The following is a 57,222-nucleotide window of genomic DNA, read 5'->3' on the forward strand; positions in this document are numbered from 1 at the left end:
CTCCACCGGGCGACCTCGGTGGCAACGGTGTCGGGGTCGGCCGCGCCAGGCTGCCGCGCAGCGACGAAGTGGACGGTACTGAGCAGTTCCATGCCATCGGGGTACTCGTAGCCGAAGGCCGCACGCGACACCTGGAACCAGGCCGACTGGAATGCCATGTCATCGGTGATGAGGGACTCGGCCTGGTCGGCTGCCGACAGCAGGCGGAGGTCGGCTTTGGCGCCTGAGGTACCGTCCCCGTACCCGATCAGGTAGTGCCCCTCCATAGCGGAGATCTCACGGTTGAGGTCAGCGGAGAAAGGGCCGTAGTGCCCTCGCTCGAAGCGGTATCCCAGCCTGAGCCCGGCGCCCTGCAAAAGGTAGGTCACCTTCTGGGCTTCGAGGAGCGAAGTATTGACGTCGACGGCCACACCGGCTTCGAAGGCGAGGATCGCATAACGTCGCAGCGCGGCCAGGAGCCGGGCGCGGTTCTTCGTCAGCGGGGGCCGCCGGGACCGCACCGGCATGTCCTCGGGGGCAGGGGTGCCGGGACCGTACAGCCGGATCTCCGCATCGAGGCCGCCGAGCCTTTCGATGATCAACCGGCGGACGACCTCCCAGTCCAGCCCGCCGTTCCCGCATCCCAGCGGAGGGAGAGCGACGCTCGTCAGGTTCAACTCGACGACGGTCCGGGCGAGGGCGTCCAGCCCCGAGCGGATGTCCTCCAGGCGGGAGGGCTGCCGCCAGTGCCGTTTCGTGGGGAAGTTGAGGATCCACCGGTCGTCGGCGAACGGGGTGGCGAAGATCCGTCCCGGCCGGACCCGGCCGTCCTTGCACGCCTGGGCGTAGGCGTCGAAGTTGGCCGGGAACGCCCGCTTGAACTGCAGAGCCAGCCCCTTCCCCATCACACCGACCGTGTTGACGGTGTTCACGAGGGCCTGGGCGTCGTCGCGCAGAAGATTGCCCGTCCTCTCAACGATCATCGGTTTCACCTCCTTCTCCATCCCATGCCCCCTGACACGAACAGCCACTGGGGACCTCAAAGTACCAATCGGGTTTGACGATCACTCGAAGGGTGGCGCCCGCCTCGGCGAGCCGGTCCCGCACCTGGCCCACCCGTTGGGAGCAGCAGACCACAAGATGGCTGAACACCGGCCAGGGAACCGTGCCGTGGACCAGCAGTTCCGCCATCCGCCGCTCGCGGCGAGAGCCGTCTTCCGGGGTGTTGCCCCAGAAGCGGACGTTCATGATCTCCCAGTCGATGTGGTCGGCGAGTTCCACGGCCTCCACGGCGAACCTCGCCGTGTGAAGGACCGCGTTGCGATCGGTCGCGACCCAGGCCAGACCGGCGTCGATCACCCGAGACAGCCGGGTCACCAGGTAGATCAGGTGTGTTTGGTCGCTGTCATACTGGCGCACCCGACCTCCGACGATGCTGCGGAGCATCGGGGAACGCGGAGCGAAGTAGAAAGGGGCGTAGTCCGCGACGACCCCACCTGGCGGTACCGGCACCCCTCGTCTGCGACGGCGTTCCTTGATGCTCGGCTGACCGCACTCGCGGACGTCACGCTGCCGCTGGTTATCGGCCAGCAGTCCGGCGTGGGCGATGCCGGGCAGATTGTCCATGTGCGTGAAGTGCATCAGCCAGGGATCGTCAGGACCAATCATGAGGCGGCCATCGTAGCGAGGGCCACTGACAAGGAGCGCCGCTCAGCGATGCTCAGCTTCCCGGGTTCGAGGACGCCGCCGTGCGGTCCTTTGGGTACGGGCCGACGAGGGCGCATGAGGCGCCCTCGTCGGTCGGTGTTCAGGGGGTCGGGGGGTGGCGCTTGATCTGGGCGAGGAGTGCGGTGAACTGGTCGGCGCTCAGGTTGAGGTGACCCGCGGCCGGGTTCTTGGAGTCCCGCACTCCGACACCCTGCGGGAGACGCCCCACCTCAACGCAGTGCGCGTCGTTAACGCCGCTGCTGTGGGAGCTCTTCCGCCAGTGGATGATCACGTGTAGCCCTCCAGATACTGGTCGATGAGAGAGCGGGTGGCACCCTCCGGGAGGGCTTTCGCGCCGATGCGATCGAAGTTGTTGATCGTTTCTCTCACCTCGACTGGCTCTTCGATCAGACGTCCGGAGTTCTGCGCTCCCGCGTAGGCGACGTCCCGGCCCTCCAGGCTGAGGATCTGGAGCGGACCGTCGTACCCGGGGTGCGGACCCGCCGATGGTGGGACAAACCGCAGAATAACGTTTGGAAGATCCGCTGTCACGCGAAGATGCCGGAGCTGCTCTTTCATGATCTCCGGGTCTTCCATGCGGCAGGCCAGGACGCTTTCATCGAGGAGTATCCAGTAGAACTGAGGGGTCTCACGGTCGAGGATGGCCTGCTGCTGGGCGATTCGCTTGGCCACCTCCGCTTCGACGTCGATGGTGCTCCCCGCCTCGACGATTGCCCGGATGTACCTCTCGGTCTGGAACGGTCGCGGTACCGCATGGGCGTTGTAGATCTTGATCGTGTTCGCCTGCACTTCGTACAGGTAGTGCTGGCGTCCCCAGTTGGGGTCGTGGGCCATCTGGGCGAACCACAGGAGCATCTGGAACAGGATGCCGGTCCCGTAGTTGAGGTCGAGCAGTCGCATCTGATGGTCGTGCGGGCGCAGTCTGCCCGCCTCGATGTTGCAGACGGTGGAGCGCGCCGCGTGGACGATCTTGCCGCACTGGGCCAGGGACAGGCCGTGCTTCTCCCGCATGAAGCGGAGGTAGAAGGCGAGGAAGTGCCACATCGAGATCTTGGGATCGAGGGGTTCGCGGACGTTCGTCATTGACCCTCCGCAGTTCGTCGGTTCTCTCGGATGGACAGATCCTAGGTCGATCCCGCGACAGTTTTGGCGCAAATCAACAACCGAGCAAGCGTGATGTAACTACGGCGGCGATATCGAACGAATGTCCGAGCCGATGTACAGCCTCTGGCATCCGGCAGGGAGACGACCAGCGAGTCCAAAGAATTGAAGAATTCTCATATCACGGCCGGCGCACTTCCGCTCAGCATCGGCGTTCCCAAATGAAAGGAAAACACGGAGCCGTTTCCAGGATCGGTCGATGCGGTGACGTGGAGGATCGCCGGACGAGAGTGGTGATCCCGGCAGGTGAGCAGTGGTCCCGCGCAGGTGCATCGGCACCGGCAGGATTCGGCGGGCGGCGGCAGCACCCGCCGAGAGGAAGCGAACCGGAGGAGAAACAGCCCACTGCCAGCAGGTTGTCCGGATCAGGACAAGGGTCCGGCACGCCGTGAACACGAAGCCGGTGGCCGGTCGGGCAAGGTTCCGTGAGGATGTCCGACGTTGCCGGAGGGGGCACATGATGGTCATGCTTGGCCGTGTCCCGTGTGCTTGAGGAGTTTCCTGGTGGTAGCCGAGATACCGAACGCCGACCGGTCCGGCCGGGCCGCTGGAGGGCAGGACCGGTCGCAGCCGTCGGGGTTGCCGCCCAAGGCGTCGCCTTCGCGGGCGGGCGATCCGCGGCGTCTCGGCGCGTACGAGGTGCTCGGCTTTCTCGGTGAGGGGGGCATGGGCAGCGTCCACCTCGGGCGCGGGCCGGACGGGGAGTTGGTCGCCATCAAGGTGGTGCGTTCCCCCTACGCGCGGGACGCCCGGTTCCGGGCCCGGTTCCGGCGGGAGGCCGACAGCGCCCTGCGGGTGCCGCGTTTCTGCACGGCCGAGGTACTGGCCGCCGATCCCGACGCCGATCCGCCGTTCCTAGTGACGGAGTTCATCGACGGGCCGACGCTGGAGGAGGCGGTGCAGACGGGCGGGCCGCTGCGGCGCGGCGAGCTGGAGCAGCTCGGGGTCAGCATGGCGGCGGCGCTGACGAGCATCCACGGCGCGGGGGTCGTGCACCGGGATCTCAAGCCGAGCAACGTGTTGCTCTCCCGGCTGGGACCCCGGGTGATCGACTTCGGGATCGCCAGTGCCCTGGACGTCACCTCCGCCCTCACCACGACCGGCGCGATCATCGGCACTCCCACCTTCATGGCTCCCGAGCAGTTCGAGGGCCACGAGGCCGTTCCGGCCACGGACGTGTTCGCCTGGGGCGGGGTGATGATCTTCGCCGCGACCGGACGGCGGCCCTTCGGCGCCGGTCCGGTCCAGGCCGTCGGCTATCGCGTCGTCCACGGCGAGCCGGACCTGGACGGCCTGGACGGCCGGATGCGCGAGATCGTGGCCGCGGCACTGCACAAGGACCCCGCGCGGCGCCCCACGGCCCGGCAGTTGCTGGAGATCATGGGGGTCTCCGACGGCGACCCGGCCACGGCCGTCCGGGAACGGCTGAGCACCCGGCAGGCATCCCCCGCCGACGACCCACGGCGGTACGACGCGCCAGGCCCGTACGGTCCGGCGACGGGGACGAGGCCCCCGATGGCCGCGCCGCCCGCAGGTCCCGGCCAGGGGTTTCCGGGCGTACCGACCCGGCCGGTCACGGCACGCCGCTCCCGCACGGGCTGGGTGGTGGGCGCGGCGGCGGGCGCCTTCGCTCTCGTCATCGCGCTCGCCCTCACCCTCGTCCTGATCACACGGGGAAACGGCGAGGACCTGGAGGGCTACTGGCGCGGCACCTACGGCGACCAGTACGTGAGCGTCGAGGGCTCCAAGGTGCGCATGTACTACCCGTCGCGGAACGGGCGGATCGCCGCGACACTGAACGGCGACACGATCCAAGGCTGGTGGGTCGAGGGCGACGACACCAGCGGAGGCGGCCGGGTCACCTTCCGCATCGTGCGCGACGGCGACTCGCTCAAAATGGACGGCGCCTGGTCGTCCGGCCGGGCGGAGCCGAGCGACGAGTGGGATCTGACCCGCGTGAACGGCGACATCCTGGCATCCGCCCAGGCGGTGCTGAACAACGACGCGCTCTTCCCCACACCCACCGGCGGCTGACGTCCCGCCGCCATGCCGCGCGCCGTCCGTCAGATGGCCGGCCTTCCGGCGGATCGTGGCCCGGGTCAGCCTTCGATGCGGGCCTTTTCGAGGTCGGCCAGGATTGCGCGCACGCTCTGGTCCGGGGTCTGGTGGGTGGTGTCCAGCCACAGGCCACGCCGTGGGGTCTGGTGGCGGAGGGCGTCGTCGAGGGCTTCGACGGCCCAGGCGCCGTAGCCGGTTTTGGCCCGCGCGGCCTCACGGGCGGCCACGGCCTGCGCGTCGGGGACCAGAACGACGAGGTACAGGGGACGGCTGCGGAGTGCGGCCAGGTATTCGTTCAGGTGCTCGCCGAGGATGACGTCCTGCACGATCACGGTCCAGCCCGCCTGTGCGTACAGGTCCGCGACGGACGCCGACGCCTGGTAGCGCAGCCGGAGCTGGGCGACGGCCTCGGCGTCCGCCTCGGGCGTCATTTCCGCGCGGCCGGAGACGATCATCCGGCGGAACAGGTCGCCGCGCAGGTGGACGGCGCGCGGCAGGCGCTCGGCGAGCAGTTGCGCGACGGTCGACTTACCCGAGGCCATGATCCCGGTGATGAGCACCACCGCCCCGTCCAGCTCCCGCACCATGCCGCTCCCCCGTGTTCGCCGTCCGCGCGGCGCGCGGCGCCCTGCCTCGGGACAGGTCGCACCGCAAGATCATGTCCGTGGACGCCGGAGATCCTACGCTGATCGTTCATGCCGCTGTCCCCCCGGCCGCCTGGGGACGGGCCGCCAGAGAGCCGGGCGGGGGTGGGCGCTTTCCGGTCCTGCCGTGACCGGGTTTCAGCAGCCTTCGGACAGCGCGCGGCCTTCGGACGGCGGGCGGTGGGCGGCTTCCGGTGGTGGAGCGGCTGTTCGGCAGGGGTCAGCCGTCGTGCAGGGTTCTGGCGAGTTCGCGGCGCAGGATCTGCTGGAAGGCGCCGACGTGGTCGGCGTTCATGAGGGTGTAGTGGGCGCCGGGGACCTCGATGTAGCGGTTTTCGCCGCGGGTGAAGGCGTCCCACTGGTGCAACTCGTTGTCGAGCCAGTCCTGTTTGGTGCCATGCAGCGGGTCGGCGTAGAAGATGCTGAGCGACGCCACGCTCCCGGTGGGTTCGTAGGAACGGCCCGCCCTGATGAGGGACTGAGCCAGATCGACCCAGGCCGCGAATCCCGCGCGGTCCAGGTTCAGCTCGGTGAGGCGTCGCGGGGAGGCGATCGCCATGATGTGGTCCAGTTGCCGGTCCGCTGGGATGCCGCGCAGCGGCTCGGCCAGGTCGCTCGTCTGCTGCGGGGTGATGAGGTCGAGGAACAGCGCCAGGTGCAGCGCGCCCTCGGTGAAGTCGATCTCGTGCATGCGGGCCTTGATGTGCGGCGGCAGGTTGATGATGCCGGCGAAGCCGACCTTCTGGCCCTGTGCCTCCAGCGTCCTGGCGATCTCGTACGCCACGGCGCCGCCGTAGGAGTATCCGGCGATGGCGTACGGGCCGGTGGGCCGGCGTCGGCGAATGGCGGCCACGTAGCAGGAGACCATTTCCCCGAAGTCGGCGAAGTGCCGTTCGCCGGGGCCGAAGCCGCGGGCCCGCAGCGCGTAGAAGGGGCGCTCGCCGGTGAAGTAGGCGGCCAGGTTGACGAACACCAGCACCTCCCCCACGCCCGGGTGCACACAGAACAGCGGCGTACGGTCGCCGGTGAGCTGGAGCGGCACGATCGGGTCGTAGCCGCCCGGCCGCGCCGAGCCGTCGAGCAGGGCGGCCAGCGCGCGGACGGTCGGGGCGCGCAGGATCGACGCCAGGGAGAGGTCGGCGTGCGGATGGGTGCGGCGCAGGCGCTGCTGCAGCCGGAGCACGTCCAGCGACGTCCCGCCGAGCTCCAGGAAGCCGGCCGTGGCGCTGACCTCGTCGGGGGCGAGCTGGAACAGGTCGGCGTAGACGGCGGCGACGGCCCGTTCGGTGGGGGTGCCGGGCGGCACGTGACCGCCCAGTCGCCGCCGGGTCAGCTCGGCGATCCACCGCTGCCGGTCGGCGAACCGGCCGGCCTCCAGCCTCTCGCGCAGCAGCGTGCGCTGGATCTTCCCGAGGCTGGTCTTGGGGAGGTCCGGCTTGGGCAGCGGGAGGATCAGGGCGGGGCGGAAACCCCACAGCAGGACGACGGTGTTGCGGATGGCGGCCAGCGCCTGGTGGATGCCCGCCTCGTCGGTCATGGGCACGGCCGGGGCGAACATGACGGCCAGTTGCTCGGTGTCGCCGCCGGGCGGCCGGATCGGAACGGCGGCGACCCAGGCCGCCTCCACCTCCGGGAGCCGCCCCAGCGCCGTCTCCAGTTCGTGGCTGAAGTAGTTGACGCCGTTGACGATGACGCTGTCCTTGCTGCGGCCGGTCAGGCGCAGCCGCCCGTCGTCGAGACGGCCGCGGTCTCCGGTACGGAACCAGCGGTCCCGGGTGAAGGCCCCGGCGGTCGCGGCCGGGTTGCGGTAGTAGCCGGAGAAGACCATGGGGCCGCGCACCTGGAGTTCGCCTTCGGCGCCCGCGGGAACGGGGAGGTCCCGCTCGTCGGCGATGCGTACGTCCAGGCCGGGGATCGGCGGGCCGAGGGAGGCGAACTCCTCGCCGGCGTCCGCGTCGGGGAAGTCGAGGTTCATGGTGCTGCCGGCGCACGTCTCGGTCATCCCGAACGCGGGCACGATCACCTGACGGCGCAGCCCGTACGGGGCGAGGGCGTTCAGAAAGCGCCGTGCGGTGGCGCACACCACCGCCTCGCCGCCGGACAGGACGCGCCGCAGCGCCGACAGGTCGAGCGGCCCGTCCGGGGCCGCCTCGCCCAATGCCTTGTTGATCTCGCCGAACAGGAAGTTGGGGGCGAAGCTCAGGGTGACGCGGTGCTCGGCGGCCAGGCGCAGGAACCGTACCGGGTCGGTCAGGATGAACTGCGGCTGCACCTGGACCTGGGCCGCGCCGACCGACATCGGCAGCAGATGCCCCTCGAAGGCGGCGATGTGGTCGAAGGCGATCCAGTTCATCATCACGTCGTCGGCCAGGCAGGCCAGCCGTTCGGCCTTGGCGGCCAGGGCCGCCCGCAGATTGCCGTGGGTGAGCGCCACGGCCTTACTGGCGCCCGTGGACCCGGAGGTGAGCATCAGCAACGCCACGTCGTCGGGGCCGGGCACGGACGGCTCCGGCTCGGCCGCGGCGCCCGGCAGCCGGTCGGCACGGACGACTCTGCGGCCGGGCATGGGCGGCAGGTCGCGCTGGACGGCTTCGCTGGTGACGATCAGCGGGTCGTCCAGCAGCGCGGCGACGTGTTCCAGGTGCTCGGCCCAGCGGGCGGCGTCCCCGTGCATCGGGGCCATCGGACAGGGGACGAAGCCGCCGAGCACGCACGCCCAGAAGGCCGGGACGACATCGTGCGGCCGGTCCAGCAGCAGCGCCACCGGGTCGCCCGGCCGCAGCCCCTGGTCGCGCAGCCCGGCGAGGAGGCGACAGGCCAGGTCCCGCAGGTCCGCGTACGACTGCACGGCCACGGCGCCGCCGTCATCGACATAGCGCACCCCGCACGTCGGCGGCAAGGTCGCCGCGGCCCGCAACAGCAGACCGGCGATCCCACCGGTGGCCACGGTTCCTGCCGGGGATGTCTGCGACTGGCTGGTCATTGCTTGCCTCCCGTACGGCAGGCGTGGAGCCGTCCGCCGGGGCCACGGGCGGCCGGCGCCGCCCGCGACGGCTAGGGACGATCCGATTCCAGCCTGTCGAGCCTGCTTTTGAGAGCGTCGATGTCGTTGAGCCGCGGAAAGGGCTCGTCAAGAGGAGGGGCGACGCCGAGGAAGGTGCACAGCGGCTCCCACCCCTGACGCACGTCGAACACCAGCAGGCGGCCGGCGGGCAGGCTTTCCCGGACCGTGGTGGCATACCGCTGGAAAGCCGCCACGGCCTGGTCCTCGTCGGGCAGCCATTCGGGGAACGGCCTGGTGTTGCCGAAGGTCTGGTGCGCGATGTGCTCCAGCAGCGGACGGAGCCGGGCGACGCTCGCCCGCGAGGCCAGGGCGGCCTGCGAGGGGTCCTCCTCGGCCAGCGAGGCGGCGCGCAGCCGGATCAGCGCGCGGAAACTGGCGTACCAACTCCCGGGGTCGCGGACCGTGAGGACGACCTTGGCCCATGGGAACGCCTCGGCCAGCTCACGCCAGAAGAAACTGGCCGGCCAGTCCATCGTCGAACGGTAACCGGCGAACACCCGTTGCCAGCCCACCGCGTCGTCGGGCACCTCGGGCAGCCACCGGTCGATCAGTTCGGGGTGGTCGAAGAGTTCGAACATGTGGTGACAGGGGCCGAAGCCCAGCCGCTCCAGCGCCGTCTTGAGCGACAGCGTCCCGGTACGCGGCAGCCCCGCCCCGATCACCTCGATCATGCCTGAGAACTCATCGGCTCGATATCAGCGCCCCCGCTTCGAAGCGGCCTGCCCACCAGCCTGCGCCACGGCAACAGGCCGATCATCGCCGCTGCTGCGTACTCCCCACCCTCTTGTCTTTCCACGCTACTCCGCCCTTACCCGCTGTAATGGCCGTGGGGTTCGGTCAGAGGGCTCGGCCGCCCTCGCGGGTGCGCAGGGCGCGTTCCAGGGCCTGGAGGGCGGGGACCGCCCGCAGGAGCGCTTCGGCGTGGTCAGGGGGAAGCTCGCCGAGCACCTCGTCGAGCATGCGGGCCCTGGCGTCCTCGATGCGGCGGGCGTTCTCGACGGCCCGGGGGGTGGGCAGGACGCGCCAGGTGCGCCGGTCGGCCGGGTCGGTCTCGCGGACGATCAGGCCCAGGTCGGTCAGGTGCCGCAGCGCCGCGCTGACGTTGCTGGGCTTCATGTGCATCTCGGCCGCGAGCCGGCCGGGGCTCACCCCCGGACTGCGGACGATCAACCGCAGCATGTCCGCCTCGGAGGCGGGCAGCGGATCGATCCCCGCCCGGGTCGGGCCGACGCGCAGCAGGGTGCGGGAGATCTCCCGCAACAGCGGGGCCAGTTCCCGGAGGGCGGAATGACGGTCCATGAACCGAGGTTAGTTTACTTATCCTTACATAAGTAACTTTCCCGCGCCAGAGGACCCCATGCCCCAAACCCCAGCCGCCCCGTCCAAGCCCGGTGTGTCAGGTGCCCTCCTGGCCGTCCTCGCCCTGTTGTCCGCGGTGGCCCCCTTCGCCACCGACATGTACCTGCCGGCCTTCACCGACATGGCCGACGACCTGGACGCCGGAGCCGCCGGCGTCCAGCTCACGCTGACCGCCTTCCTGGTCGGGCTCGCCACCGGGCAGTTCATCTCCGGTCCGCTGTCGGACCGGTTCGGCCGCCGCGCGCCGCTACTGCTCGCCACCTCCGTGGCCACCCTCGCCGCCGCCCTGTGCGCGCTGGCCCCCAACGTCGGGACGCTGGTCGCGATGCGGTTCGTCCAGGGGTTCACCGGCGCGGCGGGCATCGTCATCGCCCGCGCGGTGGTCGCCGACCGCACGACCGGGCAGGCGGCGGCCAAGGTCTTCTCGCTGCTGGCCAGCATCGGCGGCATCGCCCCCGTGGTGGCCCCCCTGGCGGGCGGCGCGCTGGTCCCGGCCGGCTGGCGGAGCGTGTTCTGGGCGCTGACCGGAATTTCGGCGCTGATGCTGCTCGGCGCGCTGTTCGTCGTCCCCGAGTCGCTGCCCCGGGCACGACGGCACAGCGGGGGCCTGGCGGCCACCGGCCGGGCGATGCGGCGGCTGCTCACCGACCGCGGCTACCTCGGCCACATCCTGACCTTCGCCTTCGCTTTCGCCGGGCTGATGGGCTACATCTCGGCCTCGCCGTTCGTGGTCCAGAACGTGCTGGGCCTGTCCACCACCGCCTACACCCTGGACTTCGCGGCCAACGCCCTCGGCATGGTGGTCACCGGTCTGGTCAACGCCCGGCTGATCGGCCGCTTCACCCCGCAGGCCCTGCTGCGCTTCGGCCAGGGCGCCGTGCTGCTCGGCTCCGCCGCCCTGGCGGCGATGCTGGCCGCCGGGCTGCCCGCGGCGGCCGTGCTGCCGGTGCTGTTCCTGGTGGTGAGCTCCTTCGGCCTCGTCATGGGCAACTCCTCCGCCCTGGCCATGGGCCGCGCCCCGTACGCGCTGGGAACGGGCGCCGCCATGATGGGCGCCCTGCAGTTCAGCCTCGGCGCGCTGGTCTCCCCCCTGGTCGGCCTCGGCGGGGAGGAGACCGGCATCCCCATGGGCATCACGATGCTGACCGCCGCCCTGCTGGGCGTCGCCGCCCACCTGCTGAGCCGCCACGCCCCTCCGCTGCCGCCCCAGACCGCGACGCCCCAGACCGAGACCACGGCCCCCCAGACCGAGACCACACCACAGAGCTGACGTCTCCCGGGCCCGGCCCGGGAGGAGACGTCAGAGCCCCAGGCGCTTGGCGATGATCTCGTTCATGATCTCGGTGGTGCCGCCGCCGATGCCCAGGATGCGGATGTCGCGGTAGTGCCGCTCGACCTCGGACTCGCGCAGGTAGCCCATGCCGCCGTGCAGTTGGACGGCCTCGTTGACGACCTGCTCGCAGGCCTGGACCGCGGTGTTCTTGGCGTAGGCCATCTCGGTGAGGACGTCCTCCCCGGCCACGTACCGCTCGGTAATCCGCCGCGTGTAGGTGCGCGCGACGTCCACCTGGCGGGCCATCTCGGCGACCTTGTGGCGGATCACCTGCCGGGAGGACAGCGGACGCCCGAAGGTCTCCCGCTCACGAATCCACGCGAGGGTCAGGTCCAGGCAGCGCTGGGCGTGGGCGTAGGCCTGCACGGCCAGCGACAGGCGCTCGGCGACGAAGTTCTGCATGATCTGCACGAACCCGCCGTTCTCCGGCCCGACCAGGTTGGCGGCGGGCACCCGCACGTCGGTGAAGGACAACTCGGCGGTGTCGGAGCACAGCCAGCCCATCTTCCGCAGCGACCGCGACACCCCGAACCCCGGCGTGCCCTTCTCGATCACCAGCAGCGAGATCCCGCCGAACCCGGGCCCGCCGGTCCGCACGGCCGTGGTCACGAAGTCCGCCCGCACCCCGGAGGTGATGTAGAGCTTGGCCCCGTTGACCACGTAGTCGTCGCCGTCCCGTACGGCCGTGGTCCGCAGCCCCGCCACGTCGGACCCGGCGTCCGGCTCGGTGACGCCCAGCGCCCCGATCTTCTCCCCGGCCAGGGTGGGCACGGCGAACCGCCGGATCTGGTCGGGGTCGCCGGCCTTGACGATGTGCGGCAGGGCGATCCCGTGCGTGAACAGCGACGCCACCAGGCCGCCGGACCCGCCCGCCTGGATCATCTCCTCGGCCACGATCAGGGCGTCGATCGTGTCGCCGCCCCCGCCCCCGGCCGACTCGGGGAACCCGGCCCCCAGCAGCCCGGCCTCGGCCGCCTTGACGTGCAGCGACCTGGGCAGCTCACCGTCCTCCTCCCACTGGTCGAGGTGCGGCAGGATCTCGCGGACGGTGAAGTCGCGGACCATTCGCCGCAGGGCGATGCGTTCCGGTGTGTGCCACGGGTCGACGGTCATGGGCGCGCCCTCACAGTGAAGTAACCGAACGGGATTCGGCACCATCCTGTCAGATCCCGCCGGGTGCGTTCATCCGGGGAAACGCGCGTTCGCCCAGGCGGTGAGCTCGGTGCGGGCGGCGGTGAGCCGGTCGGGGGTGACGGCCGGGCCGGTCGCGGCGTTGACGACCAGCGCGACGCGGACGGTCCCGGCGGCGGCCGGGTCGATCAGCAGGCGGCGGGCGGACGGGGAGCCGGGCTCCTGAGCGGTCCTGATCGGGCCCGCGGCGGGCAGGCCGTTGAGGGTGGCGATATCGCTGACGACGGCGGTCCTGGCCGGGTCGAACGAGGCGGGGAGGTGCAGTTCGGTCGGTGCCGCCGGTGCGGTCGCGGGGGTGCGCCAGACCAGTACGCCGAACTGGCGGTCCTTGATGAGCGCCGCCACGTTGGGCAGGTCGGACGGGACGGCGAGCCACGGGGTCTGCTGGCCCTGGCCGCCGTAGCCGGAGCGGGCCAGGTCCTCGTAGGCGAACGCCAGGGCGTCCCCGGCCACGGCCGTGGGGTAGAGCCGGTCGAGAACCCGCTGGTCCAGCCGCAGGACCACCTTGCCCGTGTCGTCGGCGCGCACGACGGAGAAGTCCTCGTCGTTCCAGGCGTCGCCCTCGGTCCGCACCTTATCGGGGTTGCCGTTCATGAGTTCGCGGTGGCGTCCGCTGTAGACGTCCCAGTGCCAGTGGGTGGACGACAGGACGTTCCCGCCGGACGCGGCGGCGGTCCACCAGGTGCGGCCGGAGACGCCATAGTCCATAGCCTGGTACATCGCGCGCACCATCCAGGGCGTGCGCCCGCTGCCCGTGCCGGACATCCGGTTGCCGAACTCGGAGACGAACGGGGCGGTCGCCAGCGTCCGCGCCCGGCCCCGGATCTCGTTCATCGCCGCGTCGTACACGCCGTCCCCGGCGGGCGTGGGGTCGATGGTCATGCGGGCGCCGTCGTAGAAGTGGCTGTTGAACACGTACCGCGTGCCCAGCGCGCCGACCGACGACAGGCCGCCCTGCTCGAAGAACCCGGTGTTCCAGAACGGCAGCGGCTCCACGAAGGCGGGCTTGGCGGTCCACCCGGCCGCGTCCATCGCGGCGCGCATCCGCTGGTAGAACGGCAGCAGGCGGGTCCGTTCCCAGTCGGTGCCGCTGCCGCCGTCCAGGCCGCCGTCGAAAGGCTCGTTGAACGGGTCCAGCCCGATGATCGCCTGGAATTCCTGCGCGGTCAGTTTCTGCCTGAGGTGGGTCATGGCCGCGGTCGCCTGCTGGACATAGGCGTCCTGAACGCGGACCGGGCCCGCCGACGTCGGCATCTCACGGTTGCGCCAGAAGTCGTAGGCGGCCTTGCGCACCGCCTCGTTCGACATCATGTTCTGCCCCCACAGGAGGCAGATGCCGCACGACTCCTTGGGATAGCCGCCGTTCTCGACCGCCCATTTCGGCGCGCCGTCCCCGGTGTACCAGCTGCCGGAGTTGAACAGGTGGGCCGAGTACAGGTCCTGGTGGTAGTCGAGCAGGACGTAGAAGCCCCGGTCGGTGAACGCGCGGATCTGCTCGACCGCCCGGTCCAGGTAGGCGTGGTCGATGCGGTCGGGGGCCGGCTGCACCCCCTCCCAGGTGATGAGGAAGCGGATCGCGTTGGCTCCGGTGAGGTCCCGCATGGCCTGCGCCGACCTGGCCGCGTCCGCCGCGTTCCGGAAGGGCAGCAGGCCGTTCTCGTAAAGCTTGGCGCTGCCCGAAACGTTGAAACCCCGCAGGGTGACCTCGCGCCCCGCCTGGTCGCGGAACACCCAGTCCCGCTGCTTGGGCGCCACCGTCAGGGCCTGCTGCCCGGCGGCGGCGAGGCCGGCGGGCAACGGCGCGGCGTCGGCCGCTGGGCGCCCGCCGAGCGCCGCCAGGCCCGAGGCGGCCGTCAGGGACAGGACCAGGAGCACCCGCGCCGCCCCGGCCCGGCCGGTGCCGCCGGTCCGTGGTCGCGTTCTGGCCTGGGCTGCTCGCCGTCCGGTCCGGCGCTTGGGCTTGGGCGCGGTGCGGAGGAGTCCGCGCAGGTGGGCCGCATGGGGTGGGAGTGGCTTCATGGGCGATGCGCCCCTTCCTGCCGAACCGTCGGGCCCTCACTGTGCAAGAACCTTCTTGCAAACGCAAGAGCTATCTTGCGGCAGTGACCTCCACGACGCGCGAGCGAATCCTCGACGCCGCCCTGGCGCTGATCATGCGGCACGGCTTCGGCGGAACGGCCGTCACCGACATCGAGGCGGCGGCCGGGCTGTCCCCCGGCAGCGGCAGCTTCTACCGGCACTTCCGTTCCAAGGAGGAGGTGTTCACCGCCGTGTTCGAACGCGAATTGGAACGTGCCCAAGAGCACCGCCGCACGTTCGAGCGAGGTCCGGTCACCGGCGACCCGCAGGAGGTGCTGGCCCGCCGCTTCCGGCAGCAACTCGCCTACCTGACCGCGGTCCGGCCGCTCATCGCGCTGCTGGCGCGCGAGCACACGCGGTTCCCCGAACTGGCCGACAAGATCGGCGGTGTGCTGCTGGACGAGGGGATCTCCGAGGAGGCCGCCCACCTGAGCGGGGACCTGGGGACACGGCTGCTGTCCGACGACCCGCACGCCACGCTGGCCGTCGTGGTGTCCGCCCTCACCGGCTACCACCTGGCGCGGGAGTTCTTCGGTCACCCTCCCGCCGACATCGACGAGCACCGCTTCGCGGCGGCCCTGGCCGCGCTGCTGGCGCCGCCCACGCCCTGACCGCCGCGAGCACGGTCACAGGGTGCGGCCGTAGCGGATCAAGGACCAGGCCAGGCAGGCGAGGGCGGCGGTGCACAGGACGGCGCGGACGACGTTCCAGCGGACCCACCTGGTCTCGAAGGCGGCGCGCACGGCGGCCAGGTCGGGGATGCGGTCCACGTCACCGGCCGCGTCGAGGGCGTTGTTGAGCGGGACGTTGACGGCGAACGTGATGACCAGCACCGCCGCGTACAGCACGAACGCGGCGATGAGCCACGGCAGCACGGCACGATGGCCAGAGCCCAGATGCAGGGCGGCGGCCAGGCCGGTGCAGACGATCGCACCGGCGAATCCGACGGCGAACCAGCCGTTCAGGATCGCCGCGTTGATCCGCTGCATCGCCTCGACGAACACCCGGTCCTCGGTGCGCCCCAGGCCGGGCATGACGGAGTAGGAGAATGCCGCGAACAACCCGGCCATCAGGCCCATCGTCGTCGTGGCCGAGATCAGGGAAAGGGTCTGGAACAGCTTCAACATCACGTCTCCAGGGGGAAGGGCGGCCCCCGCGGCCGTGGTGCCGCAGGGGCGGGCGTCTCGGTCAGGACACGTCCCACACGCCGGTGGCGGCGGCCGAGCGAGCGTAGTCGGTGAAATCCCGGGGGGCGCGGCCCAGTGCCTGCCGTACGCCGTCCTCAAGGTGGGAGTTGCGGCCGTCCATGACGGTCACGAACAGGTAGGTCAGGAAGTCGACGTACTCGGCGGGGACGCCGGCTCCCTTGAGGACGTCCGAGTACTCGTCCGGCGGGACCTGGGTCAGGCGGATGTCACGCCCGGTCGCCGCGGACAGTTCCGTGACGACGTCGGTGAAGGTCAGCAGGCGGGGGCCGGTGACCTCGTAGAGGCGACCCGCATGGCCGTCCTCGGTGAGGGCCGCCACCGCCACATCGGCGATGTCCTCGGCGTCGATGTACGGCTCCGGCGCGGTTCCCGACGGGACGACCAGTTCGCCGCCGAGGACCGAGCCCAGCAGTTCGCCCTCGCTGAAGTTCTGGGCGAACCAGCTCGCGCGGACGATCGTCCATTCGGCGCCGCCGTGGCGCACGATCCGCTCGCACTGCTGGGCCATCTCCTCGCCCCGGCCGGACAGCAGCACCAGCCGCCGCACGCCCGCCTCCGCCGCGGCCTCGGTGAACGCTTCGATCGCCGCGGGCGCCTGCGGGACGGCCAGGTCGGGGAAGTACGACACGTAGGCCGCTCCGACGTCGTGCAGGGCGGGCGCCCAGCCGGCGGGGTCCTCCCAGTCGAAGGGGGGCTCGGCGGAGCGGGAGCCGATCCGTACCGGCACGCCACGGGCCTTGAGCCGTTGCGTTATGCGGCGGCCGGTCTTGCCGGTGCCGCCGAGGACCAGGGTCACGTCGTTGTCTGCCATGCCCTCCAGTGAAGCGGCGGCGGGTGAGACGAGCCATGGCCGAAAAGCTCTCTTCCATACGCAAGCGTCTACACTCGGATCATGGACGCGCTGGCGGGCCTGCTGGACGGGCCGAGGGCACGGGGGGCCTTCCTGCTGCGGACCGCCCTGGATCCGCCCTGGGGGCTGCGGATCCAGGACAGGGCGCCGCTCACGCTGATGGTGGTGCTGCGCGGACATGCCTGGGCGATGCCGGACGAGGGCGAGCCGGTCCAGGCCCGCGCCGGGGACGTGATGATCGCGCGGGGGCCGGACCCGTACACGGTGGCCGACGATCCGGCCACACCGCCTGGCATCGTCATCCACCCCGGCGGGCGCTGCGCGACCCCGGACGGGCGGGACCTGTACGACGAGATGCTGCTGGGCGTGCGAACCTGGGGCACCGGCCCGGACGCCGCGCACCAGATGCTGGTCGGGACCTACCAGATGAGCGGTGAGATCGGCGGGCGGCTACTGGACGCGCTGCCCGCGCTGCTGGTGCTGCCCGGCGAGGCACTGGACTCACCGCTGGTGACACTGCTCGCCGCGGAGATGGCCAGGGACGAGCCCGGCCAGGAGGTCATGCTGGACCGGCTGCTGGACCTGCTGCTCATCACGGTGCTGCGGGCCTGGTTCGCCCGGCGGGAAGCGGCGGCCCCGGCCTGGTACCGGGCGCATTCCGACCCCGTGGTGGGCCGGGCGCTGCGGATGCTGCACAACGACCCGGCGCGCCCGTGGACGGTGGCCTCGCTGGCGGCCGAGGCGGGCGTGTCCCGCGCCGCCCTGGCCCGCCGCTTCACCGCACTGGTCGGCGAGCCGCCGATGGCGTACTTGACCGGCTGGCGGCTGGCACTGGCCGCCGACCTGCTGCGCGAGCCGGACGCCACCGTGGGCTCGGTGGCCCGGCAGGTGGGGTACGCCGGCCCGTTCGCGCTCAGCGCGGCGTTCAAGCGGGTACGCGGCGTCAGCCCGCGGCAGCACCGGTCCAGGGTCCTCCATGACCGACACGACCACCCGGCAAATCTCCGCAAGCCCGTCGAATCCGGCGATCAATCACAAATTGATTGAGGGTTCACGAACGGTTCTTCCGCCCGGTGATCCACGGTGCCTACTCTCGCGCGCATGCCCCGAACTCCAGCAGCCCGCACCGCGGCGGCCCTGTCGGCCGCCCTCGCCGCCGGCCTTCTCGTCGGCCTCGGCGCCACCGGCGCCCAGGCGGCCCCGGGCGACGTCGTGATCAGCACCGTCTACGGAGGCGGCGGCAACACCGGCGCTCCGCTCACCCATGACTTCGTCGAGCTGTTCAACCGCAGCTCCTCCCCCGTCGAGCTGGCCGGCTGGTCGGTGCAGTACACCAGCGCGACCGGCACCGGGCACTTCGCCGCCAACAGGGTCAACGTCACCGGGACGCTGGAGCCGGGCCAGTACCTGCTGATCCAGATGGCCGGCGGCGCCAACGGCGCGCCACTGCCGCCCGCCGACGTCACCGGCTCGATCGCGATGGGGGCCACCGGCGGCAAGGTCGCACTGGTGCGCTCCACCCAGGGCCTGGCCTGCAACGGCGGGTCGGCGCCCTGCACCGAGACGCAGCAGGCACAGATCGCCGACCTGGTCGGGTACGGCAACGCCAACTTCCACGAGGGCGCGGGCCCGGCCCCCGCCCCGTCCAACAGCAGTGCCGTCGTCCGCGCGTCCGGCGGGTGCGCCGACACCGACGACAACGCCGCCGACTTCACAGTCGCCGACCCCGCGCCCCGCAACACCGGCAGCGCCAAGACGCCCTGCGGACCCGCCCGGGAGCCGGACTGCGTCACCCCGGCGACGCACCAGATCGCCGAGGTCCAGGGCACCGGCGGCAGCACCCCCCTGTCCGGGCGCACCGTACGCGTCGAAGGCATCGTCACCGGCGACTTCCAGCGCGGCGACCAGCTCGGCGGCTTCTACCTCCAGGACCCGACCCCCGACGACGACCCGGCGACCTCCGAGGGCCTGTTCGCGTTCGCGGGCCCCGGCCTGGGCGACGTGAAGGTCGGCGACCGGGTACTGGTCACCGGCCGGGCCATCGAGTTCAACGGGCTGACCGAGCTGTCGCCCGTCACCGCCGTGGACGTGTGCGGCACCGGCACGATCCTGCCCAGCTTCCAGCACCTGCCGCGCCCGGCGGACGTCACGTTCGAGCCGCTGGAGAACATGCTGGTCACCTTCCCCGAGCGGCTCACCGCCACCGAGCACTACCAGCTCGGGCGGTACGGCGAGGTGACGGTGGCCGGAGACGGGCGGCTGTTCCAGCCGACCGACCGGCCCGGCGTCTCGCAGGCCCTCAACGACCGTCAGCGGCTGCTGATCGACGACGGCTCCAACCGGGAGAACCCGCCGTCCGTCCCCTACACCTCGCCTGAGGCGGTGCGGCTCGGCGACACCGTCAGCGGGCTGACCGGCGTGCTGAGCTACGGCTTCAGCCGGTACCGGCTCCAGCCCACCCGGCCGGTGACCTTCCAGCGGGAGAACCCGCGCCCGGCCGCCCCCGGCTCGGTCGGGACGGCCAACGTGAAGGTGGCGTCGTTCAACACCCTCAACTGGTTCACCACGCTGGACCGGCGCGGCGCCGACACCCCGCAGGAGCAGGAGCGCCAGATCACCAAGCTGGTCGCCGCCCTCCAGGGCCTGGACTCCGACGTGGTCGGCCTGATGGAGGTCGAGAACAACGGCGACACCGCCGTCAAGGCGCTGGTCGACCGGCTCAACTCCGTGGTGGGCGCGGGCACCTACTCGTGGGTGCGGCACCCCGACCCCGGCACCGACGAGATCCACGTCGCGCTGATCTACCGGACCGGCGCGGTCGAGCCGGTGGGCGAGGCCCGGTCGTCGGCCGATCCGATCTTCGACCGGCCGCCCCTGGTGCAGACCTTCCGGCGCGTCTCCGGCGGCGAGTCGTTCACCGTGCTCGTCAACCACTTCAAGTCCAAGGGCTGCGACGAGGCCACCGGCCCCGACGCCGACCAGGGCGACGGGCAGAGCTGCTGGAACGCCAAGCGCGTCAAGCAGGCCCAGGCGATCGCCGCGCTGGCCGCCGACGTGCCGAACCCGCTGGTGATCGGCGACCTGAACGCCTACGGCGAGGAGGACCCGATCAAGACGCTGGAGGCGGCCGGCCTGACCAGCCAGACCGAGCGCTTCGTCGCCGAGCGGCGGCGCTACAGCTACGTGTTCGACGGCCAGTCCGGCGAACTCGACCACGCGCTGGCCGGGCCGTCCCTGGCCCGGCGGGTCACCGGCGCCACGATCTGGCACATCAACGCCGACGAGCCCAACATCCTCGACTACAACACCGAGTACAACCCGCCGTCACTGTACCGGCCCGACGCCTACCGGTCCTCCGACCACGACCCGGTGATCGTCGGCCTGCGGCTGCGCGACTGACCGCACCGGACGCGGCGGGCGCGTGGCCGATCGGGAAGACGGCCACGCGCCCGCCGGTTATCACCGGTCATGAGCATTCCGTTCTCCGTTCTCGACCTGGCCCCCGTGGTCAGCGGCTCCACCTCGGCACAGGCCCTGCGCAACACCCTCGACCTGGCGCGGCACACCGAACGGCTGGGGTACACCCGCTACTGGCTGGCCGAGCACCACAACATGCCCGGCATCGCCAGCTCGGCCACGTCCGTGCTGATCGGGCAGGTGGCCGCCGCCACATCACGGATCCGGGTCGGGTCGGGCGGGGTGATGCTCCCCAACCACGCGCCCCTGGTGGTGGCCGAGCAGTTCGGCACCCTGGAGGCCCTGTATCCGGGGCGGATCGACCTGGGCTTGGGCCGCGCCCCCGGCACCGACCCCGCCACCGCCCAGGCGCTGCGCCGCTCGACCTCCCCGCTGTCGGCCGACGACTTCCCCGAGCAGGTCATCGAACTGCAGCGCTACTTTGACGAGCACAGCCCCGTCACCCCGGCCGCCGGCAACCGGCCCCCGATATGGCTGCTGGGCTCCAGCGGCTTCAGCGCCCGTCTGGCAGGGCTGCTGGGCCTGCCGTTCGCGTTCGCCCACCACTTCAGCGCGGAGAACACCCTGCCCGCCCTGGAGCTGTACCGCGAGTCGTTCCGTCCCTCGGCCGACCTGGAACGCCCGTACGCGATGATCGCGGTCTCGGTGACGGCCGCCGACACCGACGAGCGGGCCAGGGAACTGGCCCGCCCCCAGGCCCTGCAGTTCCTACGACTCCGCCAGGGCCACCCCGGCCCCCTGCCCTCCCCAGAGGAGGCCGCCGCCCACCCGTACACCCCCCTGGAACGCGACCTCATCGACCACCGCCTCTCCACCCAGGTCGTAGGCGGCCCCGACACCGTCCGCACCCAGATGGACACCCTCATCAAGGCCACCGACGCCGACGAGGTCATGGTCACGACCAGCGTCTACGACCACACCGACCGTCTCCGCTCCTACGACCTGCTCGCCACCCTCTACAACCTGACCGCCACCGAACCGGCCCAATCCGCTCACTGAGAGAGGACCGGCTCCCAGAGGGGTTCCGTGCGAGTGAGCCTCACCGCATGTGGTGCGGCCCGTTTCGGGCGAGCGGGTCGATGGCCGCCCCGGACGTCGTTGGCCGGGGCGGCGGCTCGGTGGGGGGCGGGTCAGCTCTGGGTGGTGGCTTCGAGGGCCTCGGTGAGGATGTCCAGGCCCTCGTTCAGGAGGTGCTCGGGGATGACCAGGGGCGGCAGGAAGCGCAGGACGTTGCCGTAGGTGCCGGCGGTCAGAACCAGCAGGCCGGACTGGTGGCAGTGGCGGACGATCCGGGCGGTCAGGTCCGGGTCGGGGTCCTTGGTGCCGGGGCGGACCAGTTCGATGGCGATCATGGCGCCGCGGCCGCGGACGTCGCCGATCTGCGGGTGGCGGGCGGCCAGGTCGCGCAGCCGGGGCAGCATGATCTCGCCGATGCGGCGGGCCCGCTCGACCAGCTTGCCCTCCTCGATCTCCGCCAGGACGGCCAGCGCGGCCTCGCAGGCCAGCGGGTTGCCGCCGTAGGTGCCGCCGAGGCCGCCGGGGTGGACCTTGTCCATGATGTCGGCGCGGCCGGTGACGGCGGCCAGCGGCAGCCCGCCGGCGATGCCCTTGGCGGTGGTGACCAGGTCGGGCACCACGCCCTCGTGCTCGCAGGCGAACAGGTCGCCGGTGCGGGCGAAACCGGTCTGCACCTCGTCGGCCACCAGCAGGATCCCGTTGGCCCGGCAGAACTCGGCCAGCGCGGGCAGGAAGCCGGGGGCCGGCTCGATGAAGCCGCCCTCACCGGCGATCGGCTCGATCACCACGGCGGCCACGTTGTCGGCGCCGATCTGCTTGGTGATCTGGTCGATGGCCTGCGCCGCCGCCTCGGGGCCGCAGTTGTCCGGGCCGGTCGGCCAGCGATACGGGTAGGCCAGCGGCATCCGGTAGACCTCGGGCGCGTACGGGCCGAACCGGTGCTTGTAGGGCATGTTCTTGGCGGTCAGCGTCATGGTGAGCAGCGTGCGGCCGTGGTAGCCGTGGTCGAAGACCACCACGGCGGGCCGCCCGGTGGCGTACCGGGCGATCTTGACGGCGTTCTCCACCGCCTCGGCGCCGCTGTTGACCAGGATCGAGCGCTTGTCGTGGTCGCCGGGGGTGAGCCGGTTGAGGGCCTCGCACACCGCCACGTACGACTCGTACGGGGTGACCATGAAGCAGGTGTGGGTGAACCGGCCGGCCTGCTCGCGCACCCGCCCGGCCACCCGGGGGTTGGCGTTGCCGACGTTGGTGACCGCGATGCCGGAGCCGAAGTCGATCAGCGAGTTGCCGTCCACGTCCACGAGCACGCCGCCGCCCGCGTCGGTGACGTAGACCGGCAGCGTGCTGCCCACGCCGGGCGGCACCGCGCCGACACGCCGCTGCTGCAGCTCCCGGGAACGGGGACCGGGGATCTCGGTGACGAGGCGGCGCTCCTGCGGCAGCTCGGACACGCCGGCGGTGTATTCGCTGGTCATGGCGCGACCATAAGCCGGAAACCGCTTAGGCTGAACCGTACATGCCGTCCATTGGCCGCCGTCCGATTAGACACTGTGGAGAGACGTGCCCCCCACCCTCGCGGCGGTCGCCGCGCTGCCCCAGCTGGACCTGCGGATCCTGACCGGCGCGCCGGACGCGCTGACCGCCGAGGTGTGCTGGGTGGCGGTCAGCGAGCTGGAGGACCCCACCCCCTTCCTGGAGGGCGGCGAACTGCTGCTCACCACCGGGATGCGGCTGGACGCCGCGGGCGCCGAGCCGTACGTGGCCCGGCTGGTGCGGCGCGAGGTGGCGGGTCTGGGCTTCGGGGTGGGGCTCGGGCACCCGTCCGTCCCCGGGGAGCTGGTCGACTCGGCCGCCGCGCACGGCCTGCCGCTGGTGGAGGTGCCGCGCAGGACGCCGTTCATCGCGATCGGCAAGGCGGTGTCGCGGATGCTGGCGGCCGAGCGGTACGAGGCCGTCACCCGCGCTTTCCAGGCCCAGCGCAAGCTGACCGGCGCCGCACTCAAGGGGCCGCAGGCGCTGATCGCCCGGCTGGCCCGCGAGCTCGGCGGCTGGGCGCTGCTGCTCGACCCCGACGGCGCCGTCCGGCACGCCGCGCCCGACGGCGCCCGCGAGCAGGCCACCGAACTCGCCGGAGAGCTCGACCGGCTGCGCGGCGGGGGCGCCAGCGCGGCGCTGTCGGGCCGGGACTTCCACGTGGTGATCCAGGGCATCGGCGTGGCCGGGCGGCCCCGCGGGTTCCTCGCGGTGGGCACGGCCGAGCCGCTGCCGCCGGTTGCGCACACCATCGTCGGGGCGGCGGCCTCGCTGCTGACGCTGCGTTCGGAGTCCTCCCCGCCCGGCCGGGCGCTGCGCGCCGCGCTGGCCGGGCTGCTGCTGGGCGAGGAGCCCGGCCCCGGGCTGCCCGGCCTGCCCCGGTTCCCGGTCCGGGTGCTGGCCTGCGCGGGCGGGCGGGCGGTGCTGGACGCGCTGGACGCCGGGCCGTTCGCCGAGCGCTGCCTGGCGCTGGAACGGCCGGACGGCGCGGTGGTGATCGTCGCGGACGGGCAGGCCGAGCAGGTGATCGCCACGGCCGCGGCCACCGGCCCGGTCGGGGTCAGCGGGCCCGCCGCGCCGGACGCCCTGGACGGCGCGCTGACCGAGGCCGAGCGGGCGCTGGCGGCGGCCCGGCGGCTGCGCCGCGACGGTCCGGCGGTGCTGCGGTACGGGGAACTGCCCGGACAGGGCGTGCACGGGCTGCTCGACCCGCAGGCCGCCCGCGGGTTCGCCGACGCGCTGCTGGCGCCGCTGCGCGCCGAGGACCCCCAGCTCGTCCGTTCCCTGCACGCCTACCTGGCCGCCAACGGGCAGGGCGAGACGGCCGCGCGCAACCTGGGCGTCCACCGGCACACGCTGCGCCACCGCATGCGCAGAGCCGCCGAGATCCTCGGCCGTGACCTGGACGACCCCGGGGTCCGCGCCGAGCTGTGGATCGCGCTCACCCTCCCGGCCCGCTGAACGGTGTCCACCGCGGACTGCCGGCGGCCCCCGGTTGGACACTGTGGACGGCCACCGGAGGGCGGTGCGCGGATAGCGTGGAGGGCATGACCCAGGTGAGCCCCTTCTGGCTGGCCGGACGGCCGGCGACCGGCGACGGCGAGATCGTCGTGACCCACCCCTATGACGGCCGTGTCGTCGGTGCCGCGTCGGTGCCGACGCAACAGCAGGTCGAGGAGGCGGTGGCCGCCGCCCACGCGGTGCGCGCCCAGGCCGCCGCGCTGCCCCTGCACGTGCGGGCCGAGGCCCTGGCGCACGTCGCCCGGCGGCTGGCCGAACGCGCCGAGGAGATCGCCCGGCTGATCACCGGGGAGAACGGCAAGCCACTGCTGTGGGCGCGCGGCGAGGTGGCCCGGGCCGTCTCGACGTTCCGGTTCGCCGCCGAGGAGACCCGCCGGTGGAGCGGCCACACCCAGCGGCTGGACACCGAGCCCGCCGCCGCCGGGCGGCTGGCCTACGTCACCCGGGTGCCGCACGGCCCGGTGCTGGCGATCACGCCGTTCAACTTCCCGCTCAACCTGACCGCGCACAAGGTCGCCCCGGCCATCGCGGTGGGCGCCCCGGTGCTCGTCAAGCCCGCCCCGGCCACCCCGCTGTCGGCGCTGCTGCTGGGCGAGATCCTGGCCGAGACCGAGCTTCCCGAGGGGATGTTCTCGGTGCTTCCGGTGCCCAACGACCGCGCCTCCGCCCTGGTGGAGGACCCGCGGCTGCCGGTGGTGTCGTTCACCGGGTCCGGCCCGGTGGGCTGGGCGATCAAGGATCGGGTGCCGCGCAAGCACGTGACGCTGGAACTCGGCGGCAACGCCGCGGCCGTGGTCTGCGCCGACGCCGACCTCGACCACGCCGCCGCCCGCCTCGGGCTGTTCTCCAACTACCAGGCCGGGCAGAGCTGTATCGCGGTGCAGCGGGTGTACGTGGCCCGCGAGGCGTACGAGGAGTTCGTGCCCAGGCTCGTCGCCGCGGTCGAGGGGCTGGTCACCGGGGACCCGTGGCAGGACACCACCCAGGTCGGCCCGCTGATCAGCGTGGACGCCGCCGAGCGGGTCGAGACGTGGGTGAAGGAGGCCGTCGAGGGCGGGGCCGAGGTACTGACCGGCGGCGTCCGCGACGGCGCCGCCTACGCGCCGACCGTGCTGGCCGGCGTGCCCGCCGACGCCCGGGTCTCCTGCGAGGAGGTCTTCGGGCCGGTGCTGATCGTGCAGCCGTTCGACGGGCTGGACGAGGCGTTCGAGCTGGTCAACGCCTCCCGTTACGGGCTGCAGGCGGGCGTGTTCACCCGCTCGCTGGACGTGGCGTTCCAGGCCGGCCGACAGCTGGAGGTCGGCGGCGTGGTCATCGGCGACGTGCCGTCCTACCGAGCCGACCAGATGCCGTACGGCGGGGTCAAGGAGTCGGGGGTGGGCCGCGAGGGGCTGCGCTCGGCGATGGAGGACTTCACCTACGAGAAGGTCATGATTCTGACCGGCCTGTCTCTTTGAGGGGCAGCCGCAGGACCAGCAGCGCACCGCCCTGCTCGCTGTCGCCGATGACGAGGGTGCCGCCGTGGGCGTTGACGATGTCCCGGGCGATCGGCAGGCCCAGCCCGCTGCCGTGCGCGTCGCGCTGACGGCTCTCCGGCAACCGCTGGAACCGCTGGAACACCCGATCCCGGTCCTTGAGCGGGATGCCGGAGCCGTCGTCGGCGACCTCCAGGACGGCCTCCTCGCCGTCCCGGTAGACCGAGATGCGGATCTCCGAGCTGGCGTGCCGTTCGGCGTTGTCCAGCAGGTTGGTCAGCACCCGCACCAGCTGGGTGCGGCTGGCGTAGACGATCAGCGGACGCGCGACGTCGTGTACGTGGACGTGCACCGGGACCTTGCGGGGCCGGTCGGTGGCCTCGGCGCGGGCCAGCTCGCCCAGGTCGACCGGCCCGCGTTCGGAACGCACCCCGGCGTCCAGCCTGGCCAGCATCAACACGTCGGTGACGATCCGCTGCAGCCGGTCGGCATCGGCCAGCGCCGCCCGCGCCACCGCCGGCCAGTCCTCATCATCCGGGTGGGCCAGGGCCACCTCCAGCTGGGCGCGCAGCCCGGTCAGCGGGCTGCGCAGCTCGTGCGAGACGTCGGCGACGAACCCGCGCTGTGCCTCCACGAACCGCTGCAACCGCTCCAGGGTGATGTTGACCGACCGGGCCAGGTCGGCCACCTCGTCGTCGGTGTCGGGCACGGTCACCCGCCGACCCATGCAGCCGCCGGTGATCTGCGCCAGCTCGCGGCGCATCAGCGCGAACGGCCGCAGCGCATGGCCGACCGAGACCCACACGGTCCACCCCACCAGGCCCAGCACCAGCGGGAGCATCGCCCCGGCGACCAGGCTGAAGACCCGCCGGAACTGCTCCACCTCCCGCATCGAGGCCGCGGCCAGCGCGATCCGCGGTCCGTCCGGGGTGTTCACCCGCTCGGCGACGACGTACAGCGGGGTGGACTGGCCCGGCACATGCACGACCCGCCGCACCGGCCGGCCCTCCCGGCCGGGCCGAACATCGTCCACCAGCGGGCGGCCGCGCAGCGCCGGGCTGCTGGCGATCACCCGGCCCTGGTCGTCGGCGATCTGCAGCATGAAGAACCCGAACACCCGGGAGACCATCTCCGGGGGTGGAGGGCCGCGCCGGGCCGTGTCGGCGACCTGCCGCACCGCGACGGTCCCGCGCTCCCGCAGCTCCCCCATGATCTGCCTGTGCATGACCCCGAAGAGGACCAGCAGGCCCAGGCACATGACCAGGCCCACGATCCCCGTGGCGATGAAGGTCAGCCGCCACTGGACAGACCGCCGAGAGGCATGCCGCCGCTCGTCCTCCGCCACGCGTCGTCAACCCTCCCTCGCCGATGACCGTGTCCTCCGCGGGGGGTTGGCCGGCTGAAATTACAAAGAATCAGCAGAGCTTGTTGTAACCGAGGCATTGCCCGGCGAAACCTGGATCCGGCCCCGGATCGAAGGCCGGCGCCCAGAGGACCGTCCGTCCCGAGGACCGTCCGTCCCGCCGGGACCGGTCCACGGACACGCGTCCGTGCAAGCGGAACCTCCCACCCCTGGGGTACCGCTTGCACGGACGGCGGTCCACCGCGCCTTCCGCCGGCCGTTCGTCTTCGTACGTCGAGGAGGATCCCGTTCGACGACGAACCGGGCCGGTCTGCCGGCGCGGCCCCGTTCCGTCCCCTCCGGGGAGGGGGCCGGCTCGGTGACCTGTTCTCTACTGTGCCGGGCGCGAGTTCATCCCGTGCTACATCGAGGTGACGATCACGTTTCCAGCGCCCCGGGATCAGGTGCCGTCAGCGGCGCCAGATCAGCACCAGGGCGCAGTCGTCGTCGCGGGCGGCGGCCATGGTCTCCACCAGTTCCTTGGCGCCCTTGCCGAAACCCTGCGGCACCAGCCGCTCGGCCTCGGTCAGCAGCCGGTCGATCCCGGCGTCCAGGTCCTGGCCGGGCGCCTCGACCAGCCCGTCGGTGTACAGCAGCAGCGCGTCGCCGGAGCGCAGCGTCCCCCGCTCGGGCTCGCAGCGCAGCTCGGGCACCACGCCCAGCACCACGCCCTTGGCCGAGTTGACCTGCCAGGTGCCGACGGTGGAGTCGAACTGGGCGGTCGGCGGGTGCCCGGCGGACTCGACCACATAGTCCCCGGTGGTCAGGTCCAGCACCAGGTGCACCGCGGTCACGAACCCCTCGTCCCAGCGCTGCCGGTGCAGGTAGTCGTTGCACGAGGGCAGGAAACGGTCCGGCTGGATCGATCCAAGGAGCCCACCGAAAGCCCCCGACAGCATCAGCGCCCGTGTCCCGGCGTCGACGCCCTTGCCGGAGACGTCCACCAGCGCCACCTCCAGCGTCTTGCCGTCGCAGGAGGAGACCACGAAGTCGCCGCCGAAGGAGGAGCCCCCGGCCTGCAACAGCACCACCTGGGCTCCCCAGCCGGGCGGCAGCGGCGGCATCTCGCCCTGCCTGCGCAGCCGGTCGCGCAGCTCCAGCAGCATGTACTCGCCGCGCAGACCCTGCACGCCGAGCTGCTGGCGGGTACGGGCCAGGGTCAGCGCCAGCACCGCCGTGATGACCACGGTGGCGATCATGCCGGGGCCGACCTTGGCGACGCTCAACTGCCACATGTCGTACCCGAGCATCACCGCCACCACGCCGAGCAGCGCCACCAGGCTGCGCACCCGCAGCAGTAGCCCGCCGGCGAGCACGGTCAGCACCAGCGCCCCGGACGGCGCCCACGCCTCCGACCAGGTGGCGCTGAAGCCCAGGCCGACGGCCACCAGGGCCAGCACGACGAACATGTAGCGTTCGCGGGTCAGCCTGCCTCGTCTGAGCCACTGGTAGAACCGCACGAGAACGGGGATGCGGCGCAGGAAGGCGCGCACCCTCGGCGGCAGAAGGTGGACCAGACGTTGAAGCATCTCCGGCACTGTACCCAGCAACCACCCCCTCCGGCGGGAATCCGCGCCAGGGATGACGTGTTGTGGCGTTTCGGCGACGTCCGGTGAGTGACCCGCCCGCACGGGAGCGGCATGATGGAGTGATGGAGGTGACGCGATGAGTCAGCCGGGAATGCGGATCACGGTGGACGCCGCGATGCGGGCCAGGGACGTGTCCCGGCCGCGGGCCGAGGGCGAGGAGCCCGCACCGGACGGGCCCGCCGAGCCCCCCAAGCTCCCCAAATCCCGCGAGCTGTCCAAGAACGAGCGGCGGCGGCTCGGTAAACGCGGTGCCAAGCGCCGCTAGACCCGCTTGCAGGCCCGCCGACAGGCCCGGCTGAGCTCCGGTGCGACACGCTAGGGCAGCGGCGGCAGCTCTCCGGTGTCCTCGTACTCGGTGAGCATGTCGATCCGCCGGGTGTGCCGCTCCTCCTTGGAGTAGGGCGTGTTCAGGAAGATCTCCACGAACCGGATGGCGGCGGCGGTGTCGTGCTGGCGGGCGCCGATGCTGATCACGTTGGCGTCGTTGTGCTCGCGGGCCAGGATCGCGATCTCCTCGCTCCACACCAGGGCCGCGCGGATGCCCTTGACCTTGTTGGCGGCGATCGCCTCGCCGTTGCCGGAGCCGCCGAGCACGATCCCGAACGAGCCGGAGTCGGCCGCGGTGCGCTCGGCCGCCCGCAGCACGAACGGCGGGTAGTCGTCGACGGCGTCGTAGACCTGCGGCCCGCAGTCGACCGGGTCATGGCCGTTGTCGGTCAGCCAGCCGATGAGGTGCTGCTTCAACTCGAAGCCCGCGTGGTCGGATCCAAGGTAGACGCGCATGTCCCGCAGTCTTTCAGGTCCCCGCCGCCGCCTCCCCCCGGACCCCCACCCTCCGCGAAGAAGGGTCAGATGGTAGAGGCCAGGGGGAAGCCGGGGTCGATCTGCGCCTCCAGGTCCTCGCCCACGGCTCGGTTGGCCCAGCTCCGGGCGTTCTTGATGTGGAACTCCACGGCCTGCCGGTGAAACTTCGCCCAGTCCTTGGCGCAGGCGTCCACCGCCTGGAGCATCCGCTCCAGCGCGGCCTCGTTGGCCTCCTCCAGCGCGATCCCGTCACGGCCCTGCTCCATCGCCCGTACGGCGGCGGACTGACCCAGCCAGGTCAGCAGGTCGTCACCGACGTGCTCGCGCAGGTAGGCCACGTCCTGCTCACCCTGCACCTTGTTGCCCACCACCTTGATCGCCACGTCGTAGTCGGCGGCGTACTCGGTGTACTGCCGGTAGACGCCCACACCCTTGCGGGTGGGCTCGGCGACCAGGAACATCAGGTCGAACCGGGTGAACAGGCCGGAGGCGAAGGTGTCGGCGCCCGCGGTCATGTCGACCACCACGTACTCCCCCGGCCCGTCGACCAGGTGGTTGAGATAGAGCTCGACCGCTCCGGTCTTGGAGTGGTAGCAGGCCACGCCCAGGTCGTCGTCGTTGAACGGTCCGGTGACCAGCAGCGTCGCCCCATCCACCGGCTCGCCGAGGGCGTGCACCGGATCGTCGCCGCCGATCCGCAGCAGCCGGGAGCCCCGGCCGGGCGGGGTGGTCTTGACCATGACGGCGGCCGAGCCGATCCGCGGGTTGTCGCCACGCAGATGGTCCTTGATCTCGGTGAGGTGGTCGCCCATCGCCGGGAGCTTGGCGGCCCGCCCCTCGTCGAGTCCCAGGGCCACGCCCAGATGCTGGTTGATGTCGGCGTCGATGGCCACCACCGGCAGCCCCCGCCCGGCCAGATGCCGGATGAACAGCGACGACAGGGTGGTCTTGCCGCTGCCGCCCTTGCCGACGAACGCCACCTTCATGAGCTTCCTCCCGATCTGGATATGAAAACCGTTCCCATGTTTGGAAGGATGAGCCTACCGGGGGCGGTCGCCCGGGTGAGGAGAATCCCGCAACCGGCCCCCGCCGCACGCAACAGCCCCTGAACGAGCGGACAGCGGCGGACACACGGGCGGACACATAGGCAGATATGCGGGCGGACACGTGGGCGGACGCCTGACCGGGCACACGGGCAGGCACACGGCCGGGCACCTGGACGGCACGGGCGAACGCCTGACCGGGCACGCGGGCGGGATGCCCGGACGCGCAGGCGGATGGTCGCGAGGGGTCAGCGGCGGGCGAAGAAGGCGGGGTCGAAGCCGTAGGGCAGTTCGAGGCGGTGGGCGCGCAGCAGGGCCTCGTCGCCCAGCACCTCCGGTGTCGGGCCGTCCGCGGCGATCACCCCGCCGGACAGCACCAGGGAACGGGGGCACAGCTCGGCCGCGTACGGCAGATCGTGGGTGACCATCAGCATGGTCACGTCCAGACCGAGCAGGATCTCGGCCAGCTCCCGGCGCCCGGCCGGGTCGAGGTTGGAGGAGGGCTCGTCCAGCACGAGGATCTCCGGCTCCATGGCCAGCACGGTGGCCACCGCCACCCGCCGCCGCTGGCCGAAGCTCAGGTGCTGCGGGGGCCGGTCGGCCACCTCCAACATGCCGACCCGGGCGAGTGCGGTCTCGACCCGCCGCTCCAGCTCGGCGCCGCCGACGCCCAGGTTGGCCGGGCCGAACGCGACGTCCTCGCGGACGGTGGGCATGAAAAGCTGGTCGTCGGGGTCCTGGAAGACGATGCCGACCCGCCGCCGGATCTCCCGCAGCCCCTTGCGGTCCTTGGGGTCCACGGTGAGCCCGCCGACCCGCACGGTGCCCAGCCCGCCGTGCAGGATGCCGTTCAGGTGCAGCACCAGGGTGGTCTTGCCGGCGCCGTTGGGGCCCAGCAGAGCGACCCGCTCGCCCTTGCCGATGGTGACGTCCACGCCGTACAGCGCCTGCGTGCCATCGGGATAGGCGTAGGCCAGGCCGCTCACCTCAAGGGACGGGGTCATCCCACCATCCAAGCACCCGAGGCGACCAGGACGGCCGCCACGGGGAGCACGGCGGCGACCGCCCACTGGGCGCGGGTGGCGGCGATCTCGTTCAAGACGGGCATCCGGCCGTCGTAGCCGCGGCTCAGCATCGCCAGGTAGACGCGTTCGCCCCGTTCGTAGGACCGCAGGAACAGCGCGCCCGCCGAGCGGGCCAGCACCCCGAACGCGCGCACGTCGCGCCCGTCGAAGCCGCGGGCGGCCCGCGCCAGCCTCATCCGCCGCATCTCCCCCACGATCACGTCCGCGTAGCGGAGCATGAACGTCGCGATCTGCACCAGCAGGGGCGGCAGCCGCAGCCGTTCCAGACCCAGCAGCAACTGGCGTGGCTCGGTGGTGGCGGCCAGCAGGACGGACGCGGCGGTGCCCAGGCTGGCCTTGGCCAGGATGTTCCACGCCGACCACAGCCCGCTCTGGCTCAACGCCAGCCCGAGCACCTCGACGCGGGGCCCGCGCGCCACGAACGGCAGCAGCACCGCGAACGCCACGAACGGCACCTCGACGGCCATGCGCCGCACCAGGAACCCGGGCGTCACCCGGGCCAGCGCCGCGACGGCGGCCAGCAGGAGCGCGAAGCCGCCGAACGCCCACACCGCCTCACGCGGCGTGCACACGACCGCCAGCACGAACGCCGCCGTCGCCACCAGCTTGCACTGCGGCGGCAGCCGGTGGACCGGCGTGCTCCCCGGCCGGTGCAGCCGGTGCCCGAGCCCCGTCATCGGCGTTCGCTCGACCCCGCGGGAACGTCGCCGGACGGGGTGGCTCGGGGCCGGCGGCGCACCGCCCAGAACAGCCCGCCGCCGACCGCCGCGGTCAGGCCGACCCCGATGACCCCGGCCAGGCCGCCGGACAGCCGCTCGTTCTCCACGCCCTTGACGCCGTAGTCGCCCAGCGGGGAGTCCTTGAGCGCGTGGTCCTCCTCCTGGGCGGCGAAGCCCTTGTCCTCGGCGACCTTGCTCAGCCCGTCGGGGTCGCCGCTGGCGTAGAAGCTCACCACCCCGGCCACCACCAGGGCGACCAGCAGGAAGGCCAGCAGGAAGGCCAGCAGGAAACGCCTGTTACCGGTCGTCATCGCGTTCACACCTCCGCCGGACGGGGGCTGCGGATCTCCAGCGGCGTGCGCTCGCCGCGCAGCGCGTACACCAGGTCGGGTCGGACGGCCGCGACGGTGCCGACGGTCAAGGCGGTGATCACGCCTTCCCCGATGCCGATCAGCAGGTGGACGCCGAGCATCGCGGTCAGCACGGCGCCCAGCGACAGGTCGGCGGTGCCGCCCAGCGCGTAGAGCCCGACGAACGTCAGCGCCGAGGCCGGCACCGACGCCAGCGCCCCCAGGAAGGCGGCCGCCGTCACCTTGGCCTTGGCGGGAACGCTCCCGGGGAGCGCCGCGGTCACCAGACGGAAGACCCCGTAGCCCACCAGCACGCCGACGAGGGCCATGAGCGTGACGTTGATCCCGTACGCGCTCACCCCGCCGTCGGCGAACAGCATCTGCACCAGCAGCACCACTGAGATGCACAGCACTCCGGCGTACGGCCCCACCAGGATCGCCGCCAGCGCACCGCCCATCAGGTGTCCGCTGGTGCCGGCCGCCACCGGAAAGTTGATCATCTGGGCGGCGAACACGAACGCCGCGCTCAGCCCCGCCAACGGCGCGGTGCGGTCGTCCAGTTCTCGGCGGGCGCCGCGCAGGCTGACCGCGATGCCCGCGGCCGCGACGACGCCCGCCCCTATCGATACCGGGGCGTCGAAGAACCCGTCAGGTACGTGCACTGCGCCACCTTCCTCACCGAACCTGCCATGAGGCCCAGTTTGGCGGCATATATCTGGTAATTGCAAACATGTCGCAACTAATGCTCACGGTGTGCATTCAAACCGTCACGCTGATAGATTCGGCGCCGCCCACGGCCGAGTCCTCGGCCCCGCACATGCGGGGATGTTCCGCGGACAAGGACCGAAGATCCCACCTTCGAGTGTTCGTCCCCGCACATGCGGGGTGATCCACCGGCGTCGAGGCCACTGCCAGGACGCCGTCCATGGGCTCGGCCGTGGGCAGCCCTCAGGTGAAGCTAGGGTCTGCGGTCCTCGTCCTCTTCAGCTCGAAGAAGCCCTTGGTCCCGGCGACCGCGAGCACGCCGTCCCAGAGCTTGACCGCCTCCTCACCGCGCGGGATCGGGGTGACGACCGGGCCGAAGAAGGCCACGTCGTTCACCTCGATCACCGGGGTGCCGACCTCCTGCCCCACCCGGTCGATGCCGTCCTTGTGGGAGGCGCGGACCGCGTCGTCGTACTCGGTGGAGTCGGCCGCCGCCGCCAGCTCGGGGTCCAGCCCGGCCGCCGTCAGCGCCGCCTCGATGGTCTCCCGGTTGAACGGGAGCCGCTGGTGGTGGCGCCGGACGCCCAGCTCGGTGTAGAGATCGCCGAGGACCTGGGAGCCGTACTTCTGCTCGGCGGCGATGCACACCCGCACCGGCCCCCAGCCTTCGGCGATCATCTGCCGGTACTGCTCCGGAACGTCCTTGTCCTCGTTCAGCACGGACAGGCTCATCACGTGCCACCGCGGCTCGATCGGCCGGAGGGCGGCCACCTCGTGGATCCAACGCGAGGTGATCCATGCCCACGGGCACAGAGGGTCGAACCAGAAGTCCACGGGGGTACGGTCCTGCGTCACTGCAAGCCTCCAGTCGCGAGGTCGGCATATGTCCGTCGGGGACAACCGGAGCCGCCGCCGGGCAATTCCCGTTCCGCCCTCTCCGGGCGACACCGCCGAGGGCCGGTTGATAGACATGGACGAGCGGTTAACCGACTTCAAGGAGTGGATGTGGCAGGCAACCTCACGCGCGACGAGGCGCGGGAACGTGCCCGACTGCTCGCCGTCGAGTCCTACGAGGTGGATCTGGATCTGACGACCGGCGACGAGCGGTTCGGATCCACCACCGTGATCCGATTCGGCTGCGGTGAGCCCGGCGCGTCCACGTTCATCGATCTGCACGGCGCCGAGGTGCGCGAGATCGTGCTCAACGACCGGGCGCTGGACCCGGCGACCTACGACGCCGGCAAGGGCCGTATCCCGCTGCCCGAGCTGGCCGCCGACAACGAGCTGCGGGTGGTCGCCGACTGCCGGTACTCGCGCTCCGGCGAGGGCCTGCACCGTTTCGTCGACCCGGTGGACCGGCAGGTGTACCTGTACACCCAGTTCGAGACCGCCGACGCGCACCGCATGTTCACCTGTTTCGACCAGCCGGACCTCAAGGCGACCTTCCAGCTGTCGGTGCTGGCCCCCGAGGGCTGGGAGGTGATCACCAACGAGGCGCCGGAGGCCGTCGGCGAGGGCCGCTGGACCTTCGCGCCGACTCCCCGGGTCTCCACTTACATCACCGCGCTGGTGGCCGGGCCGTATCACGTGGTCCGCGACGAGTACCGCCGCCCGGACGGCTCGGCGATCCCGCTGGGCGTGTTCTGCCGGGCCTCGCTGGCCGAGCACCTGGACGCCGACGCCATCATCGACGTCACCCGGCAGGGTTTCGCGTTCTTCGAGGAGGTGTTCGCCCGGCCCTACCCGTTCGCCAAGTACGACCAGCTGTTCGTGCCGGAGTTCAACGCCGGCGCCATGGAGAACGCCGGGTGTGTCACGTTCCTGGAGGACTACGTCTTCCGGTCGCGGGTCACCGATGCCGCCTACGAGCGGCGTGCCGAGACGATCCTGCACGAGATGGCGCACATGTGGTTCGGCGACCTGGTCACCATGCGCTGGTGGGACGACCTGTGGCTGAACGAGTCGTTCGCCACCTACATGAGCGTGCTGTGCCAGGCCGAGGCCACCCGGTGGAAGGGCGCCTGGACGACCTTCGCCAACGCCGAGAAGGCCTGGGCCTACCGCCAGGACCAGCTGCCCTCCACGCACCCCATCTCCGCCGACATCCCCGACATCCAGGCGGTCGAGGTCAACTTCGACGGCATCACCTACGCCAAGGGCGCCAGCGTGCTCAAGCAGCTGGTCGCCTACGTGGGGCGCGACAACTTCCTGGAGGGGGTCCGCCGCTACTTCGACCAGCACGCCTGGGGCAACACCGTCCTGGACGACCTGCTCGGCCCGCTGGAGGAGACCTCCGGGCGCGACCTGACGTCCTGGTCCAAGGAGTGGCTGGAGACCGCCGGGGTCAACACGCTGCGGCCGGTCTACGAGACCGACGGCGACGGCACGTTCACCTCCTTCACGGTGCTGCAGGAGGCCAAGCCCGACTATCCGACGCTGCGCTCGCACCGGGTGGCGATCGGCCTGTACGACCGCACCGGCGAGGGCATCGTCCGGCGCAGGCGGGTGGAGCTGGACGTGGTCGGCGAGCGCACCGACGTCCCCGAGCTGGTCGGCGAGCGCCGCCCGGACCTGGTGCTGGTCAACGACGACGACCTGACCTACGCCAAGATCCGGCTCGACGAGCACTCGCTGCGCACCCTCGTCGAGGGCATCGGCGACGTCCGCGACGGCCTGCCCCGGGCGCTGTGCTGGTCGGCGGCCTGGGACATGACCCGCGACGCCGAGATGGCCACCCGCGACTACGTCCGGCTGGTGCTGTCGGGCATCCGCGGCGTCACCGACATCTCGGTGACGCAGACGCTGCTGCGGCAGGCGCGCACCGCCGTGCACCAGTACGCCGACCCGGCCTGGCGGACGACCGGCCTGCAGGTGATGGCCGACGCGCTGCTCGAACTGGCGCAGGAGGCCGAGCCCGGCTCGGACTTCCAGCTGTGCTACGTCCAGGCGTTCGCGGCCGTGGCCACCTCCAACGAGCACCTGGCGTTCGTGCGGGGCCTGCTGGAGGGCACCCAGGCGCTGGAGGGCCTGACCGTCGACACCGAGCTGCGGTGGGGGCTGCTGCGGCGGCTGGTGGTGACCGGCGCGGCGGGTCCGGCCGAGATCGACGACGAGTACGCGCGGGACGCCACCGCCGCCGGCGAGCGGCACGCCGCCGCCTGCAAGGCCGCCATCCCCACCACCGAGGCCAAGGCCGACGCCTGGGCCCGCATCATCGGCGGCGAGCTGCCCAACGCGGTGTTCCGCGCCACGCTGGGCGGCTTCGTGGAGCCCGAGCAGGTCGACCTGCTCATGCCCTACGTGGACGGCTACTTCTCCGAAGTGGGGCGCCTCTGGGCGGAGTGGAGCAGCGACATGGCCCAGACGTTCGCCGAGCTGGCCTACCCGTTCCTGGTGATCGACCAGTCCACGGTGGCCCGCACCGACGCCTACATCGAGGCCGGCGATCCGCCGCCCGCGCTGCGCCGGCTGCTGCTGGAGGGCCGTGACGGCGTCGGCCGCGCGCTGCGTGCCCGCGCCAAGGACGCCTCCGCGGGCTGACCGCGGTGGAGTCTGCACAGGATCTGCTCGGGGCGCTGGCCCGCCGGTACGCCTTCGGTGATCTGGGCGCGCTGGCGGGCCGGGCCCTGCCCCCGGAGGCGGCCGCCCGGGTGGCGGCGCTATGCGCGTTCGGGCAGCGCGTGCTGGAGCTGGACGCCGAGGACTTCGGCATGCCGGAGGCCGCCGGCGAGGTCCCGGTCGACCTGCTGGACCGGGCGCGGGCCAGCCGGATGCCGCAGTCGCCGCGCGAGCGCCCGCGCGGCGCGCTGGCCACCCTGCACCCCGGGTACGCGCTGCTGCTGGAGGTCATCGGGATCCACTGGCGCCGGCGGGAGATGGCGGCGCTGGTGGGGGTGATCCACATCGTCTCCGAGTACCTGCCGGTGCTGGCCTGGGAGCCGGTGCTGGGCCATGCCGCCGACCCGGCGCTGCTGCCCGCCGCGGTCACCGGGCCCGACAGCCGGTTCGGAACGGCGCTCGACCCGGACGCCCCGCGCCGCTGTGGCCACACCCAGGCCGAGCGGTCGGCGTGTGCGCGGTCCCTGCGGGTGGCCCGTGAGCCGGCCGCCGGCTGGCGGGCCTACCTGGACCGCCAGCACAGCCAGGTGGCCCAGGCCCTCGGCGTGTGCGCAGCCGAGTGCCGCACCCCCTGCTCGGTGATCACCCGGCTGGAGGACAAGGAACGGGCCGCCCTGGTCGCCCGCTGCACACTCGCCCACACCTTCACCGAGAGCGCCCTGGTACGCCTGCGCCACTCGGCCCCGGTCGGCCACGGCTTCGGCGTCCCGTCCTGTGAGGAGGTCGAGGAAGCCTGGGCCCGCGCCTGCGCCTCCCTGCGCCGGCAGCCGCTGGGTGAGGCCGCCCTCGCCGACGCCGGGCAGGACTCCTATCCGCTACCGGGCCTGCCCGCGCTGGTCTCCGCGATCGCCGGGGCTCCCATCGCGCCCGGCACCCTGCTGCGCGACGTCACCCACCGCCTCGTCTCCGTCCTGGCTTCCTGAGGCTCCCCTCTTGAGGACGGGGGCGAGCAGGGTGTGGATGCGTTCCAGGGGGAGGTCGTCCAGGAGGACCGGGCGGCCCTTGGCGTCGGCCAGGGGGACGCGCCAGTTGGGGTATTCGTCGGAGGTGCCGGGCTGGTTCTGGGTGCGGCGCTCCCCCACGGCGTCGGCCAGAGCGATGCCCACCAGCCGGGCGGGGGTGCGGGCCAGCAGGGCGTGCAGGGCGGTGACCACCTCCTCGTCGTACTCGGTGGAGCCGGCGGCCAGGGCGCGCAGGATCTCGTCCGGGCGGGTGGTCAGCAGGCCCTCCTCGGCGAGCAGGGCCAGCCAGTCGGTGAGCTGACGCCGGTGGTCGGCCTCCTCCTCGGCGGCCGAGCGGGTGAGCAGGCCGAGGCGTTCGCGCAGCCCGACGTGGTCGCCGTGCAGGAAGCCGGTGATCGGAGGCATGTCGTGAGTGCCGACCGTGGCCAGGGACGGCTCGCGCCACTGGGCGGGGCGGCGCGGCCGGCCCTCGCGGTCGCGTTCGAACCACAGCAGGGAGGTGCCGAGGATGCCGCGGCTCGCCAGGTCCTCGCGGACCTCGGGCTCGACGGTGCCCAGGTCCTCGCCGACGACCACCGCGCCGGTGCGGGCGGCCTCCCACACCAGGCACGACAGCATCGCGTTGCGGTCGTAGCCGACGTAGGTGCCGTCCGCCGGGGAGAAGCCCTCCGGCACCCACCACAGGCGGGAGACCTGCATGGCGTGGTCGAGGCGCAACCCGCCCCCGTGCCGCAGTGCGGCGGCGAGCATGCTGCGGTACGGCGCGTACTCGGCCTCGGCGAGGCGTTCGGGATGCCAGGGCGGCTGGCCCCAGTCCTGGCCGCGCTGGTTGAACTCGTCCGGAGGGGCGCCCACGCTCATGCCGGGGGCGAACAGGGAGCGGTAGATCCAGGCGTCGGCGCTGCCCTGGCCCACTCCCACGGCGAGATCGTGGACGACGCCGAGCGCCATCCCCGACGCGCGGGCGGCCGACTGGGCCGCCGCGAGCTGCTCGTCTAGCTGCCACTGCAGCCAGGCGTGGAAGTCGACGCGCCCGGCGAGGCGTTCGCGGGCGGCCGTCACGGCGGGGCCGTGCGGGTCCTGCAGCTCGGCGGGCCAACGCCGCCAGTCGGACCCGTGCTCCTCGGCGAGCGCGCACCAGGTGGCGAACGCGGTGAGCGGGTCGCCCTCCCGTGCCCGGAACCGCTCGTACTCCTGCTGCCGCCGGGTGCCGCGCGGCTGCCGGTGGAGGAGTTCGAGCGCGGCGCGTTTGGCCTCCCAGATCCTGTTGCGGTCGATCTCGTCCAGGGTGTGGACGTTCTCGCGCAGCGGCCGTGCCAGGGCGTCGACGCGTTCGCGGTCGGCGGGGCCCAGCGCCGCGTACTCGGGCACGTCCTCCACCCGCAGGTAGAGGGGGCCGGCGAAGCGGCGGCTCATCGGCGAGTAGGGGGACGGGTTGACCGGTAGGGCGGGCTCGGCCGCGTGCAGCGGGTTGACCAGCACGAAGTCCGCGCCGAGGTCGCGGGCGCTCCAGGCGGCCAGGTCCGCGAGGTCCCGCAGGTCGCCCATGGCCCACGAGGCGCGGGAGCGCACGGAGTAGAGCTGGGCCATCAGGCCCCAGGTACGGGCCGTCCTGCCCAGCCGGGACGGGGCCACCAGCAGCGCGGCACTCTGCTCCCGCGACCCCTGCCGCACATGCAGCCGGTGCCAGCCCGGCGGTGTCCCCTCAGGGAGCCGGTAGGTCTCGTGGGAGGTGGTGTGTGCGCCCCTGCCGCCGCCCGTGTGACCGGCGGGCAGCGGCTGCACCGTCTCGCCGTCGGCCAGCGTCACGGAGAGCTCGGTGATTCCCTCGGCGGAGGCCGGGACGGCGATCTCGTCCGGCCTCATGAGCGGAACCTCCGCCGAGGGCGTCCCGACGCGCCGGTGGCGGTCGACGGGGATGTCCTCCGCCCGGTAGACGACTACCGGGGGCAGCAGGCGGGTGCGCCCGCGCTCCTCCAGCCGGGCCAGCTCGGCCCGGACGGCCGCCGGGGTGGACGCGTCCACGCCGAGCGCGGCCAGGACCGCGACGATGGTGTCGCGGGGCACGGCCGCCTCGCGCCCGCGCCAGTCGACATATCCGGTGCCGACACGGTGTCCCCGGGCCAGCCTGATCAGTTGCTCGTCAGCCACGGCCCTATCCATGCCCGCGAATCCCCCTGGGCAACTGCGGTTCGCGGGCGGTCGGTCAGGCGTCCCAGATCGGCGGGCGTCGGTCGTGCCAAGGGTGGGCGGCCTCCAGCTGGGCCGACAGGGAGATCAGCGTGCCCTCGCCGCCGAGGCGGCCGGCCAGCATCACGCCGATCGGCAGGCCGTCGGCGTTCCAGTGCAGCGGGACGTTGACGGCGGGCTGGCCGGACACGTTGTAGACGGCGCAGAACGGGGTGAAGCGGGTCTGCCGGTGGAAGTTCTCCGCCGGCTCGGCGTCGTGGAAGTGGCCGACCGGCATCGGCGGCTGGGCCAGCGTGGGCGACAGGATGGCGTCGAACCCGTTCATCACCGGGAACGCGGCGCGCATCGCCGCCTGGAAACGGGCCTGCGCCATCAGCAGCTCGGGGCCGGTCACGGCATGGCCGCGCTCGCGCAGCCAGCGGGTGAGCGGCAGCAGCCGGTCCCCGCGGGCGGGGTCGACGGGCGTGAGGGTGGCCATGACCCCCCACAGCAGCTCGAAGTCCGGCACCAGCTCGGGGCCGAACAGCACGGGCAGCTCCACCACCTCGTGGCCCAGTTCCTCCAGCAGGACCGAGGTCTTCTCGTAGGCGGCGACGCAGTCGGGGTGGACCTCGGCGCCGGGCACGGCCGGGGTGATGGTCCGGGCGATCCGCAGCCTGCCGGGGTCACGGCCGGCGTATCCGGCGAACGTCTCACCGGGCGGCAGCGGCGGGGCGGTGTACAGGTCGCCCGGCTCCGGGCCGTGCATCGCGTCCAGCAGCGCGGCCGCGTCGCGCACCGTACGGGCGATGGGGCCGTTGGTGGCCAGTCCGAACAGGTCGGGGTTGATCGGGCCGTGCGAGATCCGGCCCCGGGTCGGCTTGATGCCGAACAGCCCGCACACGCTGCTGGGGATGCGGATGGACCCGCCCCCGTCGCTGCCCTGGGCGGCCGGCGCCAGCCCGGCGGCGACCGCGGCGGCGGCCCCGCCGCTGGACCCGCCGGCCGACCGGGTCAGGTCCCAGGGGGTACGGGCGGGAGGCGACACGTCCGTCTCCGTGTAGCAGGGAAGGCCGAACTCGGGGGTGGCGGTCTTGCCGAGCAGCACGGTGCCCGCCTCCCGCAGCCGGACGACCACGGTGTCGTCGGCGAACCCGACCAGGTCGTCGAACGCGGCCGAGCCGAGCATCATCCGCACGCCCCGCACCATGTTCAGGTCCTTGATCGGCACCGGCACTCCGTGCAACGGTGGCAGCGTCACCGGGTCGGCGCACCGCAGCACCCGCTCGGCCGCCCGCGCGGCCTGGTCCCGGGCGGCCTCGGCGGTGACCGTCACGTATGCCCCCACCTGGGCGTCCAGCCGTTCGATCCGGTCCAGGTAGTGGTCGGTGAGCTCCACCGGGGAAAGGTCCCGGGCGCGGATCGCGGCGGCCTGTTCCACCATGGTCAGGTCATGGATTTGTGTCACAGCGCCGAACAGTAGACGCGGCACCGCCCAGGGCCAAAAATGTCGTTAAGGATGTACGGCCTCAGAAGGGGGTGAACAACAATCTACCCACCTGCGCAAGGTGTCAACCGTCCAGATCAGGCGACAAAACTATGAACGAGGCATCACTAGTCGCCCGACAGCGAGATCGTTACTCTGCGCGCAGAGGATCATGCCTCCCGTTCGGAAGGAACACGGAGCGTCACAATGGCGACCACGAAGCGGGGCGAGACCGGCCAGGGCCACCCCAGCGAACAGACCCTCCGCGGCTCGAAGCCGCGGCCGTCCCGGTCCCCGCGTGACCTGCTGAACGATCCGCGGCTCCGGCGCTGGATCCCGCGTCCGCCGGGTGGAGCGCCGGGCGGGTCGCCCGGCACGTCGCCGGGCAAGCCGCCGGGCAAGCCGCGACCGCCCCGGTCCGCACGTGACCTGCGGAACGATCCACGGGTCCGGCAGTGGGTCCCGCGGGTCGGTGTGGCCCTCCTCGTCGGGCTCGTGGTGACGCTGATGTTCAGCCTGAAGGCCGGCGTCCTGGTGGCGGCGCTGCTACTGGCCGCCGACACCTACCGCCGCTCCCGTACCAGTTCCACCGTGGTGGCCTGGCAGAAGTCCTCGGCCGCCGAGCGGCGCACCGAACGCCAGCTGCGCTCGCTGGCCAAGAACGGCTACCGCATCCTGCACGCCCGCGCCGTGCCGCGCGACGACGAGGGCGTCAGCGACGGCAAGATCGACCACCTGGTGGTGGGCCCCAGCGGCGTGTACGCCATCGACTCCGAGAAGTGGGACCGCCGGCTGCCGGTGCGCACGCTGTCGCACCGCAAACTGTTCCACGGCCCGTTCAACAAGAAGGACCGGCTGGACGAGGCCCGCTGGGAGGCCCGGCAGGCCAGCAAGAAGCTCACCGCCGAGGTGGGCTTCGAGGTCCCGGTGCAGCCCTCGGTGGCCATCTACGGCCCGTCCATCCCCTGGAAGGTCATGCGGGTCCGCGACGTCGACGTCTACGCCGGCAACCGTGCCCGCGCCTACCTGCGCCGCCGCCCCAAGATCCTGACCGAGGCCGACGTCCAGCGCATCTTCCAGGCCGCCGAGGCCGCCCTGCCCCCCAAGTACCCCACCGACAACTGACCCGCCCCGCCGGAGCGCTCAGGCGGCACGCCCCGGTGCGCCACCTGACAGCGCGCCACCCCTGGCGCCGCGCCACCCCTGGCGCCGCGCCACCCCTGGCGCCGCGCCACCCCTGGCGCCGCGCCACCCGCACGCCCCGTGCGGGGCGTGCGGGTGGCGCGGCGGGTAGCATCTGAGGGACGTACACCGGCCGCACGCGACCTCTGTGGGCCGGCGCCAGCGCCGCGATCCGCCGCTGATGCATTTCCCCAGGCCCGGTCGGCCCGGTCGTTCGATCATGGACACACGGGTCATACGATCGTTGGCACCGTTCGACGAAGTTTGGGAGAGGTCCCCATGCCACCGCTCAGGTCACGTACCGTCACGCACGGCAGGAACATGGCGGGCGCACGCGCCCTGCTGCGCGCCACCGGAGTGGCGCGGGAGGACTTCGGCAAGCCGATCGTCGCGGTGGCCAACAGCTTCACCCAGTTCGTGCCCGGCCACGTCCACCTGCGCGAGGTCGGCGACGTGGTGGCCGAGGCGGTGCGTGAGGCCGGCGGGGTGCCGCGCGAGTTCAACACCATCGCCGTCGACGACGGCATCGCGATGGGCCACGACGGCATGCTGTACTCGCTGCCGTCCCGCGAGCTGATCGCCGACGCGGTCGAGTACATGGTGCAGGCGCACCGGGCCGACGCGCTGATCTGCGTGTCCAACTGCGACAAGATCACCCCGGGGATGCTGCTGGCGGCGCTGCGGCTCAACATCCCCACCGTGTTCGTCTCCGGCGGGCCGATGGAGGCCGGCAAGCCGATCACCGGGACCGGGCACAAGCTGGACCTGATCGACCCGATGATCGCCGCCGCCGACCAGAGCGTCTCGGCGGAGACCCTGGCCGAGATGGAGGAGAACGCCTGCCCGACCTGCGGGTCCTGCTCGGGCATGTTCACCGCCAACTCGATGAACTGCCTGACCGAGGCGATCGGGCTGTCGCTGCCCGGCAACGGCACCATCCTGGCCACCCACACCGCCCGCAAGAAGCTGTTCCAGGACGCCGGTCGGCGGGTCGTCGAGATCGCCCAGCGGTACTACGAGAACGACGACGACTCGGTGCTGCCGCTCAACATCGCCACCCGTGACGCGTTCGAGAACGCGATGGCGCTGGACGTGGCGATGGGCGGCTCCACCAACACGATCCTGCACCTGCTGGCCGCCGCCACCGAGGCGGGCGTGGACTTCGGCCTCAAGGAGATCGACGAGCTGTCGCGCCGGGTGCCGTGCATCTGCAAGGTCGCCCCGGCCACCGCCAAGTACCACGTCGAGGACGTTCACCGCGCCGGCGGCATCCCCGCCCTGCTGGGCGAGCTGGACCGGGCGGGCCTGCTCAACCGGGACGTGCACACCATCCACTCGGCCACCCTGGGCGAGTTCCTCACCTCCTGGGACGTCCGCTCCCCCGACGCCACGCCCGAGTCGAAGGAACTGTGGCACGCCGCGCCCGGCGGGGTCCGCACCACCCGCGCCTACAGCCAGTCCTCCCGGTGGGAGGACCTCGACCTCGACCGCGAGCAGGGCTGCATCCGCGACGTCGAGCACGCCTACACCGCCGACGGCGGCCTGGCCGTCCTGTACGGCAACATCGCCCCCGAGGGCGCCATCGTGAAGACCGCCGGCGTCGAGGAGGAGCTGTGGACCTTCGCCGGCCCGGCGGTGGTCTTCGAGAGCCAGGACGACGCGGTCGAGGGCATCCTCGGCGGCAAGGTCAAGGAGGGCGACGTCGTCGTCATCCGCTACGAGGGGCCCAAGGGCGGGCCGGGCATGCAGGAGATGCTCTACCCGACCTCGTTCCTGAAGGGCCGCGGCCTCGGCAAGGCCTGCGCGCTGATCACCGACGGCCGGTTCTCCGGCGGCACCTCCGGACTGTCCATCGGCCACGCCTCCCCCGAGGCGGCCGCCGGCGGCATGATCGCGCTGGTGGAGAACGGCGACCGGATCGTCATCGACATCCCCCGCCGCTCCCTGGAGCTGGACGTCGCGGCCGACGAGCTGGCCGCCCGCCGCGAGCGGCTGCTGGCCGAGCTGGGCCGCTACCGGCCGCGCGACCGGCAGCGCCCGGTCAGCGCCGCGCTGCAGGCGTACGCCGCGATGGCCACCTCGGCCTCCACCGGCGCCGCCCGCGACATCAGCCAGCTCGCCGGCAACTGACACGCCCGCCCCCACCGCACCACCCGCCGACGCGCCGCCGTGCCCCCACGGCGGCGCGTCGCGTTGCGGCACGTCGCATCTCGAACGTCACGTCCCGGCATTGCCGGCGCAGCACGCCCAGGTGTTGTCAGGGTTCGGTGACCGCGCAGCCGGCCGGGGCGTTGACGGGATTGCAGCGGACGGGGACGAAGCCGGGCAGGGCCGCGTAGTAGCCGGTGCCGAAGCGGGCGGCCAGGCCCGGCACGGGATAGTCGGTGCTGACCCACTGGGCGCCGGTGGCCAGGGCGGTGTCGCGCGTCGTGGTGTCGCCGCTGCGCGCCTGGGCGGTGTCGGCGTCGGCGCGGGTCCGTACGAGGTAGCCCCTGGCGACCAGGTCGCGGATGCCGGGCGCCGGGTCGTTGCGCTTGATGAACGCGGCGTCGGGACGGCCGGGCTCGGAACTGGTGAACAGGGTCCGCCCTTCGAGGCCGGGATTGCCGGTGACGTAGCGGTCCCGGTGGACCCCGGTGTTGTCCATCAGGAACATGACCTTCCCCCGCGCGGCGGACAGGGTGGGCCAGCCGCCTTCCAGCACCGACTGCTCAAGGGTGCGGCCGGGCCTGCGCACGGTGTCCGGGGTGATCAGGTCGGCGGGCGCGAAGACCGAGCGGATCTCCTCCTCCACGCCCAGCATGCGTTCCCGGGTCCAGGTGACCAGCGGAATCGACACGCCGCCCGGGACCGGCAGGTCCAGGGTGTCCTTGAACTCCAGCAGGATCGCCACGGGCACGTGCCCCGGATTGCCGCGCGACCAGTCGCGCACGGCGGCCAGGCAGTCGGTCAGCGCGAGGCAGTTGCTGCGGTAGTCGAGCCCGGCCACGTGCAGGACCTTGGTGCCCGGCTCCCTCATCCGCGGGTCGTACTCGGGCGGCTGGCCGGTGAGCCGCCGGATCGCCGGGCGGGCGTAGCGGCCGCCGTCCGGGTCGGCGTACAGGTCGAGTTCGATCTGCCGGACGTGCTGGCCGGCGAACTGCTGGCCGAGCGGCGGGTGGCTGTACTGCAGCCCGCCGGCCTGGGCCCCGGCGACGGTGGACATCAGCCCGAACTCCGCGGGGCCCGGCTCGATGTGGTAGCTGTTGTGGGTCCCGATGACCTGGATCTGGTTCAGCCTGGGCTCGACGGCCCGGGCGGCGGCACTTCCGGCCTGGGCGGCCGGGAGGGCGACGGCGGCCGCCAGCGCGATGGCGGCCAGGGCGGCGGCGCGGCCGGGCGGCCTTCGCCGGCCGCGGAACGGGGGGCGGGAGATCATGAACGCGAGAAAATCTCAGCTTCCCCCGCCCGTCAAGATCCCGGCCCCGCGCTCAGCCGCCCCGAGCCGCCCGGCCGCTCCCCGGCCGCGCCCATGTCCTCGCCGACGAGCCGGGCGGCTCGCCGGCGGCGGTGACGCGTGCGGGTTTCTCGATCAGTTCGGGCGTGCCGTCGGCACGCCGTATTGGGGGGCGGTCAGCCGCAGCAGCCGCCGCCACAGCACCCACCGCCGCCGGAGGGGGCGGGCGGAGCCGATGGGGCGGAGCCTGCGCCGCGGCCGGTGACGGCGACCGTGGACAGCAGCTTGACCGTGTCGTCGTGACCGGCCGGGCAGGAGGCGGGCGCGGAGGCCTCGCTCATGGGGCGGGACACCTCGAAGGTGGACCCGCAGGCACGGCAGCGGAAGTCATAACGTGGCACGCCACCAGGATAAGAGCCGACCGCGCCGTTCGCCCAGTCCGAGCGGGCGGCGCGGCCGGGCGGTCAGGCGGTCAGGCGGCGGACTGGGCCATGTACGGCGCCCACTGCGGGTCGCCGCCCGGGACGCCGATCAGCCGCCAGTGCGCCCCGCGCGGCACCACCGGCGTCACGTTCAGCGCCCAGCCCAGCTCCTCCAGCAGCCGATCGGCCTTGCGGTGATTGCAGGGGCCGCAGGAGGCGACGCAGTTCTCCCAGACGTGCTTGCCGCCGCGGCTGCGCGGGATCACGTGGTCGATGGTCTCGGCGCGGTGGCCGCAGTAGGCGCACCGGAAATTGTCGCGCCGCATCAGCGCGGCCCTGGTCAGCGGCACGCGGGTACGGAAGGGGATGCGCACGTAGCGGCGCAGGCGGATCACGGACGGGACCTCGATCACCATGGAGGCCGAGTGCAGCACCGCCCCGGTGGAGTCATGGTGGACGATCTCGGCCTTGTCGCGGAGGACCAGGCACACCGCACGCCGCAGCGGGAGCGTGGTGAGCGGCTCATAGGACGCGTTCAACAGGAGGACTTGGCGCATCACACGTCCCCTGCCGGCTCGTGCACTCCGGTCGCCTCGGCGTATCCGCTCCCGCGTTTCCTACGCCGAGGCTCGAGTATGGATTCGAGCACCTGCGCACCCGTCATGTGGGCCTCCCCAGGGCGATCGAGCTGAAATCAGTGTGACTGCTGAGCCGCCTTTCCCGCTACCCATAAATTTCCCGTCGCGGCGACGGTTTGAACTCGTCATGGCACGGCGCGGCGGGCTGCCCCGACGGCCCGCCCGGCGCCGGCCGAACCCTCCCCTGGCCGCTCCGGCCCGCGCGGAGGGCGCATAGGGTTCGAGTCATGAGCCGTCCGCCATACCCGCCCGCGCCGCGCCAGGACATCGTCGACGAGCTGCACGGTCACCGGATCGCCGATCCCTACCGCTGGCTGGAGGATCCGGGTTCGGTCGAGACCAAGAAGTGGCTGGCCGGGCAGGACGAGCTGTTCCACGCGCTGGTGGACGACCTGCCGGGCCGTGCGCGGCTGCGCGACCGCATCGCCGGGCTGCTGCGGGCCGGCAGCGTGGGCCCGCCGGTCTGGCGCGGCGGGCGGCGGTTCTTCTCCCGCCGCACCGCCGAGCAGGAGCACGCCGTGCTGTACACGGTGGATCCGGACGGGACCGAACGCGCGCTGATCGACCCGATGGAGATCGACCCCTCCGGTGTCACGACGCTCGACTCCTGGGCGCCGGACAAGGAGGGGCGGCTGCTGGCGTACATGCTCTCGCACGGCGGCGACGAGGAGTCGCTGCTGCACGTGATGGACGTGGCCACCGGCGAGCGCGTCGAAGGGCCGATCGAACGGGCCCGCTACTCGCCGATCGCCTGGCTGCCCGCCCGCGCGGACGAGCCCTCGGCGTACTACTACGTCCGGCGGCTGCCGGCCGACCGGGTGCCCGAGGGCGAGGACCAGTACCACCGGCGGGTCTACCTGCACCGGGTGGGCACCGACCCGGAGACCGACGACGTGCTGGTCTTCGGCGAGGGCCTGGACAAGACCAACTACTACGGGGTGGGCGTCAGCCGGGACGGCCGCTGGCTGACCGTGTCGGCCTCGCAGGGCACCGCCCCCCGTTCGGACGTGTGGATCGCCGACCTGTCGGCCGCCGCTCCGCACGAGCCCGCGCTCACCCCCGTCCAGGTCGGGGTCGACGCCTACACCAGCGTGCACGTGGGCCGGGACGGCCGCGCCTACGTCTTCACCGACCGGGACGCGCCGCGCGGCCGGCTGTGCGTGGCCGACCCGACCGACCCGGCCTACGGCTCCTGGCGGGAGCTCCTCCCCGAAGACGCCGAGGCGGTGCTGGCCGACTACGCCGTCCTGGACGGGCCCGAACTGGAGCGCCCCCTGCTGTTGGCGGGCTGGACCCGGCACGCGATCAGCGAGATCACCGTCCATGACCTGGCCACCGGCGAGCGGATCGGGCAGGTGCCCACCCCGGGCCTGGGCTCGATCGGCGGGCTGGTCGAACGGCCGGAGGGCGGCCACGAGGTCTGGTTCACCTACACCGACAACACGACCCCGGTGTCCGTGCGGCGCTACGACGCGCTGACCGGCCGGACCTCGCTGTGGGCCGCCGCCCCCGGCACGGTGGACGTGCCCGAGGTCGAGACCCGGCAGATCACCTACGAGTCCTACGACGGCACCGCGGTGCGGATGCTGGTGATCGCGCGACCCGGCGTCGAGGGCCCCCGCCCGACGATCCTGTACGGCTACGGCGGCTTCAATGTCCCGCTCACCCCCGCCTACTCGGCGGGGGTGCTGGCCTGGGCGGAGGCGGGCGGCGTCTACGCCATCGCCAATCTGCGCGGCGGCTCGGAGGAGGGCGAGGAGTGGCACCGCGCCGGGATGCGCGAGCGCAAGCAGAACGTCTTCGACGACTGCCACGCCGCCGCCGAGAAGCTGGTCGCCGACGGCTGGACCACTCCCGAGCGGCTGGGCATCTCCGGCGGGTCCAACGGCGGGCTGCTGGTCGGCGCGGCGATCACCCAGCGGCCCGACCTGTACGCGGCGGCCGTCTGCTCGGCGCCGCTGCTGGACATGGTGCGCTACGAGAGGTTCGGACTCGGCCAGACCTGGAACGACGAGTACGGCTCCGCCGAGATCCCCGAGGAGCTGGAGTGGCTGCTGGCCTACTCGCCGTACCACCACGTGCGCGAGGGCGTGGCGTACCCGGCGACGCTGTTCACGGTGTTCGACGGCGACACCCGGGTCGATCCGCTGCACGCCCGCAAGATGTGCGCCGCGATGCAGCACGCCACGGCCTCGTCCGCGCCGGTGCTGCTGCGCAACGAGGCCGAGGTCGGACACGCGGGGCGGGCGGTGAGCCGGTCGGTGGAGCTGTCGGCCGACACCATGGCGTTCCTGGCCGCGCACACCGGACTGCGGCTCGACGACGAACGGGCACGGTGAGAGCTACATCACTTTCGGTGCCGAACGCCTGCGTCCTGCGGCGAACGCAGTGATCCAATAAGGAGATGAGCACGACGGCCGTACAACCGCACGGCGTACACGAACGGATCGTGAAGCTGCTCGCCTCCCCGCCCGCCGAGCCGGACGCCTCCGCGGGCTACCTGGACCTGCTCGGCCCCGGCGGCGAGCCCGCCCCGACGCCCGCCCAGCGGGTCATGCAGTCGACCTTCCTGCCGCAGATCTACGAGCGGCTGTGGCGGCCGATCGGCTTCAACCTGGCCAAGGGCTGGCCGGCCGGGCCCGACACCGCCGAGGAGAACGCGCTGGCGCGCTCCTGGCTGGCCCTCGGACGGCCCGCCGACCCGCGCAAGCCGGACATGACCGTGCTGGACGTGGCGTGCGGGCCGGGCAACGTGACCCGCGCGCTGGCCGAGGGGGTCGGGCCGGGCGGGCTGGTGGTCGGGCTGGACGCGTCGGCCACCATGCTGGCCCGCGCCGTGGCCGAGCCCGTCCCCGGCACGGTCGGCTACGTCCGCGGGAACGCAGGGGACCTGCCGTTCCGGGACGGGGTGTTCGACGCGGTGTGCTGCTTCGGCGGGCTCTACCTGTTCAAGGACCCGTGGGCGGCGCTGGACGGTATGACCCGGGTGCTCAGGCCGGGCGGCAGGCTGGCGATCCTCACCTCCCGGCGCCCGGCGGCGCCCCTGGTCGGGCGCGGCAGCGAGCTGGCGGGCCGGATCACCGGGGTCGCCATGTTCGGCGACAAGGAGATCGTCCGGGCCCTCGAAGAGCGCGGATACCGCCAGATCAGGCATCGCCGCCTGCCGCTGATGCAGTTCGCGGGCGGGCGGCTGGGCTGAGCGCCCCTCCGGGCGGGCAGGATCCCGCCACGGCGGGGAGGGGTCCGGGTCGTGGTGGGCCCCGCACCGGGCCGCGCCGCCGGTGCGGGGTCCGCCACGACCCGGTGCTTCAGGGCAGGACCTTCTCGAAGTAGACGTTCACGAGCCCGCCGATGACCTCCCGCCGGGTCTCCCGCCAGCCGAACCCGCGGTAGAGCTCCATCGCGGCGACCTGCCGGTCGGTGGTGTCACAGTGCAGTGTCCGGTAGCCGAGTTCGGCGGCGCGCTCCTCCAGCGCCCGTACGATCGCCGAGCCGTAGCCGCGGCGCCACGCCCGCGCGTGCACGCGCAGCCGTACCATCTCGGCCGTGTCGGTCCGCGGCGGCAGCCCCACCGCGTACCCGCCGTGCGCCCGGGTGACCCCGGTGGGGATGATGTCGGCCCGGCGCAGCCCGCCCATCGCGACGAGCTCGCCGTGCCGCTCGCCGACCACGAACTCGCCGCCCCGGCGCAGGTAGACGTCCTCGATCTGGAACAGGTCGTGCTCGTAGTAGACGCCGTCGCCGGGCCGCAGCCCGACCTGGGCCAGGCCCTGACGGTGCAGGTCCATGACGGCGGCGTGGTCGGCCGCGGTGTAGCGGCGGATCAGCAGGTCGCGGTACTCCCAGCGGGGCGGCTCCCGGTGGGACCGCAGGAACGTGCCGGCGTCCCCGCCCGAGGGGACCATCTCAGGCCTGCTGCGCGGGCCTGGGCCGCGGGGCGGCCGGACTGCTCACCGAGGGGCCCGACAGCGCCTCGCGGAAGCTCTTGATCCGTTCGATCTCGCCGTGTCGGGCCACCACGGCGGCGCCGAGCTGGCGGGCCCGGTGCACCAGGATGTCGGAACGGTGGTCCTCCGACAGCTCCAGGATCGCCTCCTGCGCGACGTCCAGCGCCGCATCCGGATGCCCGGCGTGCAGCCGGCAGGCGGCCCGGTCCAGCCGTACCAGGGTCAGGTCGACCCAGTCGGTGGGGGCGTACAGCGTGAGGGCACGGCTCAGCACCTCGTCACCGGCCTTGTGGTCGCCGAGGTTGGTGAAGGTGTCGCCCTCGTAGAAGGCCATCTGCCGTTCGGTGAAACCAAAGGCCAGATCGCTGGTGTGCGCCTTGGGCAACTGGTCGAAGACCGACCTGCCGCGCACCAGCGCCCGGCGGGCGCTGGGCGCGGCGTCCGACCGCCCCCGCATCGCCAGCAGCCCCAGCGCGCGCGCCTCCACCGCGGGCGCCATCGCCGCCGCCACGCTGGGCGTCCGGCCGGCCAGGTCCTGGGCCTTGCGGGCCAGGTGCAGCGCCTCGCGCGGGTCGCCGTAGTACATCGGCACCAGCGCCTCGCGCACCGTCACCCAGGCGCGCAGCGCCCGGTCCCCGGTCTCGTCGGCGGCGGTGCTGGCGGTGCGGAAGAACGAGCGGGCCAGCCGGTGGTCGCCCAGATTGATCATGATCAGGCCGGACAGCCCGGCCAGCTGGGCAGCGATCCGGCACAGCCGTTCCTGCAGTTCCACCGGCTGCCGCTGGTCGCACATCCGGCGCACCTCGCTGAAGTCCAGCAGCACGTCGCACAGCATGCGCAGCGAGGGAGTGGCCTGGTAGAGCCGGCCGTAGCCGAGGGTGGTCTCCTCCCACTGGTCCAGCATGGTGGGCGACACCGTGGCGTTGACCAGCGTGTCGTCCATCCTCCGACGCAGGTGGTCCACGGCTCCGAGGAACTCGCCGTCGAGCGCCACGCCCGCGCCGGCCAGCAGTTGCAAGAGGGTCCTGCGAAGCACCACGTCCTCCTCTCCGACGTCCGCGGACAGGGGGCCGCCGGCGCGGTCCGGGCCCCGGCTGTCGCCGACGGTGATCCAATGACGGTCGTCCGGCAGCGGTACGACCACGTGCCCGACCAGGGCGTCGGGCTCGTCCAGGGGGCGGGAGGCGGCGGCGCGGCGATCGGCCGGCGGCATGGGCGACCGGGCCGGTGCCCGGCAGGCGGACACCGCGCGCAGCGTGTGGCCGTGCCCGCAGATGCAGGGGCCCTCGAAGCCGAGCTCGGCCGGCTCCACCCGGTAGACGGCGCACAGGTAGTGCAGGTAGGCCGGTCCCGGGCGCTTGTAGCCGCTCTCGTAGGCCGACAGCAGTGTCTCGCCCAGCTTGGGCTGGGGTTTGCCGTCGATCTCGTGCAGTGCGCGGACCTGGGCGACGATGTCCGACAGCGCCACCCCGTGGGCCAGCCGATGCGACTTGATCCGGGTCGTGCCGAACAGCGGGCCGCACTGCTCGTGAATGTCGGCGGCGATCTCCACCGGAGTGCGTCCCCGGGCGAGGCCGTGCGCACGGACCCGGCGGGCGATGTCCGTCTCTTTTCTCGGGGCGTCCCCGGGGGGTTCCGGCATTGCTCCGGCCTTCCTGCCCTCGAAGCGGCGCCCGTGCCGCTCCCGGTCCGCACACCCGGTATGAGACCGGTCCGACCCTGTGGTCCGGCACCCATTCCGGGCGAAAGCTGACCATCTGGCCACAACTGATTACCTCTCGCGCACGCAGCGTAACTCCCGGATCGGGGCAGGCCAACCCATTCGCAGAAAACGGGAGCGGACGGGTGCGGGCATCGACCACCCGGGTGGAGATTTCTCCTCCGCGGGCGAAGGAAGCCAACCCGAAGGAGGGGAAATCCCGTCCCCGGCGAGCCTGGTACCGCTTGACCGGTCGCCGGGATAGTTGCAATTCTCAGTTTCGTTGACGAAGCGCATCCAGTCGATCACACAGCAGTCTCACCGGATGCAGAGGGAGGGGTACGGGGTGGCCAGCGACTACCGCGTCGGCTGTCTGGAGGACCTCGGACAGGCCGTCGGCTCGCAAGGGCTGGTGGCCAAAGTGGTGCAGACCCGGTCCGGGCCGACCTTCCTGCGGGTGGTCAACCCGGAGGCCGGCAGCCTGGCCGAGGACGTGACCTGCGCTCCGGCCCCGGGCACGCCCGAGCACTACTACTGGTGGTCGTGGGGAGAGCGCATGCATCGGGTGGACGATCCGGGAGGCGCCGCGTCGAAGCTGGCGCACGTCCTGCAGCCGCTGCCGCACGAGGCGCACGGCTCCCGGAGTTGAGGCCGGTCGTGTCCCGCGCGGCCGCGGCGGGGAACGGCGCGGCAGCCGTCGGTCCGCGGGACACGGCCACCGGCCTCCGGCCCGGTCAGGGCCTTTCACGGACATACGCCCTTCACGTCGATCTGTGACGTTCGACACGTGAGCCGAGGTGTGGAGCGGCCCTTCCCGGGGCGGCGCATCCCTCGCCCCCCCTCCGCCCACGGGGCTCGCAGCACCCCGGAGACCCTTCCCGGTCCGGCGGGTCACATGACCATGAGCGCGTACGGACGGCCGGTCGGCTTCCCCTAACATCGGCTCGTACCGCCGCAGGTCCATGGTGGTGTACACACCACCGCCCCGGGAGGATCTTCCGTTGTTCGATTCCGCGGCCCTGTGGGCGGCCGCTCCCCTGTTCGACACCGACGAGCGACCGGAGACGTACTGCGGGGAAAAACCGCTCATGCCGTGCCGGCTGTTCTGGAACATCACCCACAGCCCGGACGCGACCAAGTTCGTCAAGGACTACCACCTGGACCTGTGGACCAACCGGCTGTTCGTCATCGTCCTCACGCTGAGCATCGCGCTGCTGCTGCGGCGCTTCGCGCACGGGATGATCACCAAGATCACCGCCCGGATGGCCGAGGGCACCATGCCCGAGCGGCTGCGCGAGCGCTCCCGCACCGCCTTCGACGGCAGCCACGCCGTACTCAGCGAACGGCGCCGGCAGCGCGCCAAGACGCTCGGCTCGGTGCTGCGCAGCATCGCCTCCATCGTGATCATGGGCACCGCGGTGTTCAGCGCGCTGGGCGAGCTGGGCCTGAACCTGGCCCCCATCCTGGCCAGCGCCAGCGTGATCGGCGTCGCGGTCGGCTTCGGTGCCCAGAACATCGTCAAGGACTTCCTGGCGGGCCTGTTCATGCTGCTGGAGGACCAGTTCGGGGTCGGTGACGTGGTCGACCTGGGGCCCGCCAAGGGCACCGTGGAGGCGGTCACGCTGCGCGTCACCCGGATACGCGACGTCAACGGCGTGGTGTGGTACATCCGCAACGGCGAGATCATGCGGGTCGGCAACGAGTCGCAGAACTGGGCCCGGGCGGTGCTGGACATCCCGGTCGACTACGGCGAGGACACCGCCAAGGTCAAGGAGGTCCTCAAGGCCACCGCCGACCGGCTGGCCGACGACCCCGCCTGGAAGGAGATCATCCTGGAGGAGCCGTCGGTGTGGGGCGTGCAGGGCCTGACCGGTGAGGCGGTGGTCGTCCGCCTGGTGGTCAAGACCGCCCCCGGCCGCCAGGGCGAGGTCGCCCGCGAGCTGCGCGAGCGCGTCAAGCGCTCCTTCGACGACGCGGGCGTCACCGTCGCCACTCCCCCACCGGCGTGACCCGGCCGGCGTGACCCGGAACTCACCCACCCGTCATCCCGCTCACATAGGGTGGAGGGCATCATGGCCCAAGAAGTGACCTTCTATGAGGCGGTCGGCGGCGAGGAGACCTTCCGGCGCCTGGTCCACCGCTTCTACCAGGGCGTCGCCGACGACCCCCTGCTGCGCCCCCTGTACCCCGAGGAGGACCTCGGCCCGGCCGAGGAGCGGCTGCGCCTCTTCCTCATCCAATACTGGGGCGGCCCCCGCACCTACAGCATCCAGCGCGGGCACCCCCGGCTGCGTATGCGTCACGTCCCGTTCACGATCGGGACGGCCGAGCGGGACGCCTGGCTGCGGCATATGCGGGACGCGCTGGACGAACTGGACCTGCCCGAGCAACTGGAGCAAATGCTCTGGGAGTACCTGGAGATGGCCGCCCGCAGCCTGATCAACTCCCCCGACTGACCGCCGCCCGCAGCGCCCCGGCCGCCGAGACACCGGATGCACCCGCATCGCTCCTCGGGGATCGGGGCCGCCCCCACCACCGCACCGACGTGGGGTTCGTCGACCGGTCCGGGGCGCCCGGAATGCCGCCGGAGACCAGGGTCCTCATGGACGAGGAGATGCCGTCCTGCGAAGGCGCGTCCGTCGTCCGCGATCCGTGCGCGCCGTGACCGTTCGGCCCTCGCCTCGGACGGGCACCAGGGGGACGGCGGCCAGCGAGAACGCCACGGCGATGGCGAACGCCGCGCCGTAGCCGGGCCCGCCGACCACCATGCCCACCAGCGGCGGGGTCGCCATCGCCAACGCGTTCTGCGCGGTGTTCTGCGTGCCCAGCGCGCGTCCGGCCCAGGCGCGTCCGGCGTACTCGGCGACGGCGGTGTACGCCAGCCCGTTGGGGCTCACGGTGATCACTCCGGCCACCAGCAGCACCGCGACGGCGACCCCGGACCCGGTCAGGGCCCCGGCCGCCAGCGCCGCCATCACCACGGCGATGGCAGCGGCGACCAGCCGGAACGGCCGCAGCCTGCTGCCCGCCCGGTCCGACCAGACCCCGGCGCCGATCCGCGCCAGCGCACCGCCCACCTGAACGGCGGCCAGCACCCGCCCGGCCGTCGCCGCGTCCCAGCCATGCTCGTCGATCAGGAAGACCAGGGCGAACGTGGCGACCGTGAACTGCGGCACGACCAGCAGCGCGCTGGCCGCGTGCAGCCGCCACAGCACCGGCGTGGCATAGGGGGATCCGGCGCCTTGCGCCGACTCCTGTGCGGTCCGTCGCGGATCCCGTACGAACAGCGCCACAGCGGCGGCCATCACCAGGCAGAAGAGCGCCGAGGCCAGCAGCGGGGCGGCCAGCCCGCCGACCGCCAGCGGCGGCAGGGCCAGCGCAGCCACGCCAATGCCGAGCGGCTGGGCGGTCTGCCGGATGCCCATCGCCAGCCCGCGCTCACGTGCGCCGAACCAGCCGAGGATCAGCCGGCCGCTGGCCGCGTGCACCGAGGCGCCGCCCGCACCGGCGGCGACCAGGCAGGCCCCCAGCGCCAGCGGACGCCCCGCCACCGCCGCCGCGGCCAGCAGGGCCAGGCCGGCGACGCCCAGGCCGAGGGAGAGGACCAGCCGCTCCCCCCAGCGGTCGGCGGCGGCGCCCCACGCGATGAGGGCGACCATGAGCCCGGCCGTCGGGCAGGCGACCAGCATGCCCGCCTGCCCCAGAGACAGCCCGTCCGCCCGTAGCACGGGCAGCAGGTAGGGCAGCCCGAACTGGAACACGCATCCGGCGACTATCGCCCCCAGCCCGACACCCAGCACCACCCAGCGCCGGCCGTCCGGACCACCCTCCACGTTGACCATATATTGATACTAGACGTCCACTATGTGGATATATCAGCAGCATGCCACCGAGTCGACCAGGGGCCTTCAGAAATCACGGGGCATGCACAAGACCGGCGGTCGGCGGTCGGCGGAGCGTACGTGCGCGGCTGAGCGCACTTTCGGGACTCATGGGCACGCACAAGGCGATGGAGAGACCGCTCGCCTCTGGACGCGCTCGACAGGCCGGGTCAGGACGGGGGGACGTAGCGCTTGATGAAGTCCCGTTCGTACGGGGTGAAACGGCGCAGGCTGTTGCGCTCCACGTCGAAGGCCACCAGCGTCGAGGTGGCGGTCGCGAAGACCTGCTCGTCGTCGCGGACCTCATAGGCCAGCTTGAACGAGGCAGCGCGGGCCTCGGTCACCCACGTCTCCACTCGGATCGGGTAGACGGTGGGCAGCAGCGGACGACGGTAGTCGATCTCA

General features: G+C 72.3%; 49 protein-coding genes (2 of these 49 only partly in view). 18 read left to right on the forward strand and 31 right to left on the reverse strand.

Annotation, left to right across the window (positions count from 1 at the left end):
- From darG to C4U03_RS16755, 4 genes are all read right to left on the reverse strand, one after another.
- Positions 1–962, reverse strand: the 5' portion of a protein-coding gene (gene darG / locus C4U03_RS16740; RefSeq protein WP_160147019.1) for a type II toxin-antitoxin system antitoxin DNA ADP-ribosyl glycohydrolase DarG. 91 nt of this gene lie to the left of the window's left edge; only the first 962 of its 1,053 coding nucleotides appear in the window; its start codon is at positions 960–962; the stop codon falls past the left edge of the window.
- A complete protein-coding gene (gene darT, locus C4U03_RS16745) occupies positions 952–1,647 on the reverse strand; it encodes a type II toxin-antitoxin system toxin DNA ADP-ribosyl transferase DarT (RefSeq protein ID WP_103938711.1) in 696 nt (231 codons plus the stop codon). Before darT ends, darG begins: the two co-directional genes overlap by 11 nt.
- A 139-nt stretch (positions 1,648–1,786) precedes the next feature.
- Entirely contained in the window at positions 1,787–1,978 is a 192-nt protein-coding gene (locus C4U03_RS16750; RefSeq protein ID WP_327372962.1) for a DUF397 domain-containing protein, read from the reverse strand.
- Positions 1,975–2,790 (reverse strand): helix-turn-helix domain-containing protein, encoded by an 816-nt coding sequence (locus C4U03_RS16755; protein WP_103938712.1) that lies wholly within the window; start codon positions 2,788–2,790, stop codon positions 1,975–1,977. The genes C4U03_RS16750 and C4U03_RS16755 overlap by 4 nt, the downstream gene beginning before the upstream one ends.
- Positions 2,791–3,372: 582 nt before the next feature.
- Between C4U03_RS16755 and C4U03_RS16760 the strand changes: the two genes are divergently transcribed.
- Positions 3,373–4,902 carry a serine/threonine-protein kinase gene (locus tag C4U03_RS16760; protein ID WP_200827277.1) on the forward strand — a complete coding sequence of 510 codons (1,530 nt, stop codon included), beginning with the start codon at positions 3,373–3,375 and terminating at the stop codon, positions 4,900–4,902.
- Positions 4,903–4,967: 65 nt separating this feature from the next.
- Here C4U03_RS16760 and C4U03_RS16765 read toward each other — a convergent pair whose 3' ends face one another.
- From C4U03_RS16765 to C4U03_RS16780, 4 genes are all read right to left on the reverse strand, one after another.
- Positions 4,968–5,513 carry an AAA family ATPase gene (locus C4U03_RS16765; RefSeq protein WP_200827278.1) on the reverse strand — a complete coding sequence of 182 codons (546 nt, stop codon included), beginning with the start codon at positions 5,511–5,513 and terminating at the stop codon, positions 4,968–4,970.
- A 277-nt stretch (positions 5,514–5,790) separates the two neighbouring features.
- Entirely contained in the window at positions 5,791–8,553 is a 2,763-nt protein-coding gene (locus C4U03_RS16770) for a non-ribosomal peptide synthetase (RefSeq protein WP_103938714.1), read from the reverse strand.
- A gap of 71 nt (positions 8,554–8,624) precedes the next feature.
- Positions 8,625–9,305: a sulfotransferase family protein gene (locus C4U03_RS16775; protein ID WP_235017915.1), complete on the reverse strand. Its 681-nt coding sequence runs from the start codon at positions 9,303–9,305 to the stop codon at positions 8,625–8,627.
- A gap of 166 nt (positions 9,306–9,471) precedes the next feature.
- Positions 9,472–9,933, reverse strand: coding sequence for a MarR family winged helix-turn-helix transcriptional regulator (locus C4U03_RS16780; RefSeq protein ID WP_103938715.1), 462 nt, complete (start codon positions 9,931–9,933; stop codon positions 9,472–9,474).
- Between the two features lie 58 nt (positions 9,934–9,991).
- On the opposite strand from C4U03_RS16780, the gene C4U03_RS16785 reads away from it, so the two are divergent.
- Positions 9,992–11,263 (forward strand): multidrug effflux MFS transporter, encoded by a 1,272-nt coding sequence (locus tag C4U03_RS16785; RefSeq protein ID WP_103938716.1) that lies wholly within the window; start codon positions 9,992–9,994, stop codon positions 11,261–11,263.
- Between the two features lie 30 nt (positions 11,264–11,293).
- Here C4U03_RS16785 and C4U03_RS16790 read toward each other — a convergent pair whose 3' ends face one another.
- Positions 11,294–12,439, reverse strand: coding sequence for an acyl-CoA dehydrogenase family protein (locus tag C4U03_RS16790; RefSeq protein ID WP_103938717.1), 1,146 nt, complete (start codon positions 12,437–12,439; stop codon positions 11,294–11,296).
- A gap of 69 nt (positions 12,440–12,508) precedes the next feature.
- A complete protein-coding gene (locus C4U03_RS16795; RefSeq protein ID WP_103938718.1) occupies positions 12,509–14,536 on the reverse strand; it encodes a cellulase family glycosylhydrolase in 2,028 nt (675 codons plus the stop codon).
- Between the two features lie 83 nt (positions 14,537–14,619).
- On the opposite strand from C4U03_RS16795, the gene C4U03_RS16800 reads away from it, so the two are divergent.
- Positions 14,620–15,207, forward strand: coding sequence for a TetR/AcrR family transcriptional regulator (locus tag C4U03_RS16800; RefSeq protein ID WP_160147020.1), 588 nt, complete (start codon positions 14,620–14,622; stop codon positions 15,205–15,207).
- 15 nt (positions 15,208–15,222) lie between these two features.
- Here the strand turns inward: C4U03_RS16800 and C4U03_RS16805 are convergent, their stop codons facing one another.
- The gene (locus C4U03_RS16805) at positions 15,223–15,723 is read right to left on the reverse strand and encodes an anthrone oxygenase family protein (protein ID WP_200827280.1); all 501 of its coding nucleotides are present in this window, start codon (positions 15,721–15,723) and stop codon (positions 15,223–15,225) included.
- A gap of 61 nt (positions 15,724–15,784) precedes the next feature.
- Complete coding sequence (locus C4U03_RS16810) at positions 15,785–16,615, reverse strand: NAD(P)H-binding protein (protein WP_103938720.1); 831 nt, start codon at positions 16,613–16,615, stop codon at positions 15,785–15,787.
- 81 nt (positions 16,616–16,696) lie between these two features.
- Here C4U03_RS16810 and C4U03_RS16815 point away from each other — a divergent pair, with 81 nt between their 5' ends.
- The 3 genes from C4U03_RS16815 to C4U03_RS16825 all read left to right on the forward strand — a co-directional run bounded on the left by C4U03_RS16815 (position 16,697) and on the right by C4U03_RS16825 (position 21,130).
- The gene (locus C4U03_RS16815) at positions 16,697–17,701 is read left to right on the forward strand and encodes an AraC family transcriptional regulator (RefSeq protein WP_103938721.1); all 1,005 of its coding nucleotides are present in this window, start codon (positions 16,697–16,699) and stop codon (positions 17,699–17,701) included.
- 54 nt (positions 17,702–17,755) lie between these two features.
- Positions 17,756–20,053, forward strand: a complete 2,298-nt coding sequence (locus tag C4U03_RS16820; RefSeq protein ID WP_103938722.1) for an ExeM/NucH family extracellular endonuclease — start codon at positions 17,756–17,758, stop codon at positions 20,051–20,053.
- A gap of 69 nt (positions 20,054–20,122) precedes the next feature.
- A complete protein-coding gene (locus C4U03_RS16825; protein WP_103938723.1) occupies positions 20,123–21,130 on the forward strand; it encodes an LLM class flavin-dependent oxidoreductase in 1,008 nt (335 codons plus the stop codon).
- 131 nt (positions 21,131–21,261) lie between these two features.
- On the opposite strand, the gene gabT is transcribed toward C4U03_RS16825, so the two are convergent.
- Positions 21,262–22,626: a 4-aminobutyrate--2-oxoglutarate transaminase gene (gene gabT, locus C4U03_RS16830; RefSeq protein WP_103938724.1), complete on the reverse strand. Its 1,365-nt coding sequence runs from the start codon at positions 22,624–22,626 to the stop codon at positions 21,262–21,264.
- An 85-nt stretch (positions 22,627–22,711) separates the two neighbouring features.
- Here gabT and C4U03_RS16835 point away from each other — a divergent pair, with 85 nt between their 5' ends.
- Both C4U03_RS16835 and C4U03_RS16840 read left to right on the forward strand, forming a co-directional pair.
- Positions 22,712–24,145, forward strand: coding sequence for a PucR family transcriptional regulator (locus C4U03_RS16835; protein ID WP_103938725.1), 1,434 nt, complete (start codon positions 22,712–22,714; stop codon positions 24,143–24,145).
- An 86-nt stretch (positions 24,146–24,231) separates the two neighbouring features.
- Entirely contained in the window at positions 24,232–25,662 is a 1,431-nt protein-coding gene (locus C4U03_RS16840) for an aldehyde dehydrogenase family protein (RefSeq protein WP_103938726.1), read from the forward strand.
- On the opposite strand, the gene C4U03_RS16845 is transcribed toward C4U03_RS16840, so the two are convergent.
- Together C4U03_RS16845 and C4U03_RS16850 are read right to left on the reverse strand one after the other, a co-directional pair.
- Entirely contained in the window at positions 25,634–27,025 is a 1,392-nt protein-coding gene (locus C4U03_RS16845) for a sensor histidine kinase (protein ID WP_103938727.1), read from the reverse strand. The genes C4U03_RS16840 and C4U03_RS16845 overlap by 29 nt on opposite strands.
- A 467-nt stretch (positions 27,026–27,492) precedes the next feature.
- Entirely contained in the window at positions 27,493–28,611 is a 1,119-nt protein-coding gene (locus C4U03_RS16850; RefSeq protein WP_200827281.1) for a PP2C family protein-serine/threonine phosphatase, read from the reverse strand.
- Positions 28,612–28,747: 136 nt separating this feature from the next.
- Here C4U03_RS16850 and C4U03_RS39975 point away from each other — a divergent pair, with 136 nt between their 5' ends.
- Positions 28,748–28,936, forward strand: coding sequence for a hypothetical protein (locus tag C4U03_RS39975; RefSeq protein ID WP_146087419.1), 189 nt, complete (start codon positions 28,748–28,750; stop codon positions 28,934–28,936).
- 50 nt (positions 28,937–28,986) lie between these two features.
- On the opposite strand, the gene C4U03_RS16855 is transcribed toward C4U03_RS39975, so the two are convergent.
- From C4U03_RS16855 to C4U03_RS16880, 7 genes are all read right to left on the reverse strand, one after another.
- Positions 28,987–29,454: a ribose-5-phosphate isomerase gene (locus C4U03_RS16855; RefSeq protein WP_103938728.1), complete on the reverse strand. Its 468-nt coding sequence runs from the start codon at positions 29,452–29,454 to the stop codon at positions 28,987–28,989.
- A 65-nt stretch (positions 29,455–29,519) separates the two neighbouring features.
- Positions 29,520–30,461: an ATP-binding protein gene (locus C4U03_RS16860; protein WP_103938729.1), complete on the reverse strand. Its 942-nt coding sequence runs from the start codon at positions 30,459–30,461 to the stop codon at positions 29,520–29,522.
- A gap of 305 nt (positions 30,462–30,766) precedes the next feature.
- Complete coding sequence (locus C4U03_RS16865; protein WP_103938730.1) at positions 30,767–31,522, reverse strand: energy-coupling factor ABC transporter ATP-binding protein; 756 nt, start codon at positions 31,520–31,522, stop codon at positions 30,767–30,769.
- On the reverse strand, positions 31,519–32,280 hold the full coding sequence (gene cbiQ, locus C4U03_RS16870; protein WP_103938731.1) for a cobalt ECF transporter T component CbiQ: 762 nt from the start codon (positions 32,278–32,280) through the stop codon (positions 31,519–31,521). Before cbiQ ends, C4U03_RS16865 begins: the two co-directional genes overlap by 4 nt.
- Positions 32,277–32,633 (reverse strand): PDGLE domain-containing protein, encoded by a 357-nt coding sequence (locus tag C4U03_RS41160; protein ID WP_200827282.1) that lies wholly within the window; start codon positions 32,631–32,633, stop codon positions 32,277–32,279. Before C4U03_RS41160 ends, cbiQ begins: the two co-directional genes overlap by 4 nt.
- A 5-nt stretch (positions 32,634–32,638) precedes the next feature.
- Positions 32,639–33,334, reverse strand: a complete 696-nt coding sequence (locus C4U03_RS16875) for an energy-coupling factor ABC transporter permease (protein ID WP_200827283.1) — start codon at positions 33,332–33,334, stop codon at positions 32,639–32,641.
- 286 nt (positions 33,335–33,620) lie between these two features.
- Positions 33,621–34,232 carry a DsbA family oxidoreductase gene (locus C4U03_RS16880; RefSeq protein ID WP_103938732.1) on the reverse strand — a complete coding sequence of 204 codons (612 nt, stop codon included), beginning with the start codon at positions 34,230–34,232 and terminating at the stop codon, positions 33,621–33,623.
- A 150-nt stretch (positions 34,233–34,382) separates the two neighbouring features.
- On the opposite strand from C4U03_RS16880, the gene pepN reads away from it, so the two are divergent.
- Positions 34,383–36,917 carry an aminopeptidase N gene (pepN, locus tag C4U03_RS16885; protein ID WP_103938733.1) on the forward strand — a complete coding sequence of 845 codons (2,535 nt, stop codon included), beginning with the start codon at positions 34,383–34,385 and terminating at the stop codon, positions 36,915–36,917.
- Between the two features lie 5 nt (positions 36,918–36,922).
- Positions 36,923–37,918, forward strand: a complete 996-nt coding sequence (locus C4U03_RS16890; protein WP_103938734.1) for a hypothetical protein — start codon at positions 36,923–36,925, stop codon at positions 37,916–37,918.
- Here C4U03_RS16890 and malQ read toward each other — a convergent pair.
- Entirely contained in the window at positions 37,811–40,108 is a 2,298-nt protein-coding gene (gene malQ, locus C4U03_RS16895; protein ID WP_235017916.1) for a 4-alpha-glucanotransferase, read from the reverse strand. The genes C4U03_RS16890 and malQ overlap by 108 nt on opposite strands.
- A 55-nt stretch (positions 40,109–40,163) precedes the next feature.
- On the reverse strand, positions 40,164–41,594 hold the full coding sequence (locus C4U03_RS16900) for an amidase (protein WP_103938736.1): 1,431 nt from the start codon (positions 41,592–41,594) through the stop codon (positions 40,164–40,166).
- Between the two features lie 225 nt (positions 41,595–41,819).
- Here C4U03_RS16900 and C4U03_RS16905 point away from each other — a divergent pair, with 225 nt between their 5' ends.
- Positions 41,820–42,737: a nuclease-related domain-containing protein gene (locus tag C4U03_RS16905; protein ID WP_103938737.1), complete on the forward strand. Its 918-nt coding sequence runs from the start codon at positions 41,820–41,822 to the stop codon at positions 42,735–42,737.
- A 336-nt stretch (positions 42,738–43,073) separates the two neighbouring features.
- Entirely contained in the window at positions 43,074–44,924 is a 1,851-nt protein-coding gene (gene ilvD, locus C4U03_RS16910; protein WP_103938738.1) for a dihydroxy-acid dehydratase, read from the forward strand.
- A 127-nt stretch (positions 44,925–45,051) separates the two neighbouring features.
- On the opposite strand, the gene C4U03_RS16915 is transcribed toward ilvD, so the two are convergent.
- The 3 genes from C4U03_RS16915 to C4U03_RS16925 form a co-directional block, all read right to left on the reverse strand.
- Positions 45,052–46,212 carry a phosphatidylinositol-specific phospholipase C1-like protein gene (locus tag C4U03_RS16915; RefSeq protein ID WP_103938739.1) on the reverse strand — a complete coding sequence of 387 codons (1,161 nt, stop codon included), beginning with the start codon at positions 46,210–46,212 and terminating at the stop codon, positions 45,052–45,054.
- A 194-nt stretch (positions 46,213–46,406) separates the two neighbouring features.
- Positions 46,407–46,631 carry an FmdB family zinc ribbon protein gene (locus tag C4U03_RS16920; protein WP_103938740.1) on the reverse strand — a complete coding sequence of 75 codons (225 nt, stop codon included), beginning with the start codon at positions 46,629–46,631 and terminating at the stop codon, positions 46,407–46,409.
- Positions 46,632–46,702: 71 nt separating this feature from the next.
- On the reverse strand, positions 46,703–47,209 hold the full coding sequence (locus tag C4U03_RS16925; RefSeq protein ID WP_103938741.1) for an HNH endonuclease: 507 nt from the start codon (positions 47,207–47,209) through the stop codon (positions 46,703–46,705).
- 308 nt (positions 47,210–47,517) lie between these two features.
- Here C4U03_RS16925 and C4U03_RS16930 point away from each other — a divergent pair, with 308 nt between their 5' ends.
- Positions 47,518–49,629 carry a prolyl oligopeptidase family serine peptidase gene (locus C4U03_RS16930; RefSeq protein WP_103938742.1) on the forward strand — a complete coding sequence of 704 codons (2,112 nt, stop codon included), beginning with the start codon at positions 47,518–47,520 and terminating at the stop codon, positions 49,627–49,629.
- A 65-nt stretch (positions 49,630–49,694) separates the two neighbouring features.
- Complete coding sequence (locus C4U03_RS16935) at positions 49,695–50,489, forward strand: class I SAM-dependent methyltransferase (RefSeq protein ID WP_200827284.1); 795 nt, start codon at positions 49,695–49,697, stop codon at positions 50,487–50,489.
- A 109-nt stretch (positions 50,490–50,598) separates the two neighbouring features.
- Here the strand turns inward: C4U03_RS16935 and C4U03_RS16940 are convergent, their stop codons facing one another.
- Positions 50,599–51,195: a GNAT family N-acetyltransferase gene (locus C4U03_RS16940; protein WP_103938743.1), complete on the reverse strand. Its 597-nt coding sequence runs from the start codon at positions 51,193–51,195 to the stop codon at positions 50,599–50,601.
- Position 51,196: 1 nt separating this feature from the next.
- Positions 51,197–52,879: a hypothetical protein gene (locus C4U03_RS16945; RefSeq protein WP_103938744.1), complete on the reverse strand. Its 1,683-nt coding sequence runs from the start codon at positions 52,877–52,879 to the stop codon at positions 51,197–51,199.
- 382 nt (positions 52,880–53,261) lie between these two features.
- On the opposite strand from C4U03_RS16945, the gene C4U03_RS16950 reads away from it, so the two are divergent.
- From C4U03_RS16950 to C4U03_RS16960, 3 genes are all read left to right on the forward strand, one after another.
- Positions 53,262–53,585: a hypothetical protein gene (locus tag C4U03_RS16950; RefSeq protein WP_235017917.1), complete on the forward strand. Its 324-nt coding sequence runs from the start codon at positions 53,262–53,264 to the stop codon at positions 53,583–53,585.
- Between the two features lie 352 nt (positions 53,586–53,937).
- The gene (locus tag C4U03_RS16955; protein ID WP_103938746.1) at positions 53,938–54,945 is read left to right on the forward strand and encodes a mechanosensitive ion channel family protein; all 1,008 of its coding nucleotides are present in this window, start codon (positions 53,938–53,940) and stop codon (positions 54,943–54,945) included.
- 63 nt (positions 54,946–55,008) lie between these two features.
- On the forward strand, positions 55,009–55,392 hold the full coding sequence (locus C4U03_RS16960) for a globin (RefSeq protein ID WP_200827285.1): 384 nt from the start codon (positions 55,009–55,011) through the stop codon (positions 55,390–55,392).
- A 144-nt stretch (positions 55,393–55,536) separates the two neighbouring features.
- Here C4U03_RS16960 and C4U03_RS16965 read toward each other — a convergent pair whose 3' ends face one another.
- On the reverse strand, positions 55,537–56,778 hold the full coding sequence (locus C4U03_RS16965; RefSeq protein WP_103938748.1) for an MFS transporter: 1,242 nt from the start codon (positions 56,776–56,778) through the stop codon (positions 55,537–55,539).
- A 209-nt stretch (positions 56,779–56,987) separates the two neighbouring features.
- Positions 56,988–57,222: the 3' portion of an acyl-CoA thioesterase gene (locus C4U03_RS16970; RefSeq protein WP_103938749.1), read on the reverse strand. 197 nt of this gene lie beyond the right edge of the window; 235 of the gene's 432 nt are visible here — the last part of the coding sequence; its start codon lies beyond the right edge, outside the window; the stop codon is at positions 56,988–56,990.

Origin of the sequence: Thermomonospora echinospora, from assembly GCF_900108175.1 — a bacterium.
Classification (GTDB): Bacteria; Actinomycetota; Actinomycetes; order Streptosporangiales; family Streptosporangiaceae; genus Thermomonospora; species Thermomonospora echinospora.

Excerpts from the sequence above, each read along its gene's own strand:
- C4U03_RS16945 (WP_103938744.1), bottom strand. The coding sequence starts at position 52,879 with ATGCCGGAACCCCCCGGGGACGCCCCGAGAAAAGAGACGGACATCGCC.
- C4U03_RS16770 (WP_103938714.1), bottom strand. The coding sequence starts at position 8,553 with ATGACCAGCCAGTCGCAGACATCCCCGGCAGGAACCGTGGCCACCGGT.
- C4U03_RS16815 (WP_103938721.1), top strand. The coding sequence starts at position 16,697 with ATGGACGCGCTGGCGGGCCTGCTGGACGGGCCGAGGGCACGGGGGGCC.
- C4U03_RS16755 (WP_103938712.1), bottom strand. The coding sequence starts at position 2,790 with ATGACGAACGTCCGCGAACCCCTCGATCCCAAGATCTCGATGTGGCAC.
- C4U03_RS16850 (WP_200827281.1), bottom strand. The coding sequence starts at position 28,611 with ATGCTTCAACGTCTGGTCCACCTTCTGCCGCCGAGGGTGCGCGCCTTC.
- C4U03_RS16860 (WP_103938729.1), bottom strand. The coding sequence starts at position 30,461 with ATGAAGGTGGCGTTCGTCGGCAAGGGCGGCAGCGGCAAGACCACCCTG.
- C4U03_RS39975 (WP_146087419.1), top strand. The coding sequence starts at position 28,748 with ATGAGTCAGCCGGGAATGCGGATCACGGTGGACGCCGCGATGCGGGCC.
- C4U03_RS16795 (WP_103938718.1), bottom strand. The coding sequence starts at position 14,536 with ATGAAGCCACTCCCACCCCATGCGGCCCACCTGCGCGGACTCCTCCGC.
- ilvD (WP_103938738.1), top strand. The coding sequence starts at position 43,074 with ATGCCACCGCTCAGGTCACGTACCGTCACGCACGGCAGGAACATGGCG.
- C4U03_RS16965 (WP_103938748.1), bottom strand. The coding sequence starts at position 56,778 with ATGGTCAACGTGGAGGGTGGTCCGGACGGCCGGCGCTGGGTGGTGCTG.
- C4U03_RS16865 (WP_103938730.1), bottom strand. The coding sequence starts at position 31,522 with ATGACCCCGTCCCTTGAGGTGAGCGGCCTGGCCTACGCCTATCCCGAT.
- C4U03_RS16775 (WP_235017915.1), bottom strand. The coding sequence starts at position 9,305 with ATGATCGAGGTGATCGGGGCGGGGCTGCCGCGTACCGGGACGCTGTCG.
- cbiQ (WP_103938731.1), bottom strand. The coding sequence starts at position 32,280 with ATGACGGGGCTCGGGCACCGGCTGCACCGGCCGGGGAGCACGCCGGTC.
- C4U03_RS16785 (WP_103938716.1), top strand. The coding sequence starts at position 9,992 with ATGCCCCAAACCCCAGCCGCCCCGTCCAAGCCCGGTGTGTCAGGTGCC.
- C4U03_RS16855 (WP_103938728.1), bottom strand. The coding sequence starts at position 29,454 with ATGCGCGTCTACCTTGGATCCGACCACGCGGGCTTCGAGTTGAAGCAG.
- C4U03_RS16820 (WP_103938722.1), top strand. The coding sequence starts at position 17,756 with ATGCCCCGAACTCCAGCAGCCCGCACCGCGGCGGCCCTGTCGGCCGCC.
- C4U03_RS16780 (WP_103938715.1), bottom strand. The coding sequence starts at position 9,933 with ATGGACCGTCATTCCGCCCTCCGGGAACTGGCCCCGCTGTTGCGGGAG.
- C4U03_RS16940 (WP_103938743.1), bottom strand. The coding sequence starts at position 51,195 with ATGGTCCCCTCGGGCGGGGACGCCGGCACGTTCCTGCGGTCCCACCGG.
- C4U03_RS16915 (WP_103938739.1), bottom strand. The coding sequence starts at position 46,212 with ATGATCTCCCGCCCCCCGTTCCGCGGCCGGCGAAGGCCGCCCGGCCGC.
- C4U03_RS41160 (WP_200827282.1), bottom strand. The coding sequence starts at position 32,633 with ATGACGACCGGTAACAGGCGTTTCCTGCTGGCCTTCCTGCTGGCCTTC.
- C4U03_RS16840 (WP_103938726.1), top strand. The coding sequence starts at position 24,232 with ATGACCCAGGTGAGCCCCTTCTGGCTGGCCGGACGGCCGGCGACCGGC.
- gabT (WP_103938724.1), bottom strand. The coding sequence starts at position 22,626 with ATGACCAGCGAATACACCGCCGGCGTGTCCGAGCTGCCGCAGGAGCGC.
- C4U03_RS16960 (WP_200827285.1), top strand. The coding sequence starts at position 55,009 with ATGGCCCAAGAAGTGACCTTCTATGAGGCGGTCGGCGGCGAGGAGACC.
- C4U03_RS16765 (WP_200827278.1), bottom strand. The coding sequence starts at position 5,513 with ATGGTGCGGGAGCTGGACGGGGCGGTGGTGCTCATCACCGGGATCATG.
- C4U03_RS16810 (WP_103938720.1), bottom strand. The coding sequence starts at position 16,615 with ATGGCAGACAACGACGTGACCCTGGTCCTCGGCGGCACCGGCAAGACC.
- C4U03_RS16935 (WP_200827284.1), top strand. The coding sequence starts at position 49,695 with ATGAGCACGACGGCCGTACAACCGCACGGCGTACACGAACGGATCGTG.
- C4U03_RS16930 (WP_103938742.1), top strand. The coding sequence starts at position 47,518 with ATGAGCCGTCCGCCATACCCGCCCGCGCCGCGCCAGGACATCGTCGAC.
- C4U03_RS16825 (WP_103938723.1), top strand. The coding sequence starts at position 20,123 with ATGAGCATTCCGTTCTCCGTTCTCGACCTGGCCCCCGTGGTCAGCGGC.
- C4U03_RS16805 (WP_200827280.1), bottom strand. The coding sequence starts at position 15,723 with ATGTTGAAGCTGTTCCAGACCCTTTCCCTGATCTCGGCCACGACGACG.
- C4U03_RS16905 (WP_103938737.1), top strand. The coding sequence starts at position 41,820 with ATGGCGACCACGAAGCGGGGCGAGACCGGCCAGGGCCACCCCAGCGAA.
- darT (WP_103938711.1), bottom strand. The coding sequence starts at position 1,647 with ATGATTGGTCCTGACGATCCCTGGCTGATGCACTTCACGCACATGGAC.
- C4U03_RS16925 (WP_103938741.1), bottom strand. The coding sequence starts at position 47,209 with ATGCGCCAAGTCCTCCTGTTGAACGCGTCCTATGAGCCGCTCACCACG.
- C4U03_RS16950 (WP_235017917.1), top strand. The coding sequence starts at position 53,262 with ATGCAGAGGGAGGGGTACGGGGTGGCCAGCGACTACCGCGTCGGCTGT.
- C4U03_RS16790 (WP_103938717.1), bottom strand. The coding sequence starts at position 12,439 with ATGACCGTCGACCCGTGGCACACACCGGAACGCATCGCCCTGCGGCGA.